We start from the raw sequence: 57,159 nt of genomic DNA on the forward strand, positions 1-57,159 counted from the left end.
CCATTGGGATATGGTGTAATTGGCAACACTACGGTTTCTGGTACCGTCATTCTAGGTTCGAGTCCTGGTATCCCAGCGAGATCAGTTTGATCTTGTGATAAATGCAGTTTCGGCTGCCATATCGCGTCCGGCCCCATCGTATAGCGGCCTAGTACGTCGCCCTCTCACGGCGGTAACGCGGGTTCAAATCCCGCTGGGGTCACGGATGCACTTGTTTTAGCTGCGTTGCTTTCAACAGCTCCGCGTCGCGAATCCAGGTGCACCAGCGCGGCCCCATCGTATAGCGGCCTAGTACGTCGCCCTCTCACGGCGGTAACGCGGGTTCAAATCCCGCTGGGGTCACGATCAAATCGGCACCCCCTCTCACGAGGGGGTGCCGATTGCTTTTTCTTCCCCCCGATGCCGAGCTGGGCTCGGCCGGCATCACCGCGTGACTGTGGGCTGGATCGCACCCGCAGGCGGCCGCTCGGCGCGACGCCGGGCGGCGCGCGCTCGGTTCGCGTCCTGTGCGCCGATCGGGTAGGATGGTTTCTCGTTGGACGGCTCGCCCGCGAGCCGGAAGGCACCATTGGGATATGGTGTAATTGGCAACACTACGGTTTCTGGTACCGTCATTCTAGGTTCGAGTCCTGGTATCCCAGCGAGATCAGTTTGATCTTGTGATAAATGCAGTTTCGACTGCCATATCGCGTCCGGCCCCATCGTATAGCGGCCTAGTACGTCGCCCTCTCACGGCGGTAACGCGGGTTCAAATCCCGCTGGGGTCACGGATGCACTTGTTTTAGCTGCGTTGCTTTCAACAGCTCTGCGTCGCGAATCCAGGTGCACCAGCGCGGCCCCATCGTATAGCGGCCTAGTACGTCGCCCTCTCACGGCGGTAACGCGGGTTCAAATCCCGCTGGGGTCACGAATAGCAAAGGGACCGGTCCACTAGGACCGGTCCCTTTCTCATGTTCCCAAGGGAAGGAGGGGCAGTGGGAAGCAACCGCGAAGCCCCACGCACGGTCGCCGAGGCCTCCGAGGCGGAGCTCGTCGAGCTGCTGCACGCGGTCCTGCCTGTGCACGCCTCCGCCGGTGTCGTGCTGGGGATTGGCGACGACGCCGCCGTCTTGAGCCCCTCCGCCGTCAGGACGGTGGCCACGGTCGACGCCGCGGTCGAGGGCGAGGACTTTCTGAGCGTGTGGCCCAGCGGCTACGCGACGACGGGTTGGGACGTCGGGTTCAAGTCCTGCGCCCAGAACCTCTCGGACGTCAACGCCATGGGGGCCGAGGCCACGAGCGCGCTCCTGGTGCTGGCCTTGCCGGCGGCCACGCCCGTGGACTGGGTTCGAGGCTACGCCGAGGGTTTTGCAGCGGCTGCGCAACGTCTAGGCGCAGCCCGCCTGCGCGTGGTGGGCGGTGACCTCTCCGGCACGCGCACCCTCACGGTGAGCGTCAGCATGAGCGGTGAGCTGCCCGGGCCGGCCCTCCTGCGCTCCGGCGCCAGCGCGGGCGAAAGCCTGATCGTGGTGGGGGAGACCCTCGGCCGCGCCGATGTGGCACTGGGACTCTTGGCGTCTCGGCGCCCTGCGGATCGCGTGGAAGCGTGGGATCAGCGCGCTCGCGCCGTGTCCAGGGCCCTCTTCGAGCCCTTGCCCCCGCTGTCCGCGGGGCCGGCCCTCGCGGCGATCGCCGGCGCCGCCATGGACATTTCGGATGGGCTCGTGCGCGACGGAGCTCGGCTGGCCCGCGCCTCCGGCGTGGGTCTGGAGTTGGATCCGGTCGCCCTGCAGGCCGAGCTTGCCACCCTGGAGGGCTGGGCCGGGCGGCACGCGAGCCGCGGGCTCGAGCACGTGCTCTACGGCGGGGAGGATCACCTTCTGCTCGCGACGCTCCCGGAGGGAACGCCGCTGCCTACGGGGGCGCGAAGCATCGGGCGCGTCGTCGAGGGTGCTGGGGTGTCGCTGGCGGGCGAACACCTGGATGAGCGTCGTGGCTTCGACCACTTCGCCTGAATCCGCAGGCCGGCGGGCCCTCGGGACTGTCACAGCGCCCGCCGGAAAGCGTTCCGGGGGTCAGCCGCGCAGCGCTGAGGAGAGCTGGGCGGCGACGCGGCAGATCGCCTCGGCGTGCAGCTTGCCGGGGTGGCGGGAGAGGCGCTCGATTGGCCCCGACATGGACAGGGCGGCGATCACGCGTCCTGAAGGCCCGCGCACCGGGGCGGAGACCGAGGCGACCCCCGGCTCACGCTCGCCGAGCGACTGCGCCCAGCCGCGGCGTCGAACACCGGCCAGCACCGTGGCCGTGAAGCGGGCGCCCTCAAGGCCGTCCACGAGCCGGCCGTGGTCCTCCCATGCCAGGAGCACCTGGGCGGCGGAGCCGGCCTTCATCGACAGCTGAGAGCCGACCGGGATGGTGTCCCGCAGGCCGACGGGGCGTTCGGCCGAGGCGACGCACACGCGGTGCTCGCCCTGGCGGCGAAACACCTGCGTGCTCTCGCCCGTGAGGTCGCGCAAGTGAAGCAGGAGGGGGCCGGCGGCCGCCACGAGCCGGTCCTCGCCGGCGGCGGAGGAGAGCTCCACAAGGCGCGGACCCAGCATGAAGCGCCCGTGCACGTCCTTGGCCAGCAGGCGGTGATGCACCAGGGCCTGGGCCAGGCGGTGCACGGTGGGCCTGGCCAGGTGTGTGGTCTCCACGAGCTGCGCCAAGGAAGCCGGGCCGGCCTCGAGCGCATCAAGCACCTCGGCCGCCTTGTCGATGACGCCTACTCCGCTGGGGTTGTCCATGCCGACTAGCCTCCCATCTCAAATAGTAAGATGCAAGACCGCATTCTGGACGTCCCTCGTCCCGCTCTGTGAAAATTGGGGCATCAACACCCGAGATTCTCTGGAGGATGAGATGACGACGACGTCACGGCCGCGCACGCTGGCCGAGAAGGTCTGGGACGACCATGTGGTCACCCGCGGTGAGGGCGAGGGCGCGCAGCGTCGCCCCGATCTGCTCTACATCGACCTTCACCTCCTCCACGAGGTGACGTCGCCGCAGGCCTTCGAGGGGCTCCGCCTCGCCGGGCGCCAGCTGCGTCGCCGCGATCTGACGATCGCCACCGAGGACCACAACACCCCCACGCTGGAGATCGACAAGCCGATCGCCGACCCCATCAGCGCCAAGCAGATCCAGACCCTGCGCAACAACTGCGAAGAGTTCGGCGTCCGCCTGCACTCCCTAGGTGATCGCGAGCAGGGCATCGTGCACGTCGTGGGTCCCCAGCTGGGCCTGACCCAGCCCGGCATGACCATCGTGTGCGGCGACTCCCACACCTCCACCCACGGCGCGTTCGGCGCCCTGGCCTTCGGCATCGGCACCTCCGAGGTCGAGCACGTCATGGCCACCCAGACGCTGCCGCTGAAGCCGTTCAAGACCATGGCGATCAATGTCGAGGGCACCCTGCGCCCCGGGGTGAGCTCCAAGGACATCATCCTGGCCGTCATCGCCAAGATCGGCACGGGTGGCGGGCAGGGCTACGTCCTTGAATACCGCGGCTCGGCGATCCGTGCGCTCTCCATGGAGGCGCGCATGACGATCTGCAACATGTCCATCGAGGCCGGCGCCCGCGCCGGCATGGTGGCCCCCGACGACACGACCTTCGAGTTCATCAAGGGCCGGGCGCACGCCCCCGAGGGTGCCGACTGGGAAGCGGCCGTCGAGTACTGGCGCTCCCTGGGTACCGATGAGGGTGCCACCTTCGACGCCGAGGTCTTCCTCGACGCCGACGAGCTCGAGCCCTTCGTCACGTGGGGCACGAACCCCGGCCAGGGCGTCTCGCTGTCCCAGACCGTCCCGAACCCGGACGAGATCGTGGACGAAAACGAGGCGGCCAACGCCCGCAAGGCGCTCGACTACATGGGCCTCACGGCCGGCACGCCCATGAAGGACATCCGTGTGGACACCGTGTTCCTCGGTTCCTGCACCAACTCCCGCATGGAGGATCTGCGCGCCGCCGCCGACATCATCCGTGGGCGCGAGAAGGACCCGGAGGTCCGGATGATTGTGGTCCCGGGCTCGGCACGCGTGCGCCTCGAGGCCGAGGCCGAGGGGCTGGACAAGGTCTTCAAGGACTTCGGCGCTGAGTGGCGCTTCGCCGGCTGTTCCATGTGCCTGGGCATGAACCCGGACCAGCTGGCCCCGGGGGAGCGCTGCGCCTCCACGTCCAACCGCAACTTCGAGGGACGCCAGGGCAAGGGGGGCCGCACCCACCTGGTCTCGCCGGTCGTGGCCGCCGCCACCGCGGTGCGCGGCACGCTGTCCTCGCCCTCCGACCTGCCCGTCGCCGTCGCCTGAGCGCGGAAAGGATCAAGGAAGAAACATCATGGAGAAGTTCACCACCCACACGGGCATCGGCGTCCCCCTGCATGCCTCGAACATCGACACCGACCAGATCATCCCTGCGGTCTACCTGAAGCGCATCACCAAGACGGGCTTCGACGACGCCCTGTTCGCCAACTGGCGCCAGGACCCCGAGTTCATCCTGAATCAGGAGCCCTTCAAGCGTGGCTCCGTGCTTGTGGCCGGCCCCGACTTCGGCACCGGTTCGTCCCGCGAGCACGCGGTGTGGGCGCTGCGCGACTACGGCTTCAAGGCCGTGATCTCCTCGCGCTTCGCCGACATCTTCCGCGGCAACTCCGGCAAGCAGGGTCTCGTTGCCGCGCAGGTCGATCAGGGTGATGTCGAGCTCATCTGGAAGGAGCTGGACAACAACGCCGGCGCGGAGGTGACGGTGGACCTGCCGTCGCAGACCGTGTCCGTCGGTGCCCTCACGGTGCCCTTTGCTATCGATCCGGATACGAAGTGGCGCCTGACCGAGGGCTTGGATGACATCGACCTCACGCTGCGCAAGCGGGACGAGATCGCGGAATACGAGGCGGCCCGCCCGGGTTTCAAACCGAAGACCCTTCCCGCCCGGTCCTGATTTCGCCGCGCCGTGCCCCGGCCCGTCAGGGGACCGGGGCACGGCGCTGGGTATGATGAACCAGCCCCTGGGAAGACCCTCGGGCGGCAGACGAACGCGAGGTGTTTTCGAGCGTGTTGAACAAGGTGCTGACCATCAACGGCGGCCGCCCCCTGTCCGGATCCGTGAAGGTCCGCGGGGCCAAAAACCTCGTGCCCAAGGCCATGGTGGCCTCCCTGCTCGGCGACGGCCCGTCCGTCCTCCGCAACGTCCCGGAGATCAAGGACGTCGAGGTCGTGACCGGCCTCCTGGAGCTGCACGGCGTCACCGTGGTGAAGGACCCCGAGACGGGCGACCTTACGCTGGATCCGAGCGGTGCCAAGAGCGCCAACTCCAAGGAGATCGACGCCTTCGCCGGCGACTCGCGCATCCCGATCCTCTTCTGCGGACCGCTCATGCACACGATCGGCGAGGCCTTCATCCCCGATCTGGGCGGTTGCCGCATTGGCGATCGTCCCATCGACTACCACCTGGCCGTCCTGCGCAACTTCGGCGCCATCGTGGACAAGGCCTCGAACGGCATCACCATCTCGGCGCGCGAGGGACTGCGCGGCGCCAAGGTGGAACTGCCCTACCCGAGCGTCGGTGCCACGGAACAGGTGTTGCTCACCGCCGTGCGCGCCAAGGGCACCACCGAGCTCAAGAACGCCGCCATCGAGCCCGAGATCCTCGATCTCATCGACGTGCTGCAGAAGATGGGCGCCATCATTCACGTGCGCGATCAGCGCACCATCGTCATTGAGGGCGTGGCCCGCCTGCGCGGCTACGACCACGTGGCCCTGCCTGACCGCAACGAGGGCGCCTCGTGGGCCTCCGCGGCCCTCGCCACGGGCGGCGACATTTTTGTGGAAGGCGCGGATCAGCGCGACCTCGCCGCGTTCCTGAACACCTACCGCAAGCTCGGTGGCGACTTCGATGTGCGCATCGACGGCATCCGCTTCTTCCACCCCGGCGGCGACCTGAACCCGCTCGTCGTGGAAACCGATGTGCACCCCGGCTTCATGACCGATTGGCAGCAGCCGCTCGTCGTGGCGCTGACCCAGGCACAGGGCGTCTCGATCGTCCACGAGACGGTCTACGAGAACCGCTTCGGCTTCACCGACGCTCTCGTGCGCATGGGCGCCACGGTGCAGCTGCACCGCGATTGCCTCGGCTCGCTGCCCTGCCGCTTCGACAACCGCGACTTCCTGCACTCCGCGGTGATCACCGGCAAGTCCGAGCTGCACGGCGCCGACTTCGTCATCCCGGACCTGCGCGGCGGCTTCTCGCACGTCATCGCGGCCCTCGTGGCCAAGGGCACCTCGAACGCCAGCGGCATCGAGCTCATCAACCGCGGCTATGAGCACTTCCTCGAGAAGCTGCAGGGCCTCGGCGCCGACGTCGAGCTTCGCGAGGCCGCGCACTGATGCGCCGAACCCCGGCCGAGCCGCTCGGTACCCGCGCCGCCTTCGGCTTTGCCGGCGCCCTGGTGCGCCCCATCATGAACGCGATCATGTCGCGCCGCTGGGTGGGTCTCAAGCAGATTCCAGGCGGCTCGGTCGTGGTCTCGAACCACATGAGCGAGATCGATCCGCTCGTGGTGGCCCACGCGATCTATTCGAACGGGCATTACCCACGCTTCCTTGCCAAGGCCTCGCTCTTCAAGATTCCGGTGGTGGGCAAGGTGCTGACGGGCACGGGTCAGGTGCCCGTGGATCGCGGCGGCGCGGGCGCGGGCGCCTCGCTTGAGGCCGGGCGCAAGCTGCTGGACCGCGGCGGCATCATCGTGGTCTATCCGGAGGGAACGCTCACGCGCGATCCCGATTTGTGGCCAATGAAGGGGCACACCGGTGCGGCCCGCCTCGCGCTCAAGACCGGGGCCCCCGTGATCCCCGTGGTGCATTGGGGCGATCAGGAACTGCTGCCGCGCTACGGCAAGTCGCTCAAGCTTTTTCCCCGCAAACGCGCCACGGTCAAGGCCGGAGTGCCCGTGGACCTCGACGATCTGCGCGGCAAGCCGCTCACCAAGGGACTGCTCGCCGAGACGACCGAGCGCATCATGCGCGCCGTCACCGACGAAGTCCAGAGCCTGCGCGGCGGCACCCCGCCCGCCGAGCTCTGGGACCCGGCGGCCCACGGACAGGCGTCCACGGGCCGCAACATCGAAGAGAACACCGCCCCGCGCGAGGAGTCGCCCACCGGCGAGACTCGCCCAGGCACTGAGGAGTAGACATGAGGCGCGCACCACACCGCATCGCGGTGATGGGATCGGGCAGCTGGGGCACCACCTTCGCGAAGGTGCTCGCTGACGCAGATGCGAACGCCGAGGTGGTGCTGTGGGCTCGCCGCGCCGAGGTCGCGGCCGAGATCAACGAGCAGCACACCAACGCCAACTACTTGGGCGAAATCCGCCTGCCAGGCAATGTGAGTGCCACGGACGACCCGGTCGCCGCCCTGCAGGGTGCCGAGCTGGTCATCCTTGCCGTGCCCGCCCAATCGCTGCGCCAGCAGCTGGGGGAGTGGGGTCAGGCCATCGCCGCGGATGCGGTGGTGGTGAGCCTCATGAAGGGCCTGGAGCGCGGCACCGATCTGCGCATGACGCAGGTCGTGGCGCAGGTGCTCGGCGTCAGTGACGACCGCCTCGCCGTCGTTTCCGGCCCCAATCTCGCCAAGGAAATCGCCCGCGAGGAGCCCACCGCTTCGGTGGTCGCGTGCTCCTCCCAGGAGACCGCGGACTGGATCGCCCGCTCGTGCACACCCGCGTACTTCCGCCCCTACACGAACACGGACCTCGTGGGCGTGGAGATCGGCGGCATTGTCAAGAACGTCATCGCCCTGGCCGTGGGCATCTGCGACGGCATGGGCATGGGGGATAACACCAAGGCCACGATCATCACGCGAGGCCTGGCCGAGACCACCCGTCTTGCCTTGGCTCTCGGCGGCAGCGCCGACACCATGGCGGGCCTCGCCGGCCTGGGCGACCTCGTCGCGACGTGTTCATCGCCGCTCTCGCGCAACCGCACCGCCGGCCGCCTGATCGGCGAGGGCAACACCCTTGATCAGGTTGCCGAGAAGATGACGCAGGTGGCCGAGGGCATCAAGTCGGGTTCCGCCGTCCAGGACCTGGCCGCAACGCACGGCGTGGAAATGCCCATCACCGCGGCTGTGGTTGCGGTCATCGATGGACGCGTGGGCGTGAAGGACATGGCCCGCCTCTTGCTCGAACGCGAGCTGAAGTCTGAGGAGATTCACTGATGAGTTCCACCCGCCCCCGCGTGCTTTTGCTCTTCGGAGGCCGCTCATCGGAGCATCCAGTGTCGTGTGTGACCGCCGCAGGCGTCATGCGCGCGATCGACCGTGAGAAGTACGACGTCGTGCCCGTCGGCATCACGCGCTCCGGCGCGTGGACGCTGGTGGACGGCAACGTCGACTCCTTCCGCCTGGACACGGGCGAGGTCCCCGAGGTCACGGGCGGCGGCGCCGAGGTCCGCCTCGGTCCCAGCGGCACCGAGGCGGCCCGCGACGTCATCGCCAGCACGCCGGCCGGTGCCGTGAGCGAACTCGGTGCCATCGATGTGGTCTTCCCGCTCCTGCACGGGGCGTACGGGGAGGACGGCACCCTTCAGGGCATGCTCGAGCTGGGCCAGATCCCCTACGTGGGTTCGGGCGTTGCCGCGAGCGCGATGGGCATGGACAAGCACTTCATGAAGGTCGTGTTCGAGGCCGCCGGCTTGAACGTGGGACCGTACACGGTCATCACCGACAAGGAGTGGCGTCGAGACCCCGAGGCCGCGCTGGCCTCGTGCGAGTCGCTCGTGCGCCCGCTCTTCGTGAAGCCCTCCCGCGCCGGTTCTTCCGTGGGTATTACCCGCGTCGATGTGGGCGATGACCTGCGCGCCGCCATCGAGGCGGCCCGGGTTCACGACCCCAAGGTGGTCGTGGAGCAGGGCATCGTGGGTCGCGAGATCGAGTGCGGCGTGCTCGAGGGGCGCGGCGCCCTGCCGGCCCGCGCCTCCCTTCCGGGCGAGATCGTGGTGGCGCCTGGCGACCACGGCTTCTACGACTTCGAGGCAAAGTACGTGGACGGTGCCGCCGCCCGCACGAGCTGCCCCGCCGACCTGACCGAGGAGCAGACCGCGCAGATTCGCGAGCTCGCGGTGACGGCGTTCGACTCGCTGGGGGCGGAGGGCCTCTCCCGCGTTGACTTCTTCCTGACGCCCGAGGGCGAGTGGATCATCAACGAGATCAACACCATGCCGGGCTTCACGCCCATCAGCATGTACCCGCAGATGTGGGCGGCGACCGGGCTGGAGTACCCCGAGCTGATCGACGAGCTCATCCAGCTCGCGCTGCAGCGCAGCACCGGTTTGCGCTGACGCCCGGCGCCCGCGAACGAGGAAGGCCCCCGGCACACGCCGGGGGCCTTCCTCGTTGCTCTGTGTTTGGGGGCTTGCCTTACCCGGCCGCAGGGGCCGAGCAGTGCTTCGAGGCGGGGGAGAGGGAGACCGCGGGGGAGAGCGCGGCGGCCACGGCGGCCGAGCTCACCTTGGAGGTGTCGATGGTGACCTCGATGCGGGGCACGCGCCCGTAGGCCGTGAGGGTCCAGCTGCCGCCGTCCTCGTTCTCCTTGGCGGTCCAATCCACGCCGTCCACCGTGGTGCACGGGTCCGAGCTCGGGCCGCGTTCCGGGGTGCCGCAGGAGAGCACGACGGCGGCCGGGTCACCCCAGGCGCCGGTGGACTGACTCGTGGTCACACGCTTGCCCAGGGAATCGATCTCTTGCGGCAACGCGAGCATGACCGTGGAGCAGGCCGGATCGGCGGCCGACTCCGGGGCCGGCACCGAGACGGGCACGGAGCACGCGGTCGTGGCCAGGACGGCAACCACGACCACCGGGATCGCCAGGCGACGCAGGGCTCTCGGGCGGACGGGGGACTCGCTACTGACAACACGCACCCCTCCAGCTTAGGCGCAGAAGGCCGAGGCAGTCCCCGCTGGCTAGACTGGTGGGACGGTCGGACGGCACCCTGCGGGTGTGTCGAGCGGACCGCGATCACCTCAGCACCCGAGCCCAACGCAAGGATTCCTCCCATGACGCCTCGCCACCGCACCGGCTACGCCGCAGTGCGTTCGTGGCTCTCCACCGCGGTGCAGGAGCTGGCCAATCACTCCGATCGCCTCAACGCGATCAACGTGTTCCCGGTGGCGGACGGAGACACGGGGAGCAACCTCTACCGAACGGCCCGCGCGGCGCTCGATGAGGTGGAGGCCCGGCCCGATGCCGAAGACCTCGGGGCGCTGCTCGGCGTCGCTGGCCGCGCCGGGCTCGAGGGTGCGCACGGCAACTCGGGAACGCTGCTCGCCGTCATGCTCGTGGGCATGGGCGAGGCGTTGCGCGGCGAACGCAATCTCACCGCCGCGAACCTGGCCGAGGCGCTCGAAACGGCCCGCGTGCGCGCCTGGTCGGCTCTGTCCGAACCGGTGCCAGGGACCATGCTCTCCGTCCTGGAGGCGGCGGCGCTCACGGCGCGCTCGGTGCTGCTCCACGCGGGCGAGGAACAGGGCCGAGCCCTCTTGGCCCACAGCCTCGAGGCCGTGCGGGCAGCCTGCCTGCAGGCCGTGCGCGACACCAGCACGCAGCTGGATGCGCTCAGCCGCGCCCACGTGGTCGACGCGGGGGCCGTGGGGCTGTGCCTTGTCCTCGACGCGCTCGATTGCGCGGTGACGGCTCGGGTCTTCACCGACGACGACTACGAGCCGCTGCAGGGCTACGGCATTGGCGCCCCCGATGTGACTCGCAGCGCGGCACAGGAGGAAGGCGTCGAGGTCATGTGCACCGTCACGGCGACGCCGCTGCAGGCGGCAACTCTTCGTGCCGGCCTGGACGCCGTCGGCACGTCCGTCTTGATGAGCCCCGTGAGCCCCGTCGGCGAGGCCTTCCGTTGGCGCGTCCACGTCCACGTGGCCCAGGCCGAGCTGGCGCTCGATGCCGTGGCCCGGGTGGGACCCGCCGACGAGGTCGCGGTGACGAGCTTGTGCACGCAGGCCCATGACTGATCCGCAGCACCACCCGAGCGCGCTGGGTCCCGGCACGGAGCTGTCCCGCGTCATCGGGGCTCAGAGTGCCAAGATCCTCCACGGTGCCTTCGGCTACTCGACCGTGGGAGAACTGCTGGCCCACCTGCCCCGCCGCTACGTGGAGGTGGGCGAGATCCAGCCGATCTCCGAACTGCCGTACGGAGAGGACGTCACGGTGGTGGCCACGGTCACGCATGCCTCGCAGCGGCGCATGCACTCCCGCCGCGGCTTTCTGCTGGAGGTCGAGGTGCAGGACGAGGATCCTGCGTCCCGCGCTCTTCTGAAGATGACCTTCTTCAATGGCTACCAGGCCGCCAAGGAGCTGCTCCCCGGGGTTCGGGCCATGTTTTCGGGCGTCGTGGACGACTACCGGGGTTCGCCCCAGCTCACTCACCCCGAGTACACGCTGCTGGGCCAGGAAGACGAGGCGGAGGCCCGTCCCTTCCCGGTGTATCCGCTCAGCGGCAAGCTGACCCAGTTGCGGCTGCGCCGCACCATCGGCACCGTCCTGGACGGGGTGGAACCGGAGGCCTTCCCGGATCCCCTGCCCATCGAGGTGCGTGAGCGCCGCCGGCTCCCCGAACTGAGCCACGCCCTCGAGGCGATCCATCGCCCGCATGAAGTGCGCGAGGCCTACGCCGCCCGCCGCCGCTTCGCCTACGAGGAGGCCCTCGTCCTGCAGACCCTCCTGGCCGAGCGCCGCATGCTCGACCAGGCCCGCGAGGCGACGCCGCGCCCCGTGGCCGGCGGCGGCCTCCTCGAGGCCTTCACCGAGCGGCTTCCCTTCCGCCTGACCGAGGGGCAGCTGGAGGTGGGGGAGCAGCTCTCCGCGGACCTGTCACGGTCTCATCCCATGAACCGGCTCCTGCAGGGCGAGGTGGGCTCGGGCAAGACGCTCGTGGCCCTGCTGGCCATGCTGCAGGTGATCGACGCCGGCGGGCAGGCCGCGCTCTTGGCCCCCACCGAGGTCCTCGCGGCCCAGCACGCCCAGACCCTCCGCACCCTGCTCGGCGACCTCGCCCACGGCGGCATGCTGGGAGGCGCGGCGAACGCCACGCGGGTGGAGCTCCTCACCGGTTCACTCCCGGCCAAGGAGAAGCGCGCGGCCCTGCTCGCCGCGGCCTCGGGCGAGGCCGGCATCGTGGTCGGCACCCACGCGCTCTTGAGCGACCACGTCCAGTTCGCCGAGCTCGGCCTCGTGGTGGTGGACGAGCAGCATCGCTTCGGCGTGGAACAGCGCGACAAGCTGCGCGAGGGCGACGGACCCACGCCCCACCTGCTGGTCATGACGGCCACGCCGATTCCGCGCACGGTCGCTATGACGGTCTTCGGCGACGTGGACGTCTCCCTGCTGAGGGGCGTGCCGGCGGCCCGCGCCGAGGTGAGGACCTTCGTGGTGCCCATGCAGCTGCCGGCCTGGCGCGAGCGCATGTTCACGCTGCTGCGCGAGCAGATCGCAGCCGGTCACCAGGCGTACGTGGTGGTCCCACGGATCAGCGAGAGCCTGGAAGAGGAGGACCCCGAGCGGGCCAGGAGCGGCGAGGGCGCGGACGACCAGCAGGGCCAACGCACCCCGCTCGAGACGATGGAGCGCGTGCTGCGGGAGCACCCGGCCCTCGCCGGTGTGCGCATCGGCATCCTGCACGGCCGCCTCACGGGAGAGCAGAAGACGGCAACCATGGCTGATTTTGGCGCGGGCAAGCTTGATCTGCTCCTGGCCACCACCGTGGTCGAGGTCGGCGTCGATGTTCCCAACGCCACCGTCATGGCGATCATCGATGCCGAGTCCTTCGGCATCTCCCAGCTGCATCAGCTCCGCGGCCGCATCGGCCGCGGTTCCCTGCCGGGAACGTGTCTCCTCGTCACGAGCCTCGACCACGACCACCCCGCCGTTGAACGCCTCGAGACGGTCGCGTCCACGCGCGACGGTTTCGTCTTGGCGGAGAAGGACCTCGAGCTGCGTCGCGAGGGAGACATCCTGGGCGCCTCACAATCCGGCGGCCGTTCCACCCTGCGCACGCTGCGCGTCATGCGCGACGCCGAACTCATCGGCCTGGCGCGCGACGACGCGGCCGGGCTCGTCCAGCCCGGCTGGCGCGCCGCCCACCCCGGCCTGGCCGCCGCCGTCGACTCCCAAGTCGATGACGACGAGGCCGCCTATCTCGAAAGGGCATGACATGTCCCGCATCATCGCCGGCGCCGCCGGCGGCCACCCGCTGACCTCCGTCGCCACGGACGCGACCCGGCCCACCACCGACCGGGTCAAGGAGGCGCTGTTCTCGCGCCTGGAAAGCTGGGACGTGGTCAAGGACGCCGTGGTCCTGGATCTCTTTGCCGGCTCGGGCGCACTGGGCCTCGAGGCGGTGTCCCGCGGGGCTGCAAGCGCGCGCCTCGTGGACCAGGCTGAGGCCGCGCAGACCGCGCTGCGCAAGAACGTCACCATGGTCAATAAGGCTGTGGGGCGCAACGCCGCCGCCGCCGTCCGCTCGAGCACCTCGAGCTACCTCGCGACGTATCGCGGCGAGCTCGTCACGCTCGCCTTCCTCGACCCGCCGTACCCGCTCGGGGAGGAGGAGCTCGCCAAGGTGCTCGAGGCGCTCGCCCCGCACCTGCATGAGGACGCCGTCATTGTGGTTGAACGCGGCTCGCGTTCGCCGGCTCCCGGCTGGCCGGAGGGGTGGCACCAGCTGCGTGAGCGCCGCTACGGCGAGAGCACCCTATGGTTTGCCGAGACCCTCGAGTTCGATGCCGACGAGGACGGCGGCGGGGTGGGGGCCGGCGAGGCGTAGCGCCTCGAGCTTCTCCCGCTGCCAGCGGCGGCGCGACGCCCCCAGGATGAGGTTGCCGTGGTAGCGACCGTCCACGATGCCCTGGTGCGCGCTGACCCACACCGAGGTGCCCAGCGCACTCAGCTGGGAGGCCAACCGACGGGTGACGTCGAGCGGCTGCTCGTCGCCGACATTCACCAGCAGGGTCCCTCCGGGGGCAAGCAACGCGAGCAGCTCGCGATAGTACTCGGCCTCGAGCAGTCGCTCGGGCGAGCCGGGACCGAGCGAGATGTCCAAAAGCACGACGTCGTACGGCGCCTGGGTGCCGGGCGCCGGCAGGGCGCTCCTCACGTCCCCGATGACGATCCGCGTGAGCTCGGGAGCCTCAAGGGGGAACGACTCCAGGACAAAGGGCATGAGTTCGGCGTCGAGGTCGATGACGAGCTGCTCGCTGCCCGGGCGTGTGGCCTGCACGTAGCGCGGCAGGCTTAACGCGCCGCCACCGAGGTGGAGCACACGCAGCGGCGCGCCGGGCTCGCCCATCGCGTCAAGCGCGGGGGCCACGCGTTGGAGGTACTCGTAGACCAGCTGGCGCGGCCGGCCCGGCACGAGGGTCGACTGCTCCGCGCCCCCGACCTCGAGGATCCATGCCCCCGGGCGGCGCGGATCCTCGCGCCAGGCGGCAGTCGTGTGCGAGGCCTCCAGGCGCGTGCTCAGGCGCAGCGGTGCGTTGGCGCTCATCGGGCCTCTCCCTTCTGGGCCGAAGCGAGGGACGGGAGCCCGTCCCGCAGGCGCGCTGTGGCCTGCACGATGACGTCCTCGCGCTTGCAATGAGCCAGCCGCAGCATCGAGGCGTACAGGCCCTCGTGGGGAGGCGTGGCAAAGACGCCCACCGGGATGCCGACCACGCCGAGCGCGGCGGGAAGCCGGCGGGCCAGGGCCGTGGCGTCGGTGACGCCGAGCGGGGCCAGATCGGCCACCACAAAGTAGCCGGCCTGGGGGCGGAACACCGTGGCCCCCGTGGACTCGAGACCGTCGCCGAGCAGCACAGCGCGCGAAGCGAGCGAGGCGGCTCGTTCGCGGAAGAAGCTCTCGGGCAGCCCCAGACCCTCGGCGATCGCTGGTTGGTAGGCCGGACCGGACGAGTAGCTGAGGAACTGCTTGACCGTGCGCACGGCCGAGATGAGATCGGACGGCCCCGTGGCCCAACCGATCTTCCACCCCGTGGCGCTGAAGGTCTTGCCCCCGGAGGAGACGGTGACCGTGCGATCGAAGGCCCCCGGAACGGCGGCCAGGGGACGGTGCTCGCCGTCGAAGACGAGATGCTCGTAGACCTCGTCGGCGAGCAGCACCGCGCCGCTGCGCTGCGCCGCGGCCACGAGGGCGCGGCGCGTGGCCTCCGTGAAGCGGGCGCCCGTGGGGTTGTGGGGGTCGTTCACGATGATGACGGCGGTGTTCTCATCCACCGCCGCCTCGAGGTCCTCGAGCCGCGGCTGGAAGTCGGGGGCGTGCAGTGGCACGGGGTTCAGCTCGGCGCCCGCGAGGCGCGCGATGGCCCCGTAGGAGTCGTAGAAGGGCTCGAGCACCACCACGTTGCTGCCCGGGGTGCAGAAGGCGAGCAGCGTGGCGGCGATGGCTTCCGTGGCGCCCGTCGTGACCACCACATCGGTGGCGGGGGAGAGGGTGAGGCCGTAGAAGCGCTCCTGGTGCGCGGCGATCGCCTCGCGCAGCGGGAGGATGCCGCTGCCGGGGGCGTACTGATTGGCGCCAGCAGCGATGCCCGCCGCGGCGATCTCCCGCAAGGGCCGCGGCGGCTCGTCGTCGGGGAAGCCCTGACCCAGGTTGAGCGCGCCGTGAGCCTGGGCGAGCGCCGTCATTTCCTCGAAGATCGTGGGGGCCGGGGCGCCGGAGGCGCCCAGCAAACGCGCGCCTGCGGCGGCGCGTAACCAGGGCGTCGTCGTGCCGTTGTCGTGGTGGTGCGCTGGGTGCGAGGTCATGAAAGCGATCCTTGCGTACGAAAGGGCGGGGCCTGCCTCACGCTACCCCCGGGCGCCGGTAGGCTCGCCCCATGAGACGAGTCGTGTGCCCAGGATCGTTTGACCCCGTTCACAAGGGTCACCTCGAGATCATCATGCGCGCGGCCAGCCTGTTCGACGAGGTGGTGGTGGCCGTCTCCACGAACCCGGCCAAGAAGTATCGCTTCTCGCAGGAGGAGCGGATCGAGATGATCTCCGAGGCCGTGAGCAACTTCAGCGGCATTTCGGTGCAGGCGATGGGTTCGGGTCTGCTTGCTGACTACTGCAAGCGCATCGGAGCGGACGCCATCGTGAAGGGGCTGCGGGGCGCACCCGATTACGAGTTTGAGGCGCCGATGGCGGCCATGAACCGGCATCTGACCGGGGTCGAAACGGTGTTTCTGCACGGGGACGGTCGCTATCAGCACGTCTCCTCGAGCCTCATCAAGGAGGTCGCGGCGCTGGGGGGCGACGTCTCCGAGTTCCTGCCCATGGGCGTGCTTTCGCGGCTGTAGACCGTGTTGTGATGTGCACCATGTGGGCCGGTTCCGGGGTTGCTCACAGGCCGCTGTTAGATCCGCATGGGTATTCTTTCCCTGGCCGCGTTGTCGGCTTGATTGCCCCCTGTCAAAGGAGAACGCGTGTCGCTGGACACCCAGCCGAACGGCTATGTGCCTCGTCGATTGCACCGCAAGCCGCGGCGCATCGGACGGACCGTGCTCTTGGCCGCGCTCATGGTTGTGGTGTGCGTGCTTGGCGTCGGCGGCACCTACGCCGCCAAGTTTGCGACGGCCCTCGGCCAGAGCGAGACCCTGCAGGACAACGAGGTCTTCCCGACGAACACCGACCGCCCGTACAAGGATCCGGGCGATGCCAGCATGAACATCCTGTTGCTCGGCGCGGACAAGTCGGCCACCGATGAGGAGCTGGACATCAGCGCCACGTCCACCGACCAGCGTTCGGACTCGATGATGCTGGTGCACATCCCCGCCGACCGCAAGAAGATCTACATCATGTCCGTGGTGCGTGATTCCTGGGTGAACATTCCCGGGGTCGGCAAGTCGAAAATCAACGCCGCCATGTCCTACGGCGGCGTCCCGAAGCTCGTGGAGACCCTCGAGGGGCTTTTCGACCAAAAGATCGACCACGTGGCCATGGTGGACTTCAGCGCCTTCCGCGAGCTGACGAAGGCCATCGGCGGCGTCACGGTGAACAACCCCAAGGCCTTCTGCGCTTACAAGACGACCCCCGACGTCTGCTTCGAGGCCGGCAACATCCACATCGAGGGCCAGCGCGCCCTCAAGTGGGTCCGCGAGCGCCACGCGTTCCCCGGCTCCGACTACCAGCGCGTGCGCAATCAGCAGCAGTTCCTGAAGGCCGTGTTCAAGAAGGTGCTCAGCCCCGAGGTGCTCGCCTCGCCGAACAAGCTCTTCGACGTGGTCAACTCGGTCATGCCGTACGTGACCACCGACAAGGGACTCAAGGACGCCGGCATGCTCGTGGGCCTCGGCATGCAGATGACGAGCCTGCGCTCGAGCGACCTGGTCAGCTTCACGGTCCCGACGAGCGGATCGCAGACCATCGGCGGGCAGTCCGTTGAAATCCCCGACTACGCCGCGATCACGCAGATCGGTCAGGCGATGGCGAACGGCACGCTCGACGAGTACTACGCGAGCATCAAGGTCAAGGAAGCGGAGAACGAGAAGCTGCAATCGGGCGCCACGAGCGCCGGGGCTACGTCGGGACCAAGGACGAGCACCACGCCATGAGCGTGCCCGGGTGACTGCGGCGATAGACTCTCGTCTGGACGCCGACCGGCCGTCCTCCAAGGAAGTAAGGACTTTCCGCGTTCATGAACGCCTCTGAACTCGCAGCCGAGCATGGCTTGCACCGCGTCGGTGCCCGTCCTCCGCTCGGTACGTACCTGAAGCAAACGTGGGCTCGCCGCGACTTTGCCGCTCAATTGGCGAAGTCTCGCATCAAGGCTGCCAACCAGGCCAACCGCCTCGGACGCGTGTGGGAAGTGCTGAAGCCAACGCTCAACGCACTGGTCTACGGGTTTATTTTTGGTGTGATCCAGGCGAGCTCGAGCAGGGGTCCGAACTACGCCGCGTTCGTCGTGATCGGTGTCTTTCTGTTCGAGTTCTTCGCGAGCTCGATGTCACAGGGCGCAAAGTCCATCACAGGCAATCGCTCGCTGGTGCAGTCGCTGAACTTTCCGCGCATGACGCTTCCCGTCTCCGTGGTGATGCAGCAGCTCTACACGCTTGGCCCCATGATCCTGGTGATGTGCCTCTATGTGTGGATCCTCGGTGAGCCGCCGACCTGGAGTTGGTTCCTGCTGGTTCCCCTCCTGGTGATTTACACTTGCTTCAACCTTGGCGTGGCCCTGATCTTCGCCCGCCTCACGGTGCACCTGCGCGACCTTACGCAGCTGCTCCCCTTCATCACCCGCCTCTTGATGTACACCTCCGGCGTGCTGTTCATGGTGGACAAGATCTTTGCTGGGCACCCGTGGGTGGAGCGTCTCTACAACTTCCACCCCGTGTATCTCGTGATCGAAATCGCCCGCAACTCACTCATGCACGGCCACCCGATCCAGGGGATCCACTGGCTGACCCTGAGCATCATCTCTGTGGTCGTCCTGGTGTTCGGAGTCGTGTTCTTCTGGAAGGCCGAGGAGCGTTATGGCCGCGTCAGCTGAGGCCCAACAACAGCCGCCCGTCGTGGTGGTGGACGACCTGCACGTCAAGTATCAGGTGTATGCCTCCGGCAAGTCCGCCGGAGATGCCGGCATCCGGGGTTTGCTCAAGCGGGGTGCGCGCGGCCTGCAGGAGGTGCACGCACTCAAAGGCGTGAGCTTCGTGGCCCACAAGAACGAGTCGATCGGCATTATCGGGTCGAACGGTTCCGGCAAGTCCACCTTGCTACGCGCCATCACGGGCCTCACGCCGCCCTCCTCCGGCGCCGTCTACGCCTCGAGCAGGCCCAACCTCTTGGGAGTCGGTGCCGCCCTCATCAACGATGTCTCCGGCAACGACAACATCACCTTGGGATGTCTGGCCCTGGGGTACAGCCGCGACGAGATCGAGGAGCTGCGCCCCAAGATCATCGAGTTCTCCGAACTGCAGGAGTTCATCGACTTCCCCATGCGCACCTACTCCTCTGGCATGTCCGCACGCCTGAAGTTTGCGATTGCCGCCTCGAAGCAGCACGACATCCTGATCGTCGACGAAGCCCTGGCCGTGGGAGATGCCAAGTTCCGGGCCCGGTCCGAGGCGCGAATCCGGGAGATCCGCGAGAATGCGGGCACCGTGTTCCTGGTGTCCCACTCCATGAAGTCGATCCGCGACACGTGCAATCGCAGTATTTGGATCGAAAAGGGCGTGCTTCGCCTCGATGGCCCCACCGCCGACGTGGTGAAGGCCTACGAGGCCTCCCGCAAGTAGCACTGCTACTGCCTCGGCCAGCCTGACGCTGAGCCGGGGCGGCGCCACTTAGACTGACACCCAGATTTCGACTTCCGTTCAAGGAGTGCATTGTGCCCAGGACAGTCATCACTTATGGCACCTTCGACCTTTTCCACATCGGGCATCTCAACATCCTGAAGCGGCTCAAGGAGAAGGGCGACCGGCTCATCGTGGCGGTCTCCACGGACGAGTTCAACGCCATCAAGGGCAAGAAGCCGATTGTTCCGTTCGAGCAGCGCATCGAGATCGTCCGCGCCATCAAGTACGTGGACCTGGCAATCCCGGAGGAGAACTGGGAGCAGAAGCGCACCGACGTCGACAAGTACGACGTCGACGTGTTCGGAATCGGTGAGGACTGGAAGGGTAAGTTCGACGACCTCGAGGACAAGGTTGAGGTCTTCTACCTGCCTCGCACGGACGGCATCTCGACGACGGAGCTCAAGCGCGTGCTCTCCAACTTCGACGAGCAGAAGGTCGAGGCGCTCAAGGGCACGCTGGATACGCTGAGCCAGATAGTCAAGGAGCTGAGCTAGCAGGTGCCTTCCACCACTTCTGAGGTGCAACAACCAGACGTTTCCGTGGTCATCGTTGGCTACAACGATGCCGTGCATCTTCCCGTCGCCGTGGCTTCTGCGCAGGCCCAAACCCTTCGCAACATCGAGATCCTCATCGTCGATGACTGCTCGACCGACGACACCATTGCGGTCGCCGAGGCGCTGGCTAAGGACGACCCGCGGATTCGCGTTCTGTCGACGCCGGTGAATTCGGGCGGGCCGGGTGGGCCGCGCAACGTTGGACTCACCGAGGCGAGCGGACGATTCATCACGCTCCTGGATAGTGACGATGTGCTGGAGCGGCACGCTTGCCTGAACCTGCTCCGCGAGGCTGAGCGCACCGGCGTGGATGTCGTCCTCGCACGAACCAAGCGCTATGTGGTCGCCGACGACAAGTACACGGGGTGGCACGCACGGCTGTACACGGAGCCGCGGGTGCTCGCCGGGATCGAGGAAGAACCCGACCTGGCCATCGACACCATCGCTGTTGCCAAGCTGTACTCGCGCGAGTTCCTGCAGCGCGAACAATTGCGCTTCCCCGAGGGTTTGCACTACGAGGATCTGGTGTTTAGCGCCCAGATGCTCAGCGCCGCTCGATCCCTCGCCGTGATCCCCGAGACGGCCTACATCTGGAAGATCTACCCCACCGAGGTGCGGCAGTCGATCACGAATCAGCGCGATTCGATTCGAAACCTTGAGCATCGCCTGACGGCCCTCGATCGGGTATTCGAGGTGCTCGATCAGGAGAAGACCCCGGGACTGTATGCGCGCCTGCAGCTGAAGGCCGTTCGTCACGACGCTCGTCTGTATCTCTCCGACGTCGCCGCGGCGGGTCCCGGCGAGTTCTCGAGCGACACGATGGCTTTGCTCGCCGCGCTGTACTCAGGGCTCCCTCAGGAGACGTACTCCACCCTTGAGCCCGCCGAACGGTTCTCCGTGGCGGCAGCCATCGCCGGCCGAGCCGACCTGGTTGCGCAGGCCTTCCGGATGCACCGCGGTGAGGTCGACTACGAGGGTGGGCTGACCATCACGGACGGCGTGGGTCACTGGAACGCTGAGGCCTTCGCGGACGCCGACCCATTGGCGAAGGAGCTCACGAGTTTCGATCCCCGCTTCTTCAGCGGGGTGGCGTGGTTTGGGCTGCGCCTCGAGCACACCTTGTTCTCGCTCAAGAAGCGCAAGGGTGGCTGGCGTTTCGAAGGATCGACCTACGCTCCCTTCGGTCAGCTCGACCGCGACGATCTGGTGTGGACCGCCCGCTTATACGAGCGCGTCGGGGCCCAGCGAGCCACGTTGACCGCGGTGGAGACCGAAGTGCGTGGCGACGGGACCATTGACTGGTCGTTCACGTTGCCGCTCCCGCACCAGCTCGATTTGGAGCTGTTGCCCCGTCTCACTTTGCGCATGGACATCACCGACGGCGCGGCCACGCTCACGCATGGCATCGCCACCCAGCGCCGACCCAAGTCGGCCAAGCTGCAAGTGGGCGCGTCAGACCGGCTGGACGCCTACTACGGTGTCCGCTACGAGCCGTACAAGACCGTGGCAAACACCATCGCGTTCCGGCCGAGCGCCGTCGCTGGGAAGCGCGAGCTCTTGCGCCGCGCCGTGAAGCCCGCGGCCCGACTGGTCTCGGAGCGTCGTCGGAAGATGTACTCCACCCGGGCCGCGCTGGGTGCCGCAGCTTTCGACGCTGCCTACGCCAAGCTGCGCAAGGCGCCGATCGATCAGCAGCTGGTGCTCGTCGAATCGCACCTGGGCAAGAGCCGATGGGACTCCCCGCGTGATCTCGCGGATGCCTTGCAGCTTGCTCGCCCCGACTTGCGGATCGTGTGGTCCGGTGATGCTCAGGCCCCGTGGGCGGAAGGTCGCCCCGATGTGGTTCGCCGTCACACTCTCGAGTATGCGCGTGCCCTGGCCACGGCCGCGTACATCATCGATAACCAATCGCTTCCCGAATACTTCGTCAAGCGCGACGAGCAGGTGTACGTGCAGACCTGGCACGGCATCCCGTTGAAGAAGATGGGGGCGGATAAGTCGGACGCCGCCGTCGATCGCTCGGTGGTGGAGGAGCTCTTCGCCAGGAGCTCGGCCTGGGACTACCTGACGATCCCGTCCGAATTCTTCAAGAAGACGTTCGTCCCGGCGTTTGGGGCGGAGGGCGTGGCGCAACTCCCGCTCGGCTCTCCCCGCAACGACCGCCTCGCCAACGGAACCCTGACGCAGGCAGAGGCGAAGGCCCGCCTCGGGTTGGATCCCCAGCGCCCGACCGTCCTCTACGCTCCCACGTTCCGTGAGGGCGCCCGTGGCGCCGTTCCGCTGCGACTCGATCTGCTCAAGTGGGTCGAGGACCTTGGCGATGAGGTGCAGCTGCTGGTGCGCCCGCACTACCTCAACCGCATGAGTGTGCCCGCACGTTTGAGGCACCAGGTGATTGATGTCTCGCGGGTGATCGACACCGCCCTAGTCATGGCGGCGGCAGACGTTCTGGTGACCGATTATTCGAGCATCATGTTCGACTACCTGTGCCTGGATCGTCCCGTGGTGCTCTACACCTACGACCTCGAGGACTACATGTTCTCGGCGCGGGGCACGTACTTCGATCTGCGCGAGGACGCCCCGGGCGAGCTGGTCTTCGACCAGGAGGCCCTGCAGGCCGCCGTGGTGGAGAACCTGCGCGCCGACGCGGCCGCCGGGTGTCGTCACGCCTTTAGGGATCGATTTGCAGGCCGAGAACCCGGCAACGCTGCCGCCGCCTCGGTCGAAATGGTGTGGGGAGCGAAGAAGTGAAGAATCGTTTCAAGCGCATTGTCGTGATGGGCAACGACGTGGACCGACTGGGCGGCGTTGGCCGGTTCATGAATTCGCTGGCCGTCGGCTTTGACGCTCGTGGCTACGAGGTGGAACTGCTGGGCGTCTCACCGGCCCCGGAGGGTCACCTCGCCGCTTACTCGCGTCCGGCGCACATCCCGTCACAGACGTTGATGCCGGAGCCGCCTCCGGCCGACTGGACGCTGAAGACCGACGAGGATCGCAAGGATAGTGCGCGGGTCAAGCGGCACGCCCATCGCATGAAGCTTCGGCAGATTGCCGTGGACAAGCTTAAGGTGCTCTTGCCGCAGTGGGGCCCGGACACGGTCATCGTGTGCACTCAGGTGTACGGCATGGAGCACATGCTCGAGGCCGGCTACGACGCAACGGACTTCAACCTCCCTCGCATCGTGGGGCAGTATCACGGTTCGTATCGCGAGGCCGTTCACACGAATGACCTGCGCCGTGTCCTCACGGCTTATGACGACGTCGACCGATTCATCTGCTTGTCCGCTCCGGACGCCGCTGACTTCCAGCGGGCTGGCCTGAACAACACCGGCTGGCTGCCGAACCCCGTTCCGAGGCTCGAGGCGGGGGAGACTGAGCGTCGCAACGTCTTCGCGTCGCTCGGTCGCTACGAGCCCATCAAGTCGCTCGATCACTTTTTGCGGGCATGGGCCGTGATTGCTGATCGGCTTCCCGACTGGTCGGTGGAGCTGTATGGCGAAGGCGCCGAGCGTGAGAACCTCACGGCGCTGATCTCGGAGCGCGCGATTCCGCGGGCCCAGCTCATGGGGATGACCGACGACGTGGCTACGGTGCTGGCCTCCGCCAAGGTGCACGTCATGTCATCCCAAAATGAGGGCCTGCCTCTGGCGATCGTTGAAGCGGGGCACGCTGGCACGCCCACCGTCAGTTACTTCTCAGCGCCGGGCGTGGCGCATCTCATCGAGGATGGACACGACGGCTTCGTCGTGCGCCTCAACGATGTCGAGCAGCTCGCTGAACGCATGCTGACGATCGCGAGCGACGACGCCTTGCTGACGAGCATGTCCGGCAAGGCACGCGTCGCCGCCGAGCGTTTTCTGCCCGAGCGAGTGCTCGAGCAGTGGGAAGAGTTGCTCCTGGAGATGTCTCGGTGAATCTTGGTTCCGCTGTGGTGCGCCTGCGCGGACTGAGCGGGAACGTGGCCAAGCGCGGCGGGGAGGCCATCCAACGGCTCCTCGCCGCGCCCGCCGCGCGGCGTCTGGCCGGCACCCGCGCCGGCGTGTGCTTCGTGGTGTCCGGCGGTCCCGAACAGCTCTACCAGGCGCGCCAATGGCTCTGGAGTCTGGAGCGCTTGGCGGAAGCCACCGCGATCGACCTTGGAGGGGTCCAGCTGCTCGCCCGGCACCCCGTAGTGGCCCGCTCGCTCGCCAACGAGACGACCCTTCCCGTGGTGTACGCGAAGACGACCCGAGCGGTCGCCAACGTGCTGGGCGAGGGCACGCTCGTGGCGCTGTACCCGAACCAAGCCACGTTGAACTTTCAGGCGCTCGCGGCGCGCCGCCCCGCCCACGTGCATCTGAGCCATGGAGAGTCCGAAAAGGTCTCCATGATCTCGAACCAGCTCAAGGCGTACGACGAGGTCTTCACGGCCGGCCAAGCGGCTCGGGAAAGGCTCTCCCGGCACCTGATTGGCTTCGACCAGGGGCACTGCCGCGACGTGGGCCGCCCCCAGCTCGATGAGCCGCGGGTTCCGCCGCACGAGCTTGCTCCCACCACCTCACGGACGGTGTTGTACGCCCCCACCTGGGAGGGCGACTCGCCGTCAATGGCGTACTCGTCGTTGGCTCCGGCCGGCATCAACATCGTTGATCAATTGCTCGCTGCAGGCCGCCGCGTCATCTACCGCCCCCACCCGCAGACGGGCACCCGAGACCGTGCGACGTCGTTGGCAGATGCCGCCATTGTGCGGCGACTGCGGGAGGCCGGACCGGAACACCTGGTGGATCGTGGGCCCGAACTGGGATGGCAATGGGACGCCGCTGACGAGTGCGTCCTTGACCTTTCCGCCATGGCCTATGACGCATTGACGACGGACAAGCCGCTCGTGGTCTACCGCCCCGGAAGGCAGGCGGGCGTGGAGGCCGGGGGGCTGCTCGACCATGTCACGACGCTCTCGGGCAACGCGGCTGGCGTCGTGCGCGAGGCGCTTGTGGAGGCCTCCGGGCCGGAACGTCGGGCGGCAACGGCCAAGCTGGCCCGTTACCACTTTGGGGCGGCGGATCACGGTTCGTCGATCGTGCGCTTCATCGACGCTACCCGCGCCGTGGCGACGGAACGCTCGGCCGCTCTCTTGGCTCAGGCCGCCGCGCGGCGCACGGGCGAAGAGAACTAGAGTGAAGTGCCGGTCGCAGTGTGCGATCGGCGAATGGGAGAGGAAACGCATGGCCGTCCGAGATCTGGTCAACGATGCGCTGAAGTCGCAGACCTGGAAACGCACGAGTGCCTGGGTGCGTGGCACCACGGGGCGCGGCCCCGCGGCCGGTCACGAGATTGACGGCGTGTTCGTTCCCGCGGAGATCGTTGTCTACTTCGGTGACGACGCCGAGAAGATCTATCAGGTGCAGCAGTGGTTGCCGGTGCTGGAGCGGCTCAACGAGCACCGTCCAGTGGTGCTTGTCTTCCGCAAGCTGTCGGCTCTGCGCGCCGTGAAGGGCCACACCAAGCTGCCGCGAGTCTTCGTGCGTCGCTTCGAGGACCTCATGACCCTGTATTCGGAGAACCGCTACAAGCTGGCGTTGTACGTGAACAACGGCGTGCAGAACTTCCAGTCGTTCAACGAGGCCCACACCGTTCACGTGCACGTCAATCACGGCGAGTCGGACAAGATCTCGATGGTGGCGAATCAGGTGAAGGCCTATGACCGCGTTTTCGTGGCGGGCCCGGCCGCAATCTCGCGCCACGAACGCGTGCTCTACGACTTCGACATGAACCACCTGGAGGTGGTGGGCAGGCCGCAGTTGGACATCGATTTTCCCGCCGAGCTCTCCGCTGTGCAGGGCTTGCGCACCGTGATGTATGCGCCCACGTGGGAGGGCGAGAACGAGGCGAACAACTACACCTCGGTGGACGTCTACGGTGCCAAGATCGTGCGCGCATTGCTCAAGGTGAAGGACGTCCGTGTGGTGTACAAGCCGCACCCGCGCATCACCGATTCGGAGGATCCGAAGCTGCGCGCTGGACACAAGGCCATCATCGAGGCGCTCCGCGAGGACACCGAGGCGACGGGGCGCAAGCACGTCGTCAGCCTGACCGGCAACATCTTGGCCATGTTCGAGGCCGTGGACGCCATGATCACGGACGTTTCCTCGGTCGGCCTCGATTTCCTTTATTCGCATCCGGAGAAGCCCATTGTGCTCACGGATCGACGCAGCGATCGGGCCAAGCTGACGGAGGAGGCCCCGATTTCTCAGGGCTGCGCGGTGATTGACGCCTCGAGTATTGGCCGACTGTCGGAGCAATTGCGGCAGGCAGTTCGCGAGGATAGCTTCGCCGAGGAGCGTCGGCGCATCCGTGCCTTCTACTTTGGCGATGTGGCGCGTGGAGACTCCACCGAGCTGTTCGTGTCCGCGATCGACCGACTGATCGACGACCGTGCCGAGGCCATCGCGGTTCGGCGCGCGCTGCTCGGCAAGGACAGCCCGTCGGTCGTCGGCGAGTGACGGTGGCCACAAGCCGCCACGCCCGCGGCGTGAGTTTGGCCCCGCGCCCACCGTCGCGATAGACTGATGTGTCGGTTTGTGTTGTCCCGTAACTGAAGGAGCCTGAGAGAAGATGGCAGAGAAAGCGCGTAAGTCTGCGCTCGATCGGTCCTCCGCTTGGGTCTTCGACGTGCGTGACCTGGCCCATGCGGCCGGAATCATGCGCGAGGAAACGGGCGATCTGCCGGCGCCGGCTGAACTCGGCGTCGCACTGATCGGGGTTCAGGAAGGCTCGAACGTTGAGCTGGACCTGAGGCTTGAGGCCGTGCACGAGGGGGTCTTGGTGACCGGCACCACCACCGTCCATGTGACGGGGGAGTGCGGGCGTTGCCTGGACCCGATCGCGTACGACCTGGAGACCGACCTGCAAGAACTCTTCTACCTCGCGGAGAATGTTCCCGAGGCGGAGGAAGACGTCGAGCAGTACGTCGTGGTCGACGACCTGATCGACCTGGAGCCCTTGCTCCGGGACGCGGTCGTCACCGCCCTGCCGTTCCAACCGGTTTGCCGGGAGAGCTGCGAGGGTCTGTGCCCCCAATGTGGGGTGCGGTTGGACGAGAACCCTGGGCATCACCACGAAGTGGTGGACCCGCGCTGGGCGGCCCTGATGGGGCTGGCCGGTTCCTCTGCCGAGACGGCAGAGGGCACCAAGAGCAACGAGATGGAAGAGAGATAGCCGTGGCTGTTCCGAAGCGGAAGATGTCCCGTGCGAATACCCGCGCCCGCCGCGCCCAGTGGAAGGCTTCTGTGCCGACCCTGGTGAAGACCGTGGAGAACGGCCGCGTTACCTACAGCCTGCCGCACCAGGCCAAGGTCGTCACGGATTCCAACGGCACCGAGCTGTTCCTTGAGTACAAGGGGCGCAAGGTCGCCGACGCCTGATCGCATTCATGGCTGATCAGCAGCAGCTGGCGGAGCGTCTTGGGGTCACTATTGATCCCGAGACGCTCCGTTTGGCGTTGACGCACCGTTCGTACGCCTACGAGAACGGCGGCATCCCCACCAACGAGCGCCTGGAGTTCCTGGGCGACTCGGTGCTGGGGTTCTCCGTCACGGGGCACCTGTACGAGCACTACCCGCACCTGCCCGAGGGCGAGCTGGCCAAGCGCCGCGCCGCCGTCGTGAGCACGCGGGCACTCGCGCGCCTGGCGCGTGAGATCGGCGTGGGGGAGTTCATCCTCCTGGGCCAGGGCGAAATCCGCACCAACGGGCGCGATAAGTCCTCCATCCTCGCCGACACCATGGAGGCGCTCTTCGGCGCCACCTTCCTGAGCTCGGGCCTCGAGCCGGCCCGCGAGCTGGTGCTGCGCCTCGTCCTTCCACTCCTCGTTGAGGTGGACGACTTCGGGGCAGGCACCGACTGGAAGACCTCCATCCAGGAGGCCGCGGCCGAGCATTCGCTCGGAGCCGTCCAGTACGAGGTCACGGGCGAGGGCCCGGATCACGCCCGCGTCTACCACGCCGTGCTGCACATCGGTGAGGCCACCTACGCGAGCGGCACCGGCCACTCCAAGAAGGAGGCCGAGCAGGAGGCTGCCGAGGCGTCCTGGAAGATCCTGCGCCGCGATCTCGACGCCAAGGCAGCGGCCAAGGGTGCCTGAGCTTCCCGAGGTGGAGGTGGTCCGGCGTGGGCTGGCCACTTGGGTCACGGGGCGCACCATTGAGCGCGCCTCCGTGCTCGACCCCCGCGCGGTCCGTCGCCATGGCGACGGACCGCGCGACCTCGAACTCAGCCTGGCCGGGGCGAGCGTGCTCGCCGCCGTCCGCCGCGGCAAGTTCTTGTGGCTCCCCGTCCGCTTGGCGGATGAAGCGCCCGACGTCGCCCCGAGCGTCGCGCTCATGGCCCACCTCGGGATGTCGGGCCAGCTCCTCGTCGAGGACGCTGAGGCCCCGGTCGAAAAGCACGCTCGCGTGGTGCTCGACCTCAGCGCGCGGTCGGACGCCCCGGCTCAGTTGCGCTTCGTTGACCAGCGCCTGTTCGGAGGGCTCTGGCTCTCCCCGCTCCAAGCCACCCCGGACGCCCTGCCGGGCGGAGCCGGGTCGAGCGAAGCAAGCATCCCGGTGGACGGGGCACATGTGGCCCGGGATGTCCTGGACCCTGCCGTCACGGCGCTGGGATTGCATGCGGCGCTGGCCAAGAAGCAGACCGCCATCAAGGCGGCGATCCTCGATCAAGCGATCCTGAGCGGCGTCGGCAACATCTACGCGGACGAGGCGCTCTGGCGCGCGCGCCTTCACTACCTCACGCCCGCTGCGCGCCTGAGCCGGGCCAAGGTCGCCGAGCTCCTCGGCCACCTCCGCGAGGTCATGCGCGACGCCCTGGCGGCCGGCGGCACGAGCTTCGACTCGCTCTACGTCAACGTCAACGGCGCCTCCGGGTACTTCGACCGCTCCTTGAACGCGTACGGCCGCGAGGGCGAGGCCTGCGCGCACTGCGCCGCAACGAATCGACCGGGCCGCATCCTGCGCGAGAAGTGGGGCGGGCGGTCCTCCTTCCGTTGCTCCCGCTGCCAACGCACCCCGCGGGCTTAGGGCCGCCCTGCGGCGCGCCAGGCCCGGTGCAGCGAGCCCCCGTCGTGGATACTTGAATCACCATGCACCTCAAGAGCCTCACGATCCGCGGCTTCAAGTCCTTTGCCTCGGCCACGACCTTCGACTTCGAGCCCGGCGTCACCGCCGTGGTGGGCCCCAACGGCTCCGGCAAGTCGAACGTCGTCGACGCGCTGGCCTGGGTCATGGGCGAGCAGGGCGCCAAGACCCTGCGCGGCGGCAAGATGGAAGACGTGATCTTCGCCGGCACCTCCGGCCGCGCGCCGCTCGGCCGCGCCCAAGTGACCCTGACGATCGACAACACCGACGGTGCACTGCCGATCGAATACGCCGAGGTCACGATCTCCCGCACGCTCTTCCGTTCCGGCGGTTCCGAGTACGCGATCAACGGTTCCCCCGCCCGCCTCTTCGATATCCAGGAGCTGCTCTCCGACTCCGGCCTGGGCCGCGAGATGCACGTCATCGTGGGGCAGGGACAGCTCGACCGCGTGCTTCACGCGACCCCCGAGGACCGCCGCGGCTTCATCGAGGAGGCCGCCGGCATCCTGAAGCATCGCCGGCGCAAGGAAAAGACGCTCCGCAAGCTGGATGCGACCCAGGCGAATCTCGACCGGCTCGAGGACCTCACCAAGGAGATCGCCAGGCAGCTCAAGCCGCTGGGCAAGCAGGCGGCCACGGCCCGTCGCGCCCGGACGGTTCAGGCCACACTGCGCGACGCCAAGGCCCGTCTGCTGGCCGACGACCTCGACGCCGTGCGTGTCGAGGGGGCGGCTGCCGAGCGGGCGCGGCAGGAGGCCCAAGCGGCCCTGGCGGAAACACAGCGGGTGAGCGACGAGGGTTCCGGTGCCCTGGCCCGGCTGGAGGCGGAGGCCGCGGCCCAGGCGCCGGCCGCGGCGGCGGCGCGCGAGACCTGGTACGAGCTCTCCCGGCTGGATGAGCGTTTCCGCGCCCTCGGTGGGCTCGCCCAAGAGCGTCGCCGCTTGCTGGGTGCACCCGAGCCGACGAGCGAACGCGCCGAGGATCCCGAGGCCCTGCTGCGCCGCGCCGAGCAGAGTGCCGAGGAAGCGGCATCGGGACGCGCCGCCGTGGACCTCGCGGGCGAGAGCCTGACGCGGGCCACCGAGCGACGGACTGCTGCCGAGGAGGCCCAGCGGGCCGAGGACCAACGGATCACGGCGGTGCTGCGCGCCGTCGCGGATCGACGCGAGGGGCTGGCCCGGCTGGCCGGCAGCGTGGGCACCGCCCGGGCCACGGCCGAGGCGGCCGAACAGGCGATGCGCCGAGCACAGGAACAGCTTGCCCTCGCCGAGGGCCGCGGCGACGAGGCCACCGGCGCTCTCGACGCCGCGCGCGAGCTCGCCGGGCGGCTCGAAGCCCAGCTGAACGCGCCCCGCGAGCGGGTCGAGCGGGCCCGGCTCGGCCGTGCCGACGCGGAGGAGGCGCTCGGTTCCGCACGCCGCCGCTTGGGGCCGCTCACCGAGGCCAGGGCGGCGCTCGGCGCCAAGGTGGAGCTACTCTCGGAGGACAGCGCACCCCCGCGGGACGCGGCGGACTACGTGGCGCCGCACGAAGAGCAGTTGCTGGGTGTCCTGGCCGATCGCCTCATCGTTGCGCCGGGAAACGAGTCGGCCGTGCAGGCCGCGCTGGCCGGCGCCGAGCGCGCCCTCGTGGCGAAGGACCGGTCCGTGCTCCTCGCCGTGGCGGCGGCCGACGTCGCCACGCCCGGCGCGCACCTGCGCCTCGTGGCGCCCCTGAGCCAGCCGCCCGTCGTCGTGCCTCCCGAGGGCACACGCCCCGTCCTGGAGCTCGTCGAGGCCGACTCCGACGTGGCACCCGTCCTGCGCGCGCTCCTCGCCGACTGTGTGCTGGCGCCGGACGACGACGCCGCCCAGGTGGCGAGCGCGGTCCCCGGGATCGTGGTGGTGACCCCCGAGGGGCATCGCTGGGAAGGTGCCCAGCTGGTCCTGGGCGGGGGCGCCGAGCCGGCCGCCCTGGCGCGGCGTGCCGCGCTCGCACAGGCGCGCGAGGGCCTGAGCGAGGCCGTCGAGGCAGAGCACGCGGCGCGAGCCGACGTCGAGGCAGCCGAGCCCGCCCTGCTGGCAGGGAGCCAGGAGCTCGACGCGGCTCAGCTTGCCCTGCGCGAGGCCGAGCGCGAATCCTCCGCGGCGACCGCCGAGCTGCGGCGGCTCGAGGCCATGGCCGCGCAGGCCGGCGCCGAGACGGCCAGGCACACCGCCGCCCGGGAGCGCGCCGCGAGCGATCACGCCGCCGCGCTGATCGAGTTGGCATCACTCGCCGACCGGCTCGAGGCGGCCCAGGCCGTCCCGGAGGAGCTCGAGCCCTCCACGGGCGAACGCGACCGACTTGCCGAGGCAGCCGTGCAGGCCCGCGCGGAGGAGGTCGAGGCGCGCCTGGCCCTGCGTGCCGCGGAAGAGGGTGTCAGGCGCCACGAGGAGCGCGAGCGCTCCCTGCGTCGCGCCGCCGAGGCCGAGCGCCTTGCCCGCGCCAAGGCCGCAGAACGCGCGGCCCGCAGGGCGGCCCAGGCCGCACGCGCGGAGGAGGTCGAGCGGCTCGTCACCGTGGTCCGCGAGGAGCTCCACCGCCGTATCGATGCCGCCGCCCTGGCCGTGCAGGAGGCCGAGGAGGCCGGGCGTCGGCAGGCGGCGGCGGTCCAGGCGGCGCGCGCGCAGGCGCAGCGCCTCGCGGCACAGGTGCAGGAACTCACGGAGGCCTCGCACAGCGCCCAACTCGATCAGACCCAGCGCGAGGCGCGCGAGGCGAGCCTCGTCGAGCGCTCGCTGAGCGAGCTGGGCCTCAGCCCGGAGGCGCTGCTGGACGGCTACGGCCCGTCCCTTCCGGTGGAGGTCTTCGAGGCCGAGACCGAGGACAAGTGGGCGGCCCTGCGCCAAGAGGTGGACGACGAGGGGCGGCCGGTCAGTGGCGTGCCCTACGTCCGGGCCGAGCAGGAGAAGCGGCTCAAGCGCGCCGAGCGTGACCTGGCCGAGCTCGGCAAGGTCAACCCCCTGGCCCTCGAGGAGTTTGCAGCCCTTGAGGAGCGCCACGACTACCTCGTGGGGCAGCTCGCCGACCTGCGGTCCTCCCGGGCCGATCTGCTCGAGCTCGTGCGCGAGGTGGACGACCACGTGCGCGAGGTCTTTGCCTCGGCCTTCGAGGACACGTCCCGTGAGTTCGTGAAGGTCTTCGCGAAGCTCTTCCCGGGCGGCGAGGGCCGCCTCAAGCTCACGGATCCGGGCGATCTCCTGACCACGGGCATCGAGGTGGAGGCTCTCCCCGCCGGCAAGAAGGTCAAGCGGCTCTCCCTGCTCTCGGGTGGCGAGCGCTCGCTCATCGCCATCGCCCTGCTCGTGGCGATCTTCACGGCCCGGCCCTCGCCGTTCTACGTCATGGACGAGGTTGAGGCGGCCCTAGACGAGCGCAACCTCATGCGCCTGCTCGGGGTGTTCTCCGATCTGCGTGAGCACAGCCAGCTCATCATCATCACGCACCAGAAGCACACGATGGACATCGCCGACGCGCTCTACGGTGTCTCAATGCGTGGCGATGGGGTCACACGGGTCATCAGCCAGCGGATCATTCGGGACACCGAGCCGCGGCTGTGAGCGCGCCGCAGGGTGCCTTGAGCAGGGGCGACGTATCCTAGACCCATCCGATCGGACATTCCGGTCACCACACCAGTGAGGGTTCATGCAGCACGAGAGGCCGCGCGTCAGCGTCGTCATCCCCGTTTACAACTCCATGCCGTACCTCCTGAGCACCTTGGGTTCGCTGGCCGACCAAGATCTCGGGGACGGCGAGCTGGAAGTCATCGCAGTCGACGACGGGTCCACTGATGGCTCCGGCGATGCGCTTGACGCGTTCGCGGCAAAGGATCCGCGCTTCCACGTGATCCACCAGCCGAACTCGGGATGGCCGGGCATGCCCCGCAATAGGGGGATGGACCGAGCTCAGGGTGACTTCGTCTTTTTCATGGACGCCGACGATACGATGGCGCCCGAGGCCCTGCGAACGATGATCGAGGACGCCGATGCCCAGAGCACCGACGTCGTGATTCCCCGAATGCAAGGGACGGGCGGGCGCGGCGTTCAGGGCGTGTTCACCAAGCACCCGCATGGTCAGATCTCCGTCAGCAAGGCGCTCGAGACGCTCTCGCCTCAGAAGCTGTTCCGCACCGATTTCCTTCGCGAGAACGACATCCGCTTTCCGGAGGGCAAGGTTCGTCTGGAAGACGGCATGTTTGTCGCGAAGGCGTACGTGCTCGCACGACGCATCGACATCCTGACTCGCACCCCTCTTTACTTCATTCACCAGCGCGATGATGGCCAGAACATTTCATCGCGGCCCATCGACGCCGCCGGGTACGACAATTCGGTTCGTGTCATCTCCGAGATCGTGCGAGCGGGCACTCCCGATCCGGCCGAAGCCGACCGGCTCACGCTTGAGCTATTCACCCGCAAGGGGCTGCGCTGGTACGCGCCGAAGCGGTGGATTCGCATGCGCCCCGCTCGACAGCAGGAATGGTTTGATCTGCATCACCAGTTCATGCTCGACATGATCCCGGTCGGCTTGGAAAATTCGGTGGCTAAGGTGGAGGACCAGCGCAAGCTGCGGCTCCTGCGCGCGGGCGATCTGCAGGGCATGCGGCAACTGATCCAGGACGGCGTGAACCTGGAACACCAATCCCTGGTGCGGGATGTGGCTTTGCGGGGAGCGCAACTCGAGCTGGTGGTTCGATTCACTTTGCCGCAGGTGGCCGTCGACGCAAGCTCCCTGACGCACAGCGCCCGCATGAAGATTGCCTTTGCGGCAGGCCGCCTCTTGGCGCCCCTGCAGCGATGGGACATGCCGGGAAAGGTGGTTCGGCGCCTCGAACGGGTCGTCGGTGGCGCCAGGCCGTCCGTGCGTCTTGAGCTCGGTGGGCGAGGCAGCTCCAAGACGGCCTCCTTGGAGCCGCGGCCGGGACTGTGGGATGCCGGCGAGGGAACGGTCGAGGCGCGCTTTCTCGTCCCTCACAAGGTTCTCCGTAGATTCTCGGGCCAGATTGTCGACTGTTGGAGCGTCCTGTGCACGCCTTCGGGGGTGCCCGGTCCGCGCTTCCGCGTGCAGGCCCCCTCATCCCTTGCCGGCGCTGCCAAGGCGCCGGTGCGGCCCTACGCCACGGTTCAAGGAAACTTCAGCATCGATCTGCGCGGTCTGAAGTAGGACGGCGGATCCGAGGCCGGCCTGCGCGCTAGCGCGCGGCCGGCCTCACTCGCGCCCAGGCGATGACGCCGAGCACCATGATGAGCCCGGAGATCGCGAACGCCGGGGCGTACCCGAAGTGGTCGGACAGGTAGCCGGCGATGAGCGGCGCAGCGATGGCCGGGAGGTCCGCCGCCATCTGGAAGGCCGCCATGGCCCGGCCCGCCGAGCGCTCGGGACCCACCGTGTCGGCGATGGTCGCCTGCTGCGCGGGACCGAACATCCCGGTGCCGAGGCCCGAAAGCAGCGACAGCGCGATCAGCACCCACGCGTCGGAGCTGAGGCCCAGCACCGACCCGGTGATCGCGGCGAGGCTCATGCCGATCACGATGGGCAGGCGCCGCCCCACCCGGTCCGACCAGCGTCCGGAGAAGCTGAGGGCGGCGGCGTTGCCCACGGCAAAGGCCGTCAGGACGAGGCCCACCTCGAAGGCGTTCATGCCCAGCGCGCCGGCGGCAAAGAGCGGCACGAGGGAGGTGCGCACACCGAAGGTCACCCAGCCGTTGCCGAAATTGCCGATCATGGCGGCGCGGTAGGCGGGGGAGGACCAGGCCTCGCGCAGGCTCAGCGGAGGCAGCACGGCGCCTTCGTCCTTGGCACGCAGCGAACGTCGCACGCCAACCAGAAACACGTAAACCACGGCCGCCGCGATCACGAGGGCCACGCCGTAGATCAGGAACGGGGCTCGGTACCCGAGGGGCGAGAGCAGCCCTCCCACGAGCGGTCCGGCCACGTTGCCGATGAGGAAGGCACCGCCGTACAGGCCAGCCACGCGCCCGCGTAGCGTGGCGGGGGCGCGGCGGGCCAGGAAGGCCCCGGCGGACACGGTGAAGAGTGTGGAGCCGATGCCGCCCACCGCGCGGAAGACAATGAGCGTCCAGTAATCGTTGGCGTACGCGCAGGTGATCGTCGAGGCGGCGACGATGAGCACGCCGCTCACGTAGCCGATCGGCTCGCCCCAGCGCTCGGTGATCCGCCCGGAGGCGGGGGCGAAGAGCAGACGGGTCGCCGCGAACACGGACACGATGGCCGCCGCGGCGGCGTTGGAGACCCCGAAGCTCTGCGCGTAGCTCGGCAAGATGGGGGCGATCAGGCCGAAGCCGAGCGCCACGATGAGCGCGGCGCCGATCAGCACCACGATGTCGCGCGGGATCCGCGCGGGATCCGACGAGGTCGTGCCGTCCGCCGAGAAATCGGCGGAGTCGGGGGACCGAGACATATTCTGGCCTCTTTGTGCATTTGAAGTATCTTTCAAAGGTGATACAGAACAACCTTATCCGTGTCGCCAGGCGTGGCATGACTTTTCAGCACTGGGCACTGTTCGTCGGGCTAGCGGCGGCCATCTTTAGCGCCGCATTGTCGTGGGTCGCCTCCCTGGGCAGCGACGAGGCGGCGACGATCGCGAGCGCTACTCGTTCGTGGGGCGGACTCTGGCGTCAGGTGCTCCACATCGACGCGGTTCACGCCGCGTACTACGGAGTCATGCACCTGTGGTTCGACGTCTGGGGGGCCAACGCCTTCACCCTCCGAATCTTCAGCGCGTTGTGCGTTGGCGCCACCTCGTATCTGATCGCATTGCTGGGGCGGCGACTCATTGATGCCCGCGTGGGGGTCGTGAGCGCCGTCGTCTACGCGCTTCTGCCGCGCGTCACGTTCGCAGGTGCCGACGGACGCTCGCCAGCGCTGTCCGCCCTGCTCGTCGTGGCCGCCACCTTGGTGCTTCTCGTCGCGCTTGAGCGCGGCCGGGTCGGTGCCTGGGTGGCATACGGCGCCCTGGTGGCGGTGAACGGCAACATCAACTTCTACTCGCTCTTGGTCATCGCCTGCCACGTCATCCTCGTGTCGAGACGCCCAAAGCTCCGGGCCTGGCTGATGAGTGCAGGCGTCGGAGCCATCACCGCGCTCCCGGTCGTGGCCTTGTCGTTGCGCCAATCGGATCAGGTGAGCTGGATCAAGGCTCCCAACCCCCACTATCTCTCTCTCGTGTTCGTGGACCAGTGGGGCGAGGTCAACGGATTCGCCGCCGGCCTCATCTGGGTGGGCGCTGGCATCGGCATCTACATCTTGTTGCAGCGGGCTCAGCGGCGGTTGCCGCTTTTCCTCGTCGTTGCGTCGTTGGGGCCCCTCATTGTTGTGCTGGCAGCATCATTCGTCACTCCGGTCTACCAGCCCCGGTACCTGACGTCGTCGACGCCGTTCGTGGCCATCGCCCTGGCTGTGGCTGTGGCGGCGCTGCGGCAGCGCCGCCTGATCGCGGCGACTCTCGTCGCCGCCTTGGCGATTTCGCTTCCCAGTTGGGGGCAGCAACGCACGCTAAAAGTCAAGGAGGGCACCGATTGGAAGTCCGTGGCGACGTTCGTGGGAGCGCAGCGCGATCGGGATATCGTCGAGGCCGCGATCTATGGGCCGACGCCGATCATGACCTACCGCAGCACCCGGCGCATCGCACTGGGGTACCCGGGGGCCTTCGACGGATTGATCGACGTGACCCGTGGCAAGGAGGCGGGGATGATCGACTACCTGTGGGGCCACGACGATGACCCGCTCAGGCACCTGAATCGGATCAAGCAGGCGGACCGGGTCTACTTGCTTGTCGCGGAGAAGGCATTGCCCAAGTGGGGTAAGGGTGTCCCGCAGGCGCTGGTCAAAGCTGGCTTCGAGCAAACGAGCGTTACGACAGTGGCCGGGACGAGGGTCACGATCTACAACCGCATAGCAGGGTGAGTCTCCCGCGGTGCCGTGAGAGAGTAGAAGCGTGACCCAAGACGCCTTGACCTACCTCATCATCGCCGCCGTTGTGGTGGTGGTCCTCGCGATCGCCATCCCCCTCTTCGTGAGCTCCTCGCGCAAGCGCTCCAAGACCAGCTACGACGGCCCCCGCGACGCCAATGATCCGGCGCCCGCCCCCGGCGCCGCGGCGCAGACGGAGCGCGCCGAGCAGGGCGGCGACGTCGCGGTCCTCGAGGCCGACCCGAGCGGCGTCGAGGTCGTCGAGACCGTCCCCGCCGAGCCGAGCCTCGAGCGCCCCGAGCCCGTGCAGGGCCGCCTGGCCCGCCTGCGCGCGCGTCTGTCCAAGTCAAACAACGTCCTGGGCAAGGGCCTGCTTGCCCTGCTCTCCCGCGAGCGCATCGACGAGGACGTCTGGGACGAGATCGAGGAGACGCTGCTGACGGCCGACCTCGGCACCGACGCCACCGACGATCTCATGCTGCAGCTGCGCGCCCGCGTCAAGGTGGAGGGTTCCCGCACCCCGGAGCGCGTCCGCGAGATCCTGGGCGAGGAGCTCCTGGCCCTCGTGGGCCCGGACATGGACCGCAGCCTCGCCACGGACCGCGAGGACGGCAAGCCCTCCGTCATCCTCGTGGTGGGCGTCAACGGCGTCGGCAAGACGACGACGATCGGCAAGGTCGCCCGCGTGCTCGTGGCCGAGGACAAGGACGTGCTCCTCGGCGCGGCCGACACCTTCCGCGCCGCGGCCGCCGAGCAGCTGGCCACGTGGGGCTCCCGCGTGGGCGTGCCCACCGTGAAGTCGGACCAGGACGGGGCCGATCCGGCCTCGGTGGCCTTCGACGCCGTCAAGGCCGGCGTGGATCAGGAGGTCGACGTCGTGCTCGTCGACACCGCCGGCCGCCTGCAGAACAAGACGAACCTCATGGACGAGCTCGGCAAGATCAAGCGCGTCATCGAGAAGCAGGCCCCCGTCCGCGAGGCCCTGCTGGTGCTCGACGCCACGACCGGCCAGAACGGCCTGAGCCAGGCCAAGGTCTTCTCCGAGGTCGTCAACATCACCGGCATCGTGCTGACCAAGCTGGACGGCACCGCCAAGGGCGGCATCGTGGTGGCCATGCAGCGCCAGCTCGGCGTGCCGGTCAAGCTGATCGGCCTGGGCGAGGGCCCGGACGACCTGGCGCCGTTCGACCCGCAGGCCTTCGTGGACGCCCTGTTGGACTGATCCGCACGGCGCGTCGCCGAGGGCGGCGCGAGCCACACTGTGCCAACGCCCGACGGCGCGTGGCCCCCTCACGGGACCACGCGCCGTCGGGCTTTTGCGTGCCTCACGAAACGCGCGCGCAACGCCCGTGTGACGCCCTTTTCACGCGGAAGGGTGCCTTTGCAACAGGGACGAAACAACAGGTGCCGGCCCCGGAAACGCTGTGGCGACAAGCTAGTGCGTGGCGGAGCTTCCCGCCCACTCGCACGAATTCGGAGGCACACAATGGAGATGACCACAGCCCAGGTGTGGCAAATGGTCGCGGCAACGCTGGTGTTGCTCATGACCCCAGCACTAGCGTTCTTCTACGGCGGCATGACCCGCGCGAAGAGCGTCCTGAACATGATGATGATGAGTTTCATCTCCGTCGGCATCATCGGCGTTGTCTGGGTCCTGTGGGGCTACTCGGCTGCGTCGGGCGGCAGCAGCGTCGGCGGGCTCTTCGGTAACCCCTTCGAGGCCTTTGGGCTGCAGGGAATGCTCTCGGGCGAGGACTTCGATGCCGGCGTCCTCATCAACGTCGGTTACCAGGCGACCTTCGCGATCATCACGGTGGCGCTCATCTCCGGCGCCATCGCCGACCGAGCGAAGTTTGGCGCCTGGGCGCTGTTCGTCCCGGTGTGGGTCTCGCTCGTGTACTGCCCCATCGCTTACTGGGTCTGGGGAGGCGGCCTGCTCAGCTCTGATGGAGCCATCGGCTCCTGGGCCGGCGCGGCGATCGACTTCGCCGGCGGCACCGTGGTCCACATCAACGCCGGCGTAGCCGGCCTGGTCCTGGCCCTCATCCTGGGCAAGCGCAAGGGCTTCGGCGTTGACCCCCGTCAGCGCCCCCACAACATCCCCTTCGTCATGCTGGGCGCCGCCCTCCTGTGGTTCGGGTGGTTCGGCTTCAACGGCGGCGCCGCAGCGGAGGCCGGCCAGGCGGGCCTGATCTGGATCAACACGCTCGCCGCCCCCGGCGCCGCCATGATCGGCTGGCTGCTCACGGAGCGCATCCGCGACGGTCACCCGACCTCCTTCGGCGCCGCCTCCGGCATCGTGGCCGGCCTCGTGGCCATCACCCCGGCCTGCGCCAACGTCTCCCCGGTCGGCGCGATCGGCCTCGGCCTCGTGGCAGGCGTCGCCTCCGCCCTCGCGGTGGGCCTCAAGTACCGCTGGGGCTTCGACGATTCGCTCGACGTGGTGGGCGTGCACCTGGTCTCCGGCCTCATCGGAACCCTGGCCCTCGGCTTCATCGCCGTGCCGGATGCAGAGGGTGCGGGCGCTGGCCTGTTCTACGGCGGCGGCCTGGCCCAGTTCTGGGCGCAGCTCGTGGCGGCCGTCGTGGCGATTGCTTGGACGGCCCTGGCCACCGCGGTGATCGGCCTGATCATCCACAAGACCATGGGCTTCCGCGTCAGCGACAAGGACGAGGAGACCGGCGTGGACCTCACGGAGCACGCCGAGACGGCCTACGAGTTCGCGGGCCTCGGCACGGGAAGCCGCCTCGTGCCTCATCCGGCCACCTCTTCCCACCTGCGCCAGTCCCCGGTGCCGACTACTTCGACCCCCACCCCCGGACAGGAGAACTGAGCCATGTACCTGATCACGGCGATCATTCGACCCGAGCGACTCGATGCGGCCCGCGAGGCCCTGCAGGCCGCGGGCGTGGCGGGGCTGACCGTCTCCGAGGCGGCGGGCTTCGGCCGGCAGCGGGGACACGTGCAGGTCTACCGCGGCGCCGAGTACGCCGTGGACCTGCTGCCCAAGGTGCGCCTGGAGGTCCTCGCCGAGGACACCACGGCCCCGGGGCTCGTGGATGTGCTCGTCGCCGCGGCCAATACTGGCCACGCCGGAGACGGCAAGGTGTGGTTGCACCGCCTGGACGATGTGGTCCGGGTCAGCACGGGGGAGCGGGGCCCCGGGGCGGTCTAGCGTGATGGGCTAGCACCGCGGATGCAACAGCAGTACCCCGGTCGGCGGATGCCGACAAACACAGGAACGGGCCGGCTTGCGGGAGCCGGCCCGTTCTTGTGTGCCTGGCGGCGGGTGCCCGCCGGCCTGCCCGACGGCGCGTGGTGACCTGGGCGGGGCGCCTCACCTAGGCGCGGGGCAGGCCCGTGCCGTCATCGGCCGTGGCCACGGGCCAGCTGGCCGGGCCCTCGGTGCCTGCCGCGTACTCATCCAGCGGCACCTCGTCCCTGGCCCAGGCCTCGAGCACGGGATCGACGATGCGCCAGCACTCCTCGGCCGCGTCGCCACGCACGCTCAGGGTCAGGTCCCCCTCGAGGACGGAGGAGATGACCTCGCCGTAGGGGAGCACGCGGGAGGAGGAGAGCGCCGTGGAGAGGGCCACGCGATCCAGCTGGAAGGGGTTGCCCGGACCGTTGACGTCGATCTCCAGCTTGAGCGTCTCCGGACCCAGTCCGATGCGCAGGCGCGTGGGGGAGTCGATCCCGGAGAAGCCCTCGGGGAGGTAGGGGACGGGCTTGAAGGTCACGACGATCTCCTTGCGGACCTCGCCCACGGCCTTACCCGAGCGGATCGTCACGGGAACGCCGGCCCAGCGGGAGTTCTTCAGGCGCAGGCGGATCTGCGCCATGGTCTCGGTCTTGCGGGCCGGGTCAACGCCGGGCTCGGCCGCGTAGTCGGGGATGTCCCGTGCGCCGATCTCGCCCGCCGTGTAGCGCGCCCGCCACGTGGCCTCCTGGAAGGAACCGTCGATCTCCAGCGCGCGCAGCACCTCGCCCACCCTGTCGCGCAGGTCCCGTTCGGTCAGGGTGGAGGGCTGGTCCATCAGCAGGAAGGCGGCGATCTGCAGCAGATGCGACTGGATCATGTCCCGCAGTGCGCCGGCCGTGTCGTAGTACCCGGCGCGGCCCTCGAGGGCGAGGTCCTCGTTATAGACGATGTCCACGCACTCGACGTTGTCGGCGTTCAGGAGGGGCTCGATGAAGCGGTTGGCGAAGCGCAGGCCGGCGATGTTCAGAACCGTCGACTTCGCGAGGAAGTGATCCACGCGGAAGATCGAGGACTCCGGCACCAAGCGGGTCAGCGCGGCGTTCAGGTGCGCCGCGCTCGCCGCGTCGTGACCGAAGGGCTTCTCCAACACCAAGACCGTGCCCTCGGCGAGCTGCCCGGGGGCGAGGGCCTCGAGGCCCTTCTGCGTCACGGCCGGCGGGAGGGCAAAGAACAAGGCGGTGTGGCCCGGGTCGAGCGCGCTGAGCGAGGCGAGCGTGGCCGGATCGGTCGCGTCGCCCGTGATGAGGCGGGCCCCGTCGATGGTGGCGCGCAGGGCCGCGGCCCCGGCTTCGCGGGCGCCCTCGATCCTCGCCCCGAGCGTCTCGGCCAGCCGCGCCCTGAAGGCCTCCTCCGTGTGCTCCGGAGCGGCAAAGCCTACGAGGGCCAGCGGCTCCGTGTTCCCGTCGGCCAAGAGCGAGGCGATCCCGGGGAGCAGGAGGCGCTTGCTGAGATCGCCGGCCACGCCGAGGATCACGAGCGTGCGCACCTGCCGGCCGGGCACGGCCGCGGCGACGGGAGCTGCCTGGGCGCTCGAGGCGGCCGTGGAGGGGGACGGGACAGGGGCATCGATGGAAGTCACGGCCCCACTCTCGCGCTCGCCGCGCGCGCGGTGCAAGAGACAGGGCACGTGCGCTTGGGAACACTTCTTGCCGGGCCGGACACTGCCGCCGCCAGGCGCCCGCCCGGGGTGCGCCGCCGGGGCGGCACCGGCGCTGTATTCTGGATGGTCGGGACCGTGACCGGCCCCGCGAGCTTGTCAAAGCGCCGTCGTGCCCTGGAGTCCTCCGGGCCCCGGCCCCGCCCACCGAAGGAAGCACCCCCACCGTGTTCAACTCACTCTCGGATCGCCTCTCCGCCACGTTCAAGAATCTGCGCGGCAAGGGACGCCTCTCCGAGGCCGACGTCGACGGGACCGTGCGCGAGATTCGTCGCGCCCTGCTCGACGCCGACGTGGCGGTCCCGGTGGCGCGCGACTTCGCTGCCGCCGTCAAGGAGCGCGCGCTCGGCGCCGAGGTGTCCGAGGCCCTCAACCCGGCGCAGCAGGTCGTCAAGATCGTCAACGAGGAGCTCGTCTCCATCCTCGGCGGCCAGACCCGTCGCCTGCAGTTCGCCAAGGTCGGCCCCACCGTCATCATGCTGGCGGGCCTGCAGGGTGCCGGTAAGACCACCCTGGCCGGCAAGCTGGCCAAGTGGCTCGCCTCCGAGGGCCACACCCCGCTGCTCGTCGCCGCCGACCTCCAGCGCCCCAATGCCGTGACCCAGCTCAAGGTGGTTGGCGAGCGCGCTGGTGTGCCGGTCTACGCGCCGCACCCGGGCGTCCAGAGTGACTTCGAAGAGGTCACTGGCAACCCCGTTGTCGTGGCCCGCAACGGCGTCTCCGAGGCGCGGCAGAAGCAGCACGATGTCGTCATCGTCGATACCGCCGGCCGCCTGGGCGTCGACGAGGCGCTCATGCAGCAGGCCCGCGACATCCGCGACGCCATCCGCCCGCAGGAGATCCTGTTCGTCATCGACGCGATGATCGGCCAGGACGCCGTGAACACGGCCAACGCCTTCAACGAGGGCGTTGACTTCACGGGCGTGGTGCTTTCCAAGCTCGACGGCGACGCCCGCGGCGGCGCCGCGCTGTCCGTCGCCTCCGTGACGGGCAAGCCGATCATGTTCGCCTCCACGGGCGAGAACGTGAACGACTTCGAGGTCTTCCACCCGGACCGCATGGCCGGCCGCATCCTCGACATGGGCGACGTGCTCACCCTGATCGAGCAGGCCGAGAAGACCTGGGACAAGGCCGAGGCCGAGCGCATGGCGAAGAAGTTCGCCGACCAGGAGGACTTCACGCTCGAAGACTTCCTGGCCCAGATGCAGCAGATCAAGAAGATGGGCAGCCTCAAGAAGATGCTGACCATGATGCCTGGCGCGAACATCTCCAAGCAGCAGCTGGAGCAGTTCGACGACAAGCAGGCCGATCGCATCGAGGCGATCGTCCGCTCCATGACGCCGCACGAGCGCGTGGCCCCCAAGATCATCAACGGCTCGCGCCGCGCCCGCATCGCCCGCGGTTCCGGCGTCTCCGTGTCCGAGGTGAACCAGCTCCTGGAGCGCTTCACCGAGGCCCAGAAGATGATGAAGAAGCTCGCGGCCGGCGGCGGCATCCCGGGCATTCCGGGCGGTGCGGCGCGCGGCAAGAAGAACGCCAAGGGCGGCAACAACAAGAAGAAGCAGAAGTTCGGCAACCCGGCCAAGGCCGCGCAGGCAGCGCTCGAGGCCGATCAGAAGTCCAAGGCGGCCGCCGGGGCGGCGTTCGGCGCCGCCAAGAGCGCCGACCTGAAGCCCGAGGACCTGAACCTGCCCAAGGGCTTCGAGAAGTTCCTGCGCTGAGTCCGAGGGCGGCGAGCGTCCTCATCCCAGCACCCCCTTTTGCGTGGCCCGATCCCTGGTGATCGGGCCACGCCCGCACCCCCACCGTTGTACCTGGAGCGCCATGAGCCTGGACCTGAACACCCTGAACGGCCCCGAGGAGTTCTTCGAGCACCTCGAGTGGTGGCGCCTGCAGCTCTTCTTCCCGCAGCAGGGGCAGGCCGGCTGGCGCCAATCGGCCGAAGCGGTGGAGCAGGTGCTTGCCTCGCGCAGCGTCGTGGCAGCCGTGCAGTCCGGCTACGCCGTCCCGCTGGGGCTGCGGGTCACGGTGCTGGTCGCGGTGCACGAGGACCGCGTGGTGCTCTTCGACGCGGACGGCAACATCACCGCAGCGCTGGAGCCGGAGCACCTGGGGCAGGCGCTGGCCCTGCACGCCGGGGCCTGGGTCATGGAGCTGGATGAGGAGCCGGCGTTGCTGGCCGGCGACGCGGAGACGCTGCAGGCCGCCCTCAACGCGTTGGAGGAGGGCGGACCCGATCCCTTCGCCCCGGCCCAGCGGGCCTGCGTTCACTACGGCGAGCCGGAGATCGCCGTGTGGTCCGTTGCGCTCAAGGGCTCCAAGACCAACGGCACCCTGCACCGCGACACGGCCCTGCTGCACGGCGAGCCCGGCCCGGAGACGGCCGTCGTGGCGGGCGCGCTCACCGGTTCCCCCGCGCTCATCCTGCGCGATTTCGGGTCCTGGTGGGGGCTGTCGTACTACTCGCGTGCGGCCATGGCGGCCAAGGTCAAGGGCGGTGAGGAGCGCGAGCCCACGCTCGCGCTGGCCCTGGGGCTGGGGGCCACACTGCTCCCGCCGGCGCCGGCCCGCGAGCCCGGCGAAACCCCGGCGGCGAGCACCCCGGCCCAGCGGCTCGCCGCAGCTCTCGGGGCCGCCCACATGCTGGCGGATCCGGCCGACGCCGACGCGCTCGAGGGTGCCATGTCCGCCGTGCGTGCGGAGCAGGCCGTCGCCTCCCTGGCTCGGTGCGTGCCGGCGGCCGGGACGCTCGTGGTCGGCGGGCCCGTGGCCAGGGCGCCGTGGCTCGGCGAGGCGGCCGACGCCGTCGAGATGCTGGGGTTCGACCCCGCCTGGGTGCGGGTCCTCGCCGGCACCGAGCGCGAGCCGGAGGGCGGCACGGAGATCGTGCCCCGCGGCGTGCTGGGCGCGGCCGGAGCGGCGTTCAAGGCGGAGTTCTCGGCGCAGCCCACGGTGGCCGTGGGGGAGGCACGCCCACCGGGCGAGCTGCCGGAGGGTGCGCCCGCCCAGGTGCCCGCGGCAGAGTCGGCAACGACGGCCCCGCCGGCGCAGCGCGGCCCGGCCGGCGGCCTCGGCTGGACGCGCTCCTTTGCACCGACCGTCCGCTACACGATCGGCATCATCGAGCTCGGGCTCGCCGCCGTCTTCCTCTTCCTCGCACCCCTGCCCCTCAGCTGGCTCAACCCGGTGCTGGCGGCACTGTTCACGCTCGATGGCGCGTGGCAGGTCTGGGACACGATCCGGCTCGAGGAGCGGTCCAAGCGGGCGGGCGAGCCGCCTCAGCGCGACGGTTCCGACGCCGAATGAGGCCCGGCCGCGGCCCGGCGTGGCATGATCGGATCTGGAACAGGGGACCGATCGGCGCCCACCCCTGCTTGGTAGCAAACGTCAGCGGTGCCGGGACTGCGGAGCAAAGGTGAGCCTAGAGAACCAGGGCACGGACGCGGGGCAGGGCATGACGCCCGACGCCGGGCCCGGCACGGTCTGGCGGGTCACGCTGGCTTGGCCCGAGACCTCCACGACGGGTCGCCAGGAGCGCGTGGACGGGCTGCAGCAGCTGCTCTCCACCCGCGCCGTGGTGGGCCTCATGGGTCCCGGCCGCCCCACCCGCGGCGGCATGGTCGTTGACCTCGTGCTGCCCGTGGAGCAGACCCGCATCCTCACCGCCTCCCGCGACGGGCAGCTCAACGCCGGCGCGGTCGGCGACGACTTTGCCTGGGAGCTGCATCGCTTCACCGGTGCGGTGGTCGTCAACGGCGACCTCGCGACCGGCGACTTCGCGGTCCTGGCCTCCGATGGCTCCCTGGACGACGACGCCCTGGCGGGCCTGCTTGACGAGCCCGTGAGCGAAGCGCTCCTGATCGGCACCGTCCCGGCCGCCGAGGCCGAGGAGAGCGCCGATCGCCTCGAGGTGGCCGGCTGGATCAGCGACGGCGAGCGTCCCGTCGTGGCCGCCATCGCCCCGGAGGCCGATCCCACCGCCCTGCTCCTGCCCGGTTCGAGCGAGCTTTCCCTCGCGCTGCGCGAGCGCCCCGGCCGCGTCGACGTCTTGCTGTGGGGGGCTCCCGAGGCGAGCCCGGCGGCGCAGCCCACCCGCCGCCGCCGCGCGGCCCACCGCACTCCGCTCCTGAGCACCCACCTCGGTGCGCGTCGCCGCGCCGTGGTGCTCCCCGACTTCATGCGCCCGGCCGGCTCCGACGCCGCCGCGCTACTGGAGCGCCTCGAGGAAGACTTTGCCCCCGTGTCGTCGCAGGAGATGACGGCGCTCGGGCGTGTCCTGCCCGCGTCGGCCCTGCGTGACCTCGTGAGCGCCATCAACGATGCCCCGGCCCTCGGCCTCGACCCCGAGGGTGGTGTCCTCGCCCCGGTGGAGGACGGCCTCATGCCCGGGGAGGAACAGGACGTGGAGCAGCCCAGCCCGCACGCGCAGGCGGCCGCCGTGCTGCGCGCGCTGGGGCAGGACCCGGCCTGGCTCGGCCTTTTCGACGGCGTGGCGCCCGTGGGCCGCTCGGCCCGCCCGCTGGCCGGCCGCGAGCCGGCGCGCCCCCTCGTCCGCCGACTCGAGGAGCCGGCGCGCACGCTGCCGGCCGCCCCTGCCGCCCCGGCGGCGAGCACCACCCAGGCCGAGGCGCCCACCCGCGTGAGCCCCTCCGTCGAGCCGGCGGTCCCCGCCAAGGCCCCCTCGCCCCAGGTCTTCGACGCCGTGGCCGCCCCCGCGGTGGGGCTGCCGTTGCCCAGCCAGGCCGGCGACCGGGAGGCGGCCGCGCGCCTCGGCGTAGGAACCCAGGCCGGGGGCTTCGCCTCGCGCGTGCGGCGCGCCGCCGGTGCCACCGAGGAGGGGACCTTCGAGGAGGTCCTGACGGGGGTCGCGACGGGCGCGCTTCCCGCCGCCGTGCAGGCCGGCACCCCGCTGCCGACACCCGCCGCCGGCACGCCGACGAGCTCGGCCGGCGACGACTCCGCCGCCCTGCGCCGGGGCGGTTGGGCCGTGCCCGTGCTCGTCATCGGCGTGATCCTGCTCGTCCTCGGCATCGTGGCGTTCGTCTTCTCGGATCGCTTCACGGAGATCAAGGACCTCCTGCGGCTCGGCGCGGCGGTCTCGGCCGGCCTGGGCGTGGTGCTCGGCATCGTCTCGCTCTTCGGGGCGCGGCGCTAGGAGCCTCCCAGCCCTGCCGACGCCCCGTGTGCGTCGGCCGGGCCGAATCTCTGGCATAATGGAGCGGTACTCGGTTCGTGCGGCGGTTTGTCGCGCGTGCACCGGACAGTAGGAAGACCTCCCTGGCCCCGTCGATTCGGTGGGAATCGCCTCGGCGGTCTCTTCCGCCCCTAGCTACAGGAGTGACCACACAAGTGGCCGTTAAGATTCGCCTCAAGCGCTTCGGTAAGATGCGCGCCCCCCACTACCGCATCGTGATCATGGACTCGCGCACCAAGCGCGATGGCCGTGCGATCGAGGAGATCGGTCTGTACCACCCGACCGAGGAGCCCTCGTTCATCTCGGTCGATTCCGAGCGTGCGCAGTACTGGCTCTCCGTCGGCGCCCAGCCGACCGAGCAGGTCGCCGCGATCCTGAAGATCACCGGTGACTGGCAGAAGTTCAAGGGCATCGAAGGCCAGGAGGGCACCCTCAAGGTCAAGCAGCCCAAGCCGGCCTTCGTCGCCCCGGAGAAGGGCTCGGTCATCCTGCCCGAGGCCGTGACTGCCAAGAAGTCGGCTGAGAAGCCGGCCGAGGAGTCCGCCGAGGCCGAGGCCACCGAGGCCGAGTAAGGTGCTCGACGACGCGCTGGACCACCTGGTCAAGGGGATCGTCGATCACCCTGACGAGGTTGATGTTCGTCGCAAGTCCGGTCGCCGCGGCGAGGTGCTCGAGGTGCGTGTTCACCCCGAGGACCTGGGTCGCGTGATTGGGCGCCAGGGACGCACGGCCAAGGCCCTGCGGACCGTCGTCGAGGCACTGCCCGGCGGCACCTCGGTGCGGGTCGACGTGGTCGACACCGACCGTCGCCGCTGAGCCGCCTCAAGCTTTGCTTCGCATGCTGGCCCCGCACACCGCTTGATGCGGTGCGCGGGGCCAGCGTCGTTTCCTGCACCACTTGCACCACCCACCCCAGGAGTCATTCATCATGAAGCTGCAGGTTGCCCGCATCGGCAAGCCGCACGGTATCCGCGGCGAGGTCACCGTCCAGGTCTTCACCGACGACCCGGAGACCCGCTTCGCGCCAGGCGAGGTGCTGCAGACCGAGCCGGCCTCCGCCGGCCCGCTCACGGTGCGCAGCGCGCGCTGGAACAAGGCCATCCTCGTCATCGGCTTCGCCGAGGTGCCCGATCGCAACCGCGCCGAGGAGCTGCGTGGAACGCAGCTCTTTGCCGAGGCGCTGGAGACCGAGGAGGACGAGGAGGGCTGGTACGAGCACGACCTCGTGGGACTCAAGGCCCTCGTGGACGGCGTGCAGGTGGGCACGGTGTCGGAGCTCGTGACGGGTGCGGCCCAGGACCTCCTGGTGATCGAGCGTCCCGGCGGCGCCGATCTGCTGGTGCCCTTCGTCGAGGAGATCGTCCCGGAGATCGACCTGGACGGCGGCTTCGTGACGCTGACCCCGCCGCCGGGGCTGCTCGAGCTCGGCGACGCCGAGCCGGAGGCCTGAGCCCCATGCGCATCGACGTCTTCACGATCTTCCCCGAGTACTTCTCGGTGCTGGACATCTCCCTCGTGGGCAAGGCGCGCGAGCGCGGCCTGCTCGAGGTGCACACGCACGACCTGCGCGATCACGCGCACGATCGCCACCGCACGGTGGATGACACCCCCTACGGCGGCGGTGCCGGCATGGTGATGAAGGCCCAGCCCTGGTCGGAGGCGCTCTCCAGCGCCCTGCCCGAGGGTGGGCTCACCCCGTCCGGTCAGCGCCCGCTACTGCTCGTTCCCTCGCCGGCCGGCAAGGTCTTCGATCAGGCCACGGCGCAGGAATGGAGCGAGCGGGAGCACCTGCTCTTCGCGTGCGGCCGCTACGAGGGCATCGACGAGCGCGTCATCGAGTGGGCCGCCGACCGCGCCGAGGTCGTCCCCTTCTCGCTCGGCGACTACGTGCTCAACGGCGGCGAGGTCGCCTCGCTCGCCATCATCGAGGCCGTGGGGCGCCTCATCCCCGGCATGGTCGGCAATCCGGCCTCGCTCGTGGAGGAGTCCCACTCCGACGGGCTGCTCGAGTACCCCGTGTACACGAAGCCCGCCTCCTGGGAGGGCCTCGACGTCCCGCCCGTGCTGCTCTCCGGCGATCACGGCAAAGTGGACCGCGCCCGCCGCGACTGGCAGCTCGAGCGCACCAGCACGCGCCGCCCCGATCTGATCGAAAAGCTCGACGTCGCGGGGTTGGATAAGAAGGACAAGGCCACGCTGCAGGGCCTCGGCTGGGTCCTGAGCGGCCCCACGCCGCGCCGCGGCTGAGGCTCCGGGCCCGCCTCTGGCGGGCCCGTTCCCGTCTCCCCGCGCCTCGGTGAGGGCGCGCGGCCGCGCCCACCGTGCGCCCTCGTGCACCGGCACCCCAGCGTGAGAAGTGCCACGCTGCGCCGGAGGGGCGCACGGATGTGACACAATAGTGTGGTTGTGCCCACCGGGCGCGATCCCGCCGCAGGGGTCTCGCGCATCATCCGGTCGGGTCCGAGCCCACGCCCGTGGACTCGGGAAGAACCCGCGCACCGAGCCTCGCGAGAGGCCGGGAGCACGGGAGAACACGTGGATGACGGACCTGCGGCCGCACGCCACAGGAGTGAGAAATGCATATTCTCGATTCCCTCGACGCAGCCAGCCTGCGCAACGACGTCCCGGACTTCCGCCCGGGCGACACCGTCAAGGTGCACGTGAACATCATCGAAGGCAAGAACTCCCGCGTTCAGGTCTTCCAGGGCTTCGTTGTCCGTCGCCAGGGTGGCGGCGTGCGCGAGACCTTCACCGTGCGCAAGGTGTCCTTCGGCGTCGGCGTGGAGCGTACCTTCCCGGTGCACTCCCCGGTGCTGGACAAGATCGAGCTCGTCACCCGCGGTGACGTGCGTCGCGCCAAGCTGTACTACATGCGCGATCGCCACGGCAAGGCTGCCAAGATCAAGGAGAAGCGCGACTTCGTGGCTGCTGCCAAGAAGAAGAAGGCCTGATCTTTTCGATCTCTCGCGCCCCGTGCGCGGTTCACAGGCGCCGTCCCCTCGCGGGGCGGCGCCTGTGCGCGTCTCGGCCCGCTCGTCCACCCGCCGAGCGGTAGGGTTGCCAGAGCGGCGCGCCCCGTCCGCCCGCACCAGCAGCATCGACAGGAGTCACGTGAGCATCAACGACCCGTCCATCCCCGGCGCCCTTCCGCCGGAGGGGACAGCGCGGCGGCCCAAGCGTGGCGGATTGCTCAAGGAGCTTGTGCTCGTCGTGGTGGCCGCGCTCGTGCTCTCCGTGCTCGTGAAGACCTTCCTCTTCCGGGCGTTTGTGATCCCCTCGCAGTCCATGGAGGAGACGCTTCTCGTGGGCGATCGCGTCTTCGTGAATCTGCTGGTGCCCGGGCCCTTCGACCTCGAGCGCGGCGACGTGGTGGTCTTCAAGGACGACCAGCAGTGGCTCGAGCCCACCAACAACCCGCCGGCCGGGCCCATCGCCGATGCGTTGACGTTCCTGGGCCTGCGCGCCGACGACTCGACGCAGCACCTCGTGAAGCGCGTCATCGGCATGCCGGGCGACACCGTCGAGTGCGGCGAGGACGGTCAGCTCAAGGTCAACGGCGTGGTCCTGCACGAGGGCTACCTGAAGTCCGGGGTGAAGCCCTCCGAGGTGACCTTCAAGGCCGTGGTGCCCGAGGGCAAGATCTGGGTCATGGGCGACAACCGCAGCAATAGCGCCGACTCGCGCTCGCACTCGGCGAAGCAGAGCGGCTTCATCGACATCGCCTCCGTCGAGGGGCGCGCGGACATCATCGCGTGGCCCCTGCATCGCATCGGAGGCGTGCAGAACTCCGGTGACACGTTCAAGGACGTGCAGGATCGCCCGGCCCACGAGTACGACCCCACGGAGCAGGACGTCTCCCGCGAGCCCGTGGAGTCGATGGCCCCGTGAGTGTGGTGGAGCCGACGCTCCAGCTGGAGCGATCCATGGTGGCGTCGGGGCAGACGCTGGCCTGCGTCGACGAGGTGGGGCGCGGCGCGCTGGCCGGGCCCGTCAGCGTGGGCATGGTCATCATCGACCCGTGGGCGCCCGGTGTGCCAGGCGGGGTTCGCGATTCCAAGCTCCTGAGCCTCGCCGCGCGCGAACGCCTCGAGCCGCAGGTGCGCGCGTGGGTGCTCGCCGGTGCCGTGGGGCATGCGGCCCCCGGCGAGATTGACGAGCACGGCATCGTCGGTGCGTTGCGCCTGGCCGGGCGACGCGCGTGGGACGCGTGCCTGCGCGCGCTGGCCGACTCCCGGGCGGCGCGGCCGCGCGTGGCCCTGCTGGACGGGAACCTGGACTGGCTCTCGGCCCCGCCGCTTGATCTCTTCGCCGCCGCGCAACCGGGCGACGACGAGGGACTCGCGGAGGTGGACGTGCCCGTGAGGACCCAGGTCAAGGGCGATCGCGACTGCCTCGGGGTGGGCGCGGCGTCCATCCTGGCCAAGGTGGAGCGCGATCACCTCATGGAGGCGTTGGCGCAGGAACACCCGGCCTACGGCTGGGAGCAGAACAAGGGCTACGGCTCGGCCTCGCACCGGGCGGCGATTGCCCAGCAGGGGCCGAGCCCGGCCCACCGGCTCAGTTGGAAGTTGATCTAGTACGGTGCGAAGCACGCACGGCAAGGAAGGCGGTTGAGACACATGGGTGCCGACGACCTCGAAAACTATGAGACCGAGATGGAGCTGCAGCTCTATCGCGAGTACAAGGATGTGGTGAACCTCTTCTCCTACGTCGTGGAGACCGAGCGCCGCTTCTACCTTGCCAACCACGTCGATGTGCAGGCCCGCTCCTCCGACGGTGAGATCTACTTTGATCTGACGCTGCAGGACGCCTGGGTGTGGGATGTCTACCGCACCTCGCGCTTCGTGAAGAACGTCCGCGTCATCACGTTCAAGGATGTCAACGTGGAGGAGCTGGCGAAGTCGGATCTGCTGAAGGATTCGCCGCTGGGGGACTAGCTCCTTCCCTCACATGCCTGCCGAGGGCCCTGGGTATCCCCAGGGCCCTTTGTCGTGCCTGGCGGGCGGTGCCCGCGCGGCGGAGGCTGGAGGGCCGAGGAGGTGGTGGCCATGACGAAGGCCCAAGAGGTGGGCAGGGCCGGCGAGGAGTTCGCCGCCGGCTGGCTGCAGGACCGCGGGTTCACGGTGCTCGAACGCAATTGGCGCTGCGCCAAGGGCGAGCTGGACATCGTGGCCCTGGACACCGGGACGGGCGAGGTGGTGGCCGTGGAGGTCAAGACCCGCACCGGTTCCGGATTCGGCTTCCCGGCGGAGGCTGTGGACCGGGCCAAGCTGCGGCGCTTGCACCTCCTGGTGCGCGAGTTCGCGGCCTCCCCGGGTGTGCCGCGCGTGGGCCGGCGCGTCGACGTGCTGGCGCTGCTCTGGCCAGCACACCGGAGTGCACCGGAGGCGATCGATCACTACATCGGCGTGACCCCGTGAGCCTGGGGGTGAGCCACACCGTGGCGCTCAACGGACTGACGGGCACGCCCGTGCGGGTCGAGGCGGACCTGGGTGGAGGGCTGCCGGGCATGATCCTGCTGGGCCTCCCCGACGCCTCGCTGGGGGAGGCGAGGGACCGCGTGCGCTCGGCCGCGAGGAACACGGGCATTGCCCTCAGCGCACGCAGACTCACGGTGAACCTGGTGCCGGCGGGCCTGCCCAAGCGGGGCCCGGCGTTCGACCTGGCCATCCTCGTGGCCTGCCTCGCGGCCCAGGCCGAGCTGGCCTCGCCGCAGGACACGGTGTTCCTGGGCGAGCTGGGCCTGGACGGCGCCCTGCGCCCCGTGGCCGGGGTGCTTCCGTGCCTCTTGGCGGCGCGGGAGGCGGGCTTTGCGCGGGCCGTACTGCCGCGGGGCAATGCGGAGGAGGCGGCGCTGGTCCCGGGTCTTGAGACGTTGGCCTACGCGCGGGCGGCCGATGTGCTGGCGGCGCTGGGAGCCTCCGAGCGCCTCCTCGCGGCGGCTCCCGCAGTGTCCTCCGCAGAGGCCGAGGCAGGCGCCGGTGGCGCGGACGGGGCACCGAGGGGGCCGGACGACAACGCGGCGGGCCGGGTCCCCGACCTCGCCGAGGTGGTGGGGCAGCCCTACGGCCGCTACGTGCTGGAGGTGGCGGCTGCGGGCGGGCATCACCTCCTGCTCTCGGGGCCGCCTGGGGCCGGCAAGACGATGTTGGCCGAGCGCCTGCCCGGCATCCTGCCGCCCTTGAGCGAGGAGGACGCTCTCCTCAGCGCCTGCCTGCGATCGGTGGGCGGGTGGGGCGTGCGCGAGCTCGTGCGCACCCCGCCGTTCCTGGCGCCGCATCACACGTCCACCACGCCCTCGCTCGTGGGCGGCGGGAGCGGCGTGCCACGCCCCGGAGCCGCCTCCCTGGCGCACGGCGGCGTGCTCTTCCTTGACGAGGCGCCCGAGTTTGCGGCCCGCACGCTGGACGCCCTGCGCGAGCCGCTCGAGTCCGGTCGGCTGACCCTGCACCGCTCGGGCGGCAGCGCGAGCTACCCGGCGCAGTTCCAGCTCATCCTGGCCGCGAATCCGTGCCCGTGCGGCAAGCCCGGCCGGGACTGCGAGTGTTCGGCGCTGGTCAGGCGCAGGTACTGGGCGCGGCTGTCCGGGCCGTTGCTGGATCGGATCGACCTGCGGGCCGAGGTGCCGGCGGCGCAGACGGCGGCCATCGTCAGCGGGGCGTGGGGCGAGGACTCGGCCCTCGTGCGCGAGCGTGTGGCGGCGGCGCGGGCGCTCCAGGAGCGGCGCTGGGGCGGACGCGGCGGCAACACCAACGCCCGCGTGCCGGGGCGGGTGCTGCGCGAGCGGCCCTTCGCCCCGAGCGGCAGGGAGGCCGCCGCCCTGCGGGACGCGGCCGATCTCCACGGCCTGACGGGCCGAGGGGTCGAGCGGGTGCTGCGCATCGCGTGGACGCTCGCGGATCTGGCCGAGGCCGAGCGGCCCACCGCCGAGCACCTCGAACAGGCGGCCCTCCTGCGCGGGGAGGCGGCATGAGCGCCGACGAGGAGCGGGTGGCCCGCGCCGGACTGTCCCGCTGTTCCGAGCCGGAGGACCTCGCCGTCGAGTCCGCCGTGCAGGCGCTGGGCGCGGCGCGGGTCTGGGAGCTCGTGCGCGGGGCCACGCCCACGGCGGAGGAACGGCAGGGCACGGCAGCGCTTCTCCACGAACGCGGGGCGCGGGAGCCGGCCGCCCTTCGGGGGCTCGACACCCTGCGCGAGCGCCTGGCCGGGCGCGCGGCCGAGGCCGACCCGGCCCGGGACCTGGAGAACGTCGAGCGCCTGGGCGGCGGGCTGCTGCTCCCCGGTGACCCGGCCTGGCCCGCTGCGCTTGACGACCTCGGCCCCGGTGCGCCCTTGGCCCTTTGGTGGCGGGGACCGCGCCCGCCGGGCGACACCGCACACTGGCTCGGGATCGTGGGTACCCGCGATCCCACGGCGTACGGCCTGCACGTGACGGCCGTGGTGGCCGGCGGGGCCGCGGCGGCCGGGGCGGTGATCGTCTCCGGCGGCGCGCTGGGAATCGACGCCGCGGCACACCGGGCGGCGCTCCCATCCGGGATTCCCAGGGACCCGGAGGAACCGCTCGTCACGGTGTGCGTGCTGGCAGGGGGCGTGGATCGGCTCTATCCCGCCAGCAACGCCCGGCTCCTGCGGCACGTGGCTCAGGAACAGCTCATCCTGAGCGAGCATCCGCCCGGTTGCGCGCCCACGCGCTGGCGCTTCCTGAGCCGGAACCGGCTCATCGCGGCCCTCGGCGCCGGGCTCGTGGTGGTCGAGGGGAGGTGGCGTTCCGGCTCGCTCTCCACGGCGCACCGGGCGGCGGAGCTGGGCCGCTGGGTCGGGGCGGTGCCCGGGCCGGTCACGGCGAGCACGAGCGAGGGGCCGCACCGGCTCATCCGCGAGGGCGCCGCGGAGCTCGTCGTGCGGCCCGAGGACGCCCTCGAGGCCATCGGGCTCGTGCGCGGCCGCGTTCCGGCCCGGCAGGACGCCCTGCCCGGCCTTGCCGGGGCGGGGGAGGCCGCGGAGACCGGCTCGCCAGTGGACGGCCTCAGCGAACCGGAGGCGCGGGTCTATGAGGCACTGCCACGGCGCGGCGGCACCTCGCTCGAACGACTCGTGCTCGCGGCCGGCCTGGCCCCGGACGAGGCGCTCGGGGCGCTGCACGGTCTCTTGGCCCGCGGCCGCGCCGCGCGTGGGGAGGAGGGGTGGAGCAGGGCGGCGCACTAGGCTGAGGGAATGCGAGCCACGGGTGGAACGGGTGGGGGAGAAGCGGGGGCGTTGCGCGAGTTTGAGCGGCACCTGCGGCTCGAACGCGGGCGCTCCGAGAACACGCTGCGGGCGTACCTGCGGGATGTTGCCTCCCTCGCGCAGGCCGTCTGGCCGGAGGGGATGCCCCCGTTCCGGCCCACAGCCCTGGATCGCCTCGACCTCGAGGGCCTGCGCGGGTGGCTCGCCGCCGACGCCCAGGCCGGAGCCTCGCCGGCCACCCTGGCCCGCCATGCCGCCGCGGCCCGCACCTTCTGCGCGTGGGCCCGGCGGGAGGGGCTGCTGAGCGTGGACCCCTCCGCCCGCCTCCGCGCCCCCAAGCGTCAGCAACACCTGCCACCCGTCCTGCGCCAGCAGCAGGTGACGCGGCTCCTTGACGGTGCCCGCACGGGAGGTGTTCCAGCGGACGCACCCTCGCGAGCGCGCGCGGCCGACCCGGCCGGCGGGCTCCCGCCCGCCGGCCGGGAACCCGGAGCCGCCCGGCCAGCCGGCACCGCCCCCAGGAACGCGGTACCGAACGCGGCGGCACTGAAGGCAGCGCAGCTGAACCCCGCGGCGCCGGCGGGCACGCCGACACCTGGCGGTGCGTCGCCGGAGGAACCACGAGAGGCAGCCCTGCGCCTGCGGGACGCAGCGGCCTTGGAGCTGCTCTACGCGAGCGGCGTGCGCGTGGGCGAGCTCGTGGGTCTGGATGTGGACGACGTGGACCTGCACCGCCGCACCGTCCGTGTGCTGGGCAAGGGCAACAAGGAGCGCGTGGTGCCGTTCGGCCTGCCGGCGGCGAACGCCCTCCAGGACTGGATGAGCCAGGGGCGTCCCGTCTTGTGGGCACCGGCCGCCGGCCCGGCCCTCTTCACGGGCGTGCGCGGTGCCCGCTGGGGGAGCAGGCAGGCCCGCGAGACGGTCGACCGGGCCCTGGCGGCCCTGGGAGACACCTCGGCGCGTGGACCGCACACCCTGCGCCACACGGCCGCGACGCACCTGCTGGACGGCGGCGCCGATCTGCGCAGCGTCCAGGAATTGCTGGGCCACAGCTCGCTCGCCACCACCCAGCTCTACACACATGTGTCCGTCGAACGCCTGCGCGATGGCTACCGGAGGGCCCATCCCCGCGCCTGAAATCGATTCCTTCCGCCACATGTTTCACCAAACGTTTGTCACCATCGGCAAAGCACGGCACAATGGCCACAGTAACGACGTGGTCAACCATGGTCGGACGTAGGGGAAGACGTACCGACAAGACTTGGAGGACGGCATGTCGATACCGATGACGCGCGGAGCCCTGTACATTCACTCGGCCCCGTCCGCACTGTGCCCTCATATCGAGTGGGCCATCGGATCAGCCGTGGACCGCCACAGCGAACTGACCTGGAGCGCGCAGCCCGCCGCCCCGGGCATGATGCGTGCCGACATGGCGTGGGCCGGCGAGCAGGGCACGGGTGCCCTCCTGACCTCCACGCTGCGCGGCTGGGCGCACCTGCGCTACGAGGTCACCGAGGAGGCCTCCCGCGGCGTCGACGCCTCGCGCTGGTCCCACACGCCCGAACTCGGCATCTTCCACGCCACCACCGACGTGGGCGGCAACATCATGGTCTCCGAGGACCGCATCCGCTACGCCTACGAGCGCGGCCAGGGCAACCCCGCCGTGCTCTACCACGAGCTCTCCATCGCGCTCGGCGAGGCCTGGGACGAGGAGCTGGAGCCCTTCCGCGCGGCGGCCGACGGCGCGCCGGTGCGGTGGCTGCACCACGTGGGCTGACGGCCCGCGCACCCGGCCCGGCCACGCGCCGTCGGGCACTGAAGACGAAAGGCCCCGGCCGCCTCCCCTGAGGGGAAGCGGCCGGGGCCTTGCTCG

General features: G+C 69.6%; 51 protein-coding genes and 6 tRNA genes. 51 read left to right on the forward strand and 6 right to left on the reverse strand.

From position 1 onward, the window contains the following. The first annotated feature begins 4 nt into the window (after positions 1-4). The 7 genes from DWB68_RS10665 to thiL all read left to right on the forward strand — a co-directional run bounded on the left by DWB68_RS10665 (position 5) and on the right by thiL (position 1,994). A tRNA-Gln gene (locus DWB68_RS10665) sits at positions 5-76 on the forward strand. Between the two features lie 53 nt (positions 77-129). Continuing rightward, positions 130-202: transfer RNA gene (locus DWB68_RS10670), tRNA-Glu, on the forward strand. Between the two features lie 67 nt (positions 203-269). Continuing rightward, positions 270-342: transfer RNA gene (locus DWB68_RS10675), tRNA-Glu, on the forward strand. A gap of 227 nt (positions 343-569) precedes the next feature. Continuing rightward, positions 570-641 (forward strand) — tRNA-Gln (locus DWB68_RS10680). A 53-nt stretch (positions 642-694) separates the two neighbouring features. Continuing rightward, positions 695-767, forward strand: a tRNA-Glu gene (locus DWB68_RS10685). A 67-nt stretch (positions 768-834) separates the two neighbouring features. Continuing rightward, a tRNA-Glu gene (locus DWB68_RS10690) sits at positions 835-907 on the forward strand. Positions 908-974: 67 nt separating this feature from the next. Further along, positions 975-1,994, forward strand: coding sequence for a thiamine-phosphate kinase (thiL, locus tag DWB68_RS10695; protein WP_233548746.1), 1,020 nt, complete (start codon positions 975-977; stop codon positions 1,992-1,994). A 60-nt stretch (positions 1,995-2,054) separates the two neighbouring features. On the opposite strand, the gene DWB68_RS10700 is transcribed toward thiL, so the two are convergent. Next, positions 2,055-2,765 carry an IclR family transcriptional regulator gene (locus tag DWB68_RS10700; protein WP_119425127.1) on the reverse strand — a complete coding sequence of 237 codons (711 nt, stop codon included), beginning with the start codon at positions 2,763-2,765 and terminating at the stop codon, positions 2,055-2,057. Between the two features lie 112 nt (positions 2,766-2,877). Between DWB68_RS10700 and leuC the strand changes: the two genes are divergently transcribed. From leuC to DWB68_RS10730, 6 genes are all read left to right on the forward strand, one after another. After that, entirely contained in the window at positions 2,878-4,320 is a 1,443-nt protein-coding gene (gene leuC / locus DWB68_RS10705; protein WP_119425128.1) for a 3-isopropylmalate dehydratase large subunit, read from the forward strand. A gap of 28 nt (positions 4,321-4,348) precedes the next feature. Continuing rightward, positions 4,349-4,948 (forward strand): 3-isopropylmalate dehydratase small subunit, encoded by a 600-nt coding sequence (leuD, locus tag DWB68_RS10710; protein ID WP_119425129.1) that lies wholly within the window; start codon positions 4,349-4,351, stop codon positions 4,946-4,948. A 116-nt stretch (positions 4,949-5,064) separates the two neighbouring features. Then, positions 5,065-6,393: a UDP-N-acetylglucosamine 1-carboxyvinyltransferase gene (gene murA, locus DWB68_RS10715; RefSeq protein ID WP_119425175.1), complete on the forward strand. Its 1,329-nt coding sequence runs from the start codon at positions 5,065-5,067 to the stop codon at positions 6,391-6,393. Then, the gene (locus tag DWB68_RS10720) at positions 6,393-7,196 is read left to right on the forward strand and encodes a lysophospholipid acyltransferase family protein (RefSeq protein ID WP_119425130.1); all 804 of its coding nucleotides are present in this window, start codon (positions 6,393-6,395) and stop codon (positions 7,194-7,196) included. The genes murA and DWB68_RS10720 overlap by 1 nt, the downstream gene beginning before the upstream one ends. Before the next feature lie 2 nt (positions 7,197-7,198). Further along, positions 7,199-8,221 (forward strand): NAD(P)H-dependent glycerol-3-phosphate dehydrogenase, encoded by a 1,023-nt coding sequence (locus DWB68_RS10725; protein WP_119425131.1) that lies wholly within the window; start codon positions 7,199-7,201, stop codon positions 8,219-8,221. Then, on the forward strand, positions 8,221-9,342 hold the full coding sequence (locus tag DWB68_RS10730) for a D-alanine--D-alanine ligase family protein (protein WP_119425132.1): 1,122 nt from the start codon (positions 8,221-8,223) through the stop codon (positions 9,340-9,342). Before DWB68_RS10725 ends, DWB68_RS10730 begins: the two co-directional genes overlap by 1 nt. Before the next feature lie 79 nt (positions 9,343-9,421). Here the strand turns inward: DWB68_RS10730 and DWB68_RS10735 are convergent, their stop codons facing one another. Beyond that, positions 9,422-9,922, reverse strand: a complete 501-nt coding sequence (locus tag DWB68_RS10735) for a DUF3515 family protein (RefSeq protein WP_119425133.1) — start codon at positions 9,920-9,922, stop codon at positions 9,422-9,424. 135 nt (positions 9,923-10,057) lie between these two features. On the opposite strand from DWB68_RS10735, the gene DWB68_RS10740 reads away from it, so the two are divergent. Genes DWB68_RS10740 through rsmD form a run of 3 tightly spaced genes read left to right on the forward strand, consistent with a single transcriptional unit; the run spans position 10,058 to position 13,833 of the window. Then, positions 10,058-11,023 carry a DAK2 domain-containing protein gene (locus DWB68_RS10740; protein ID WP_119425134.1) on the forward strand — a complete coding sequence of 322 codons (966 nt, stop codon included), beginning with the start codon at positions 10,058-10,060 and terminating at the stop codon, positions 11,021-11,023. After that, positions 11,016-13,220 carry an ATP-dependent DNA helicase RecG gene (locus DWB68_RS10745; protein ID WP_119425135.1) on the forward strand — a complete coding sequence of 735 codons (2,205 nt, stop codon included), beginning with the start codon at positions 11,016-11,018 and terminating at the stop codon, positions 13,218-13,220. Before DWB68_RS10740 ends, DWB68_RS10745 begins: the two co-directional genes overlap by 8 nt. Position 13,221: 1 nt before the next feature. Continuing rightward, entirely contained in the window at positions 13,222-13,833 is a 612-nt protein-coding gene (gene rsmD / locus DWB68_RS10750; protein ID WP_233548748.1) for a 16S rRNA (guanine(966)-N(2))-methyltransferase RsmD, read from the forward strand. On the opposite strand, the gene DWB68_RS10755 is transcribed toward rsmD, so the two are convergent. Both DWB68_RS10755 and DWB68_RS10760 read right to left on the reverse strand, forming a co-directional pair. Then, entirely contained in the window at positions 13,762-14,553 is a 792-nt protein-coding gene (locus DWB68_RS10755; RefSeq protein WP_119425137.1) for a spermidine synthase, read from the reverse strand. The two genes, rsmD and DWB68_RS10755, sit on opposite strands and share 72 nt — an antisense overlap. Beyond that, the gene (locus DWB68_RS10760; RefSeq protein WP_119425138.1) at positions 14,550-15,809 is read right to left on the reverse strand and encodes an aminotransferase class I/II-fold pyridoxal phosphate-dependent enzyme; all 1,260 of its coding nucleotides are present in this window, start codon (positions 15,807-15,809) and stop codon (positions 14,550-14,552) included. Before DWB68_RS10760 ends, DWB68_RS10755 begins: the two co-directional genes overlap by 4 nt. Before the next feature lie 71 nt (positions 15,810-15,880). Here DWB68_RS10760 and coaD point away from each other — a divergent pair, with 71 nt between their 5' ends. The 15 genes from coaD (at position 15,881) to DWB68_RS10835 (ending at position 34,178) form a co-directional block, all read left to right on the forward strand. Then, positions 15,881-16,342: a pantetheine-phosphate adenylyltransferase gene (gene coaD, locus DWB68_RS10765; RefSeq protein ID WP_119425139.1), complete on the forward strand. Its 462-nt coding sequence runs from the start codon at positions 15,881-15,883 to the stop codon at positions 16,340-16,342. 126 nt (positions 16,343-16,468) lie between these two features. Beyond that, complete coding sequence (locus DWB68_RS10770; RefSeq protein ID WP_119425140.1) at positions 16,469-17,596, forward strand: LCP family protein; 1,128 nt, start codon at positions 16,469-16,471, stop codon at positions 17,594-17,596. An 83-nt stretch (positions 17,597-17,679) separates the two neighbouring features. Continuing rightward, the gene (locus DWB68_RS10775; RefSeq protein ID WP_119425141.1) at positions 17,680-18,531 is read left to right on the forward strand and encodes an ABC transporter permease; all 852 of its coding nucleotides are present in this window, start codon (positions 17,680-17,682) and stop codon (positions 18,529-18,531) included. Then, positions 18,515-19,276 carry an ABC transporter ATP-binding protein gene (locus tag DWB68_RS10780; RefSeq protein WP_119425142.1) on the forward strand — a complete coding sequence of 254 codons (762 nt, stop codon included), beginning with the start codon at positions 18,515-18,517 and terminating at the stop codon, positions 19,274-19,276. The genes DWB68_RS10775 and DWB68_RS10780 overlap by 17 nt, the downstream gene beginning before the upstream one ends. 92 nt (positions 19,277-19,368) lie before the next feature. Next, on the forward strand, positions 19,369-19,830 hold the full coding sequence (locus DWB68_RS10785; RefSeq protein WP_119425143.1) for an adenylyltransferase/cytidyltransferase family protein: 462 nt from the start codon (positions 19,369-19,371) through the stop codon (positions 19,828-19,830). Between the two features lie 3 nt (positions 19,831-19,833). Continuing rightward, a complete protein-coding gene (locus DWB68_RS10790; RefSeq protein ID WP_119425144.1) occupies positions 19,834-22,641 on the forward strand; it encodes a bifunctional glycosyltransferase/CDP-glycerol:glycerophosphate glycerophosphotransferase in 2,808 nt (935 codons plus the stop codon). Next, entirely contained in the window at positions 22,638-23,804 is a 1,167-nt protein-coding gene (locus DWB68_RS10795) for a glycosyltransferase (RefSeq protein ID WP_119425145.1), read from the forward strand. The genes DWB68_RS10790 and DWB68_RS10795 overlap by 4 nt, the downstream gene beginning before the upstream one ends. Further along, positions 23,801-25,042 (forward strand): CDP-glycerol--glycerophosphate glycerophosphotransferase, encoded by a 1,242-nt coding sequence (locus DWB68_RS10800; RefSeq protein ID WP_119425146.1) that lies wholly within the window; start codon positions 23,801-23,803, stop codon positions 25,040-25,042. The genes DWB68_RS10795 and DWB68_RS10800 overlap by 4 nt, the downstream gene beginning before the upstream one ends. Positions 25,043-25,091: 49 nt before the next feature. After that, positions 25,092-26,369 carry a CDP-glycerol glycerophosphotransferase family protein gene (locus DWB68_RS10805; protein WP_119425147.1) on the forward strand — a complete coding sequence of 426 codons (1,278 nt, stop codon included), beginning with the start codon at positions 25,092-25,094 and terminating at the stop codon, positions 26,367-26,369. Positions 26,370-26,481: 112 nt separating this feature from the next. Continuing rightward, a complete protein-coding gene (locus DWB68_RS10810) occupies positions 26,482-27,084 on the forward strand; it encodes a YceD family protein (protein WP_119425148.1) in 603 nt (200 codons plus the stop codon). 2 nt (positions 27,085-27,086) lie between these two features. Next, complete coding sequence (gene rpmF / locus DWB68_RS10815) at positions 27,087-27,290, forward strand: 50S ribosomal protein L32 (RefSeq protein WP_119425149.1); 204 nt, start codon at positions 27,087-27,089, stop codon at positions 27,288-27,290. Positions 27,291-27,298: 8 nt separating this feature from the next. Continuing rightward, on the forward strand, positions 27,299-28,009 hold the full coding sequence (rnc, locus tag DWB68_RS10820; protein WP_119425150.1) for a ribonuclease III: 711 nt from the start codon (positions 27,299-27,301) through the stop codon (positions 28,007-28,009). Next, the gene (gene mutM / locus DWB68_RS10825; protein WP_119425151.1) at positions 28,002-28,940 is read left to right on the forward strand and encodes a bifunctional DNA-formamidopyrimidine glycosylase/DNA-(apurinic or apyrimidinic site) lyase; all 939 of its coding nucleotides are present in this window, start codon (positions 28,002-28,004) and stop codon (positions 28,938-28,940) included. Before rnc ends, mutM begins: the two co-directional genes overlap by 8 nt. Positions 28,941-29,002: 62 nt before the next feature. Then, complete coding sequence (gene smc, locus DWB68_RS10830; protein ID WP_119425152.1) at positions 29,003-32,578, forward strand: chromosome segregation protein SMC; 3,576 nt, start codon at positions 29,003-29,005, stop codon at positions 32,576-32,578. Between the two features lie 85 nt (positions 32,579-32,663). Further along, positions 32,664-34,178: a glycosyltransferase family 2 protein gene (locus tag DWB68_RS10835; RefSeq protein ID WP_119425153.1), complete on the forward strand. Its 1,515-nt coding sequence runs from the start codon at positions 32,664-32,666 to the stop codon at positions 34,176-34,178. Positions 34,179-34,206: 28 nt separating this feature from the next. Here DWB68_RS10835 and DWB68_RS10840 read toward each other — a convergent pair whose 3' ends face one another. Further along, entirely contained in the window at positions 34,207-35,436 is a 1,230-nt protein-coding gene (locus tag DWB68_RS10840; RefSeq protein WP_119425154.1) for an MFS transporter, read from the reverse strand. A 77-nt stretch (positions 35,437-35,513) separates the two neighbouring features. On the opposite strand from DWB68_RS10840, the gene DWB68_RS10845 reads away from it, so the two are divergent. The 4 genes from DWB68_RS10845 to DWB68_RS10860 all read left to right on the forward strand — a co-directional run bounded on the left by DWB68_RS10845 (position 35,514) and on the right by DWB68_RS10860 (position 40,122). Beyond that, the gene (locus tag DWB68_RS10845; RefSeq protein ID WP_119425155.1) at positions 35,514-36,941 is read left to right on the forward strand and encodes a glycosyltransferase family 39 protein; all 1,428 of its coding nucleotides are present in this window, start codon (positions 35,514-35,516) and stop codon (positions 36,939-36,941) included. Positions 36,942-36,972: 31 nt separating this feature from the next. Further along, positions 36,973-38,169, forward strand: a complete 1,197-nt coding sequence (gene ftsY, locus DWB68_RS10850) for a signal recognition particle-docking protein FtsY (RefSeq protein WP_407645695.1) — start codon at positions 36,973-36,975, stop codon at positions 38,167-38,169. A gap of 264 nt (positions 38,170-38,433) precedes the next feature. Continuing rightward, a complete protein-coding gene (locus DWB68_RS10855) occupies positions 38,434-39,780 on the forward strand; it encodes an ammonium transporter (protein WP_119425156.1) in 1,347 nt (448 codons plus the stop codon). 3 nt (positions 39,781-39,783) lie between these two features. Then, the gene (locus DWB68_RS10860; RefSeq protein ID WP_119425157.1) at positions 39,784-40,122 is read left to right on the forward strand and encodes a P-II family nitrogen regulator; all 339 of its coding nucleotides are present in this window, start codon (positions 39,784-39,786) and stop codon (positions 40,120-40,122) included. A 166-nt stretch (positions 40,123-40,288) separates the two neighbouring features. On the opposite strand, the gene DWB68_RS10865 is transcribed toward DWB68_RS10860, so the two are convergent. Beyond that, positions 40,289-41,788 carry a glucose-6-phosphate dehydrogenase gene (locus DWB68_RS10865; protein WP_233548749.1) on the reverse strand — a complete coding sequence of 500 codons (1,500 nt, stop codon included), beginning with the start codon at positions 41,786-41,788 and terminating at the stop codon, positions 40,289-40,291. Between the two features lie 245 nt (positions 41,789-42,033). On the opposite strand from DWB68_RS10865, the gene ffh reads away from it, so the two are divergent. The 16 genes from ffh to DWB68_RS10950 all read left to right on the forward strand — a co-directional run bounded on the left by ffh (position 42,034) and on the right by DWB68_RS10950 (position 57,063). Next, positions 42,034-43,587 carry a signal recognition particle protein gene (gene ffh / locus DWB68_RS10870; protein WP_119425158.1) on the forward strand — a complete coding sequence of 518 codons (1,554 nt, stop codon included), beginning with the start codon at positions 42,034-42,036 and terminating at the stop codon, positions 43,585-43,587. A gap of 103 nt (positions 43,588-43,690) precedes the next feature. Next, positions 43,691-45,172, forward strand: a complete 1,482-nt coding sequence (locus DWB68_RS10875) for a hypothetical protein (RefSeq protein WP_119425159.1) — start codon at positions 43,691-43,693, stop codon at positions 45,170-45,172. A 109-nt stretch (positions 45,173-45,281) separates the two neighbouring features. Beyond that, positions 45,282-47,021 carry a hypothetical protein gene (locus tag DWB68_RS17010; protein ID WP_147391655.1) on the forward strand — a complete coding sequence of 580 codons (1,740 nt, stop codon included), beginning with the start codon at positions 45,282-45,284 and terminating at the stop codon, positions 47,019-47,021. 194 nt (positions 47,022-47,215) lie between these two features. Further along, positions 47,216-47,632 carry a 30S ribosomal protein S16 gene (rpsP, locus tag DWB68_RS10885; RefSeq protein ID WP_119425161.1) on the forward strand — a complete coding sequence of 139 codons (417 nt, stop codon included), beginning with the start codon at positions 47,216-47,218 and terminating at the stop codon, positions 47,630-47,632. A 1-nt stretch (position 47,633) separates the two neighbouring features. Beyond that, positions 47,634-47,876: an RNA-binding protein gene (locus tag DWB68_RS10890; RefSeq protein WP_119425162.1), complete on the forward strand. Its 243-nt coding sequence runs from the start codon at positions 47,634-47,636 to the stop codon at positions 47,874-47,876. A gap of 112 nt (positions 47,877-47,988) precedes the next feature. Beyond that, positions 47,989-48,510: a ribosome maturation factor RimM gene (gene rimM / locus DWB68_RS10900; RefSeq protein ID WP_119425163.1), complete on the forward strand. Its 522-nt coding sequence runs from the start codon at positions 47,989-47,991 to the stop codon at positions 48,508-48,510. A gap of 5 nt (positions 48,511-48,515) precedes the next feature. After that, positions 48,516-49,307: a tRNA (guanosine(37)-N1)-methyltransferase TrmD gene (gene trmD / locus DWB68_RS10905; protein ID WP_119425164.1), complete on the forward strand. Its 792-nt coding sequence runs from the start codon at positions 48,516-48,518 to the stop codon at positions 49,305-49,307. Between the two features lie 329 nt (positions 49,308-49,636). Next, entirely contained in the window at positions 49,637-50,011 is a 375-nt protein-coding gene (gene rplS, locus DWB68_RS10910; RefSeq protein ID WP_119425165.1) for a 50S ribosomal protein L19, read from the forward strand. A gap of 160 nt (positions 50,012-50,171) precedes the next feature. Continuing rightward, positions 50,172-50,948, forward strand: coding sequence for a signal peptidase I (gene lepB / locus DWB68_RS10915; RefSeq protein WP_233548752.1), 777 nt, complete (start codon positions 50,172-50,174; stop codon positions 50,946-50,948). Next, positions 50,945-51,637, forward strand: a complete 693-nt coding sequence (locus DWB68_RS10920) for a ribonuclease HII (RefSeq protein ID WP_233548753.1) — start codon at positions 50,945-50,947, stop codon at positions 51,635-51,637. Before lepB ends, DWB68_RS10920 begins: the two co-directional genes overlap by 4 nt. Positions 51,638-51,679: 42 nt before the next feature. Further along, positions 51,680-51,997 carry a DUF2469 domain-containing protein gene (locus DWB68_RS10925; protein ID WP_119425166.1) on the forward strand — a complete coding sequence of 106 codons (318 nt, stop codon included), beginning with the start codon at positions 51,680-51,682 and terminating at the stop codon, positions 51,995-51,997. 111 nt (positions 51,998-52,108) lie between these two features. Further along, positions 52,109-52,480, forward strand: coding sequence for a YraN family protein (locus DWB68_RS10930; RefSeq protein WP_119425167.1), 372 nt, complete (start codon positions 52,109-52,111; stop codon positions 52,478-52,480). Then, positions 52,477-54,033 (forward strand): YifB family Mg chelatase-like AAA ATPase, encoded by a 1,557-nt coding sequence (locus tag DWB68_RS10935; RefSeq protein ID WP_119425168.1) that lies wholly within the window; start codon positions 52,477-52,479, stop codon positions 54,031-54,033. Before DWB68_RS10930 ends, DWB68_RS10935 begins: the two co-directional genes overlap by 4 nt. Further along, on the forward strand, positions 54,030-55,265 hold the full coding sequence (gene dprA, locus DWB68_RS10940) for a DNA-processing protein DprA (protein ID WP_119425169.1): 1,236 nt from the start codon (positions 54,030-54,032) through the stop codon (positions 55,263-55,265). Before DWB68_RS10935 ends, dprA begins: the two co-directional genes overlap by 4 nt. Before the next feature lie 9 nt (positions 55,266-55,274). Beyond that, complete coding sequence (locus DWB68_RS17160) at positions 55,275-56,423, forward strand: tyrosine-type recombinase/integrase (RefSeq protein WP_119425170.1); 1,149 nt, start codon at positions 55,275-55,277, stop codon at positions 56,421-56,423. A 136-nt stretch (positions 56,424-56,559) separates the two neighbouring features. Beyond that, positions 56,560-57,063 (forward strand): DUF3145 domain-containing protein, encoded by a 504-nt coding sequence (locus tag DWB68_RS10950; protein WP_119425171.1) that lies wholly within the window; start codon positions 56,560-56,562, stop codon positions 57,061-57,063. Positions 57,064-57,159: the final 96 nt, after the last annotated feature.

Source organism: Galactobacter valiniphilus (genome assembly GCF_003575975.1).
Classification (GTDB): domain Bacteria; phylum Actinomycetota; class Actinomycetes; order Actinomycetales; family Micrococcaceae; genus Galactobacter; species Galactobacter valiniphilus.

Bases quoted from the DNA above. Each gene is read 5' to 3' on its own strand.
- DWB68_RS10700 (WP_119425127.1), bottom strand. From the start codon at position 2,765: ATGGACAACCCCAGCGGAGTAGGCGTCATCGACAAGGCGGCCGAGGTG.
- leuC (WP_119425128.1), top strand. From the start codon at position 2,878: ATGACGACGACGTCACGGCCGCGCACGCTGGCCGAGAAGGTCTGGGAC.
- leuD (WP_119425129.1), top strand. From the start codon at position 4,349: ATGGAGAAGTTCACCACCCACACGGGCATCGGCGTCCCCCTGCATGCC.
- DWB68_RS10720 (WP_119425130.1), top strand. From the start codon at position 6,393: ATGCGCCGAACCCCGGCCGAGCCGCTCGGTACCCGCGCCGCCTTCGGC.
- DWB68_RS10725 (WP_119425131.1), top strand. From the start codon at position 7,199: ATGAGGCGCGCACCACACCGCATCGCGGTGATGGGATCGGGCAGCTGG.
- DWB68_RS10730 (WP_119425132.1), top strand. From the start codon at position 8,221: ATGAGTTCCACCCGCCCCCGCGTGCTTTTGCTCTTCGGAGGCCGCTCA.
- DWB68_RS10740 (WP_119425134.1), top strand. From the start codon at position 10,058: ATGACGCCTCGCCACCGCACCGGCTACGCCGCAGTGCGTTCGTGGCTC.
- DWB68_RS10745 (WP_119425135.1), top strand. From the start codon at position 11,016: ATGACTGATCCGCAGCACCACCCGAGCGCGCTGGGTCCCGGCACGGAG.
- rsmD (WP_233548748.1), top strand. From the start codon at position 13,222: ATGTCCCGCATCATCGCCGGCGCCGCCGGCGGCCACCCGCTGACCTCC.
- DWB68_RS10755 (WP_119425137.1), bottom strand. From the start codon at position 14,553: ATGAGCGCCAACGCACCGCTGCGCCTGAGCACGCGCCTGGAGGCCTCG.
- DWB68_RS10760 (WP_119425138.1), bottom strand. From the start codon at position 15,809: ATGACCTCGCACCCAGCGCACCACCACGACAACGGCACGACGACGCCC.
- coaD (WP_119425139.1), top strand. From the start codon at position 15,881: ATGAGACGAGTCGTGTGCCCAGGATCGTTTGACCCCGTTCACAAGGGT.
- DWB68_RS10775 (WP_119425141.1), top strand. From the start codon at position 17,680: ATGAACGCCTCTGAACTCGCAGCCGAGCATGGCTTGCACCGCGTCGGT.
- DWB68_RS10780 (WP_119425142.1), top strand. From the start codon at position 18,515: ATGGCCGCGTCAGCTGAGGCCCAACAACAGCCGCCCGTCGTGGTGGTG.
- DWB68_RS10805 (WP_119425147.1), top strand. From the start codon at position 25,092: ATGGCCGTCCGAGATCTGGTCAACGATGCGCTGAAGTCGCAGACCTGG.
- DWB68_RS10810 (WP_119425148.1), top strand. From the start codon at position 26,482: ATGGCAGAGAAAGCGCGTAAGTCTGCGCTCGATCGGTCCTCCGCTTGG.
- rnc (WP_119425150.1), top strand. From the start codon at position 27,299: ATGGCTGATCAGCAGCAGCTGGCGGAGCGTCTTGGGGTCACTATTGAT.
- smc (WP_119425152.1), top strand. From the start codon at position 29,003: ATGCACCTCAAGAGCCTCACGATCCGCGGCTTCAAGTCCTTTGCCTCG.
- DWB68_RS10835 (WP_119425153.1), top strand. From the start codon at position 32,664: ATGCAGCACGAGAGGCCGCGCGTCAGCGTCGTCATCCCCGTTTACAAC.
- DWB68_RS10840 (WP_119425154.1), bottom strand. From the start codon at position 35,436: ATGTCTCGGTCCCCCGACTCCGCCGATTTCTCGGCGGACGGCACGACC.
- DWB68_RS10845 (WP_119425155.1), top strand. From the start codon at position 35,514: ATGACTTTTCAGCACTGGGCACTGTTCGTCGGGCTAGCGGCGGCCATC.
- DWB68_RS10855 (WP_119425156.1), top strand. From the start codon at position 38,434: ATGGAGATGACCACAGCCCAGGTGTGGCAAATGGTCGCGGCAACGCTG.
- DWB68_RS10860 (WP_119425157.1), top strand. From the start codon at position 39,784: ATGTACCTGATCACGGCGATCATTCGACCCGAGCGACTCGATGCGGCC.
- DWB68_RS10875 (WP_119425159.1), top strand. From the start codon at position 43,691: ATGAGCCTGGACCTGAACACCCTGAACGGCCCCGAGGAGTTCTTCGAG.
- rimM (WP_119425163.1), top strand. From the start codon at position 47,989: ATGAAGCTGCAGGTTGCCCGCATCGGCAAGCCGCACGGTATCCGCGGC.
- trmD (WP_119425164.1), top strand. From the start codon at position 48,516: ATGCGCATCGACGTCTTCACGATCTTCCCCGAGTACTTCTCGGTGCTG.
- rplS (WP_119425165.1), top strand. From the start codon at position 49,637: ATGCATATTCTCGATTCCCTCGACGCAGCCAGCCTGCGCAACGACGTC.
- DWB68_RS10925 (WP_119425166.1), top strand. From the start codon at position 51,680: ATGGGTGCCGACGACCTCGAAAACTATGAGACCGAGATGGAGCTGCAG.
- DWB68_RS10930 (WP_119425167.1), top strand. From the start codon at position 52,109: ATGACGAAGGCCCAAGAGGTGGGCAGGGCCGGCGAGGAGTTCGCCGCC.
- dprA (WP_119425169.1), top strand. From the start codon at position 54,030: ATGAGCGCCGACGAGGAGCGGGTGGCCCGCGCCGGACTGTCCCGCTGT.
- DWB68_RS17160 (WP_119425170.1), top strand. From the start codon at position 55,275: ATGCGAGCCACGGGTGGAACGGGTGGGGGAGAAGCGGGGGCGTTGCGC.
- DWB68_RS10950 (WP_119425171.1), top strand. From the start codon at position 56,560: ATGTCGATACCGATGACGCGCGGAGCCCTGTACATTCACTCGGCCCCG.